General features: G+C 59.3%; 49 protein-coding genes and 2 tRNA genes (1 of these 51 only partly in view). 33 read left to right on the forward strand and 18 right to left on the reverse strand.

Annotated elements, in window-relative coordinates:
* The 3 genes in view from carB to AC4PS6_RS24735 are tightly spaced (at most 28 nt apart) and all read left to right on the forward strand, a layout consistent with a single transcriptional unit that may run on beyond the window.
* A protein-coding gene (carB, locus tag AC4PS6_RS24725; RefSeq protein WP_003194205.1) for a carbamoyl-phosphate synthase large subunit crosses the window boundary here: on the forward strand, window positions 1–2,560 show its 3' portion. The gene continues 662 nt to the left of window position 1, outside the view; 2,560 of the gene's 3,222 nt are visible here — the last part of the coding sequence; its start codon lies off the left edge, out of view; the stop codon is at window positions 2,558–2,560.
* Between the two features lie 2 nt (window positions 2,561–2,562).
* Complete coding sequence (gene greA / locus AC4PS6_RS24730) at window positions 2,563–3,039, forward strand: transcription elongation factor GreA (RefSeq protein WP_032873232.1); 477 nt, start codon at window positions 2,563–2,565, stop codon at window positions 3,037–3,039.
* A 28-nt stretch (window positions 3,040–3,067) separates the two neighbouring features.
* Window positions 3,068–3,472 carry a hypothetical protein gene (locus AC4PS6_RS24735; RefSeq protein ID WP_032873186.1) on the forward strand — a complete coding sequence of 135 codons (405 nt, stop codon included), beginning with the start codon at window positions 3,068–3,070 and terminating at the stop codon, window positions 3,470–3,472.
* Between the two features lie 9 nt (window positions 3,473–3,481).
* On the opposite strand, the gene AC4PS6_RS24740 is transcribed toward AC4PS6_RS24735, so the two are convergent.
* Complete coding sequence (locus tag AC4PS6_RS24740; RefSeq protein ID WP_003176146.1) at window positions 3,482–3,790, reverse strand: YhbY family RNA-binding protein; 309 nt, start codon at window positions 3,788–3,790, stop codon at window positions 3,482–3,484.
* 107 nt (window positions 3,791–3,897) lie between these two features.
* Here AC4PS6_RS24740 and rlmE point away from each other — a divergent pair, with 107 nt between their 5' ends.
* The 16 genes from rlmE (at window position 3,898) to AC4PS6_RS24820 (ending at window position 20,113) form a co-directional block, all read left to right on the forward strand.
* Window positions 3,898–4,548: a 23S rRNA (uridine(2552)-2'-O)-methyltransferase RlmE gene (gene rlmE, locus AC4PS6_RS24745; protein ID WP_014719954.1), complete on the forward strand. Its 651-nt coding sequence runs from the start codon at window positions 3,898–3,900 to the stop codon at window positions 4,546–4,548.
* Between the two features lie 200 nt (window positions 4,549–4,748).
* On the forward strand, window positions 4,749–6,659 hold the full coding sequence (gene ftsH, locus AC4PS6_RS24750) for an ATP-dependent zinc metalloprotease FtsH (RefSeq protein ID WP_020301772.1): 1,911 nt from the start codon (window positions 4,749–4,751) through the stop codon (window positions 6,657–6,659).
* An 8-nt stretch (window positions 6,660–6,667) separates the two neighbouring features.
* Complete coding sequence (folP, locus tag AC4PS6_RS24755) at window positions 6,668–7,519, forward strand: dihydropteroate synthase (protein WP_014719952.1); 852 nt, start codon at window positions 6,668–6,670, stop codon at window positions 7,517–7,519.
* Window positions 7,520–7,535: 16 nt separating this feature from the next.
* On the forward strand, window positions 7,536–8,873 hold the full coding sequence (gene glmM / locus AC4PS6_RS24760) for a phosphoglucosamine mutase (protein ID WP_003194195.1): 1,338 nt from the start codon (window positions 7,536–7,538) through the stop codon (window positions 8,871–8,873).
* A 66-nt stretch (window positions 8,874–8,939) separates the two neighbouring features.
* Window positions 8,940–9,695, forward strand: coding sequence for a triose-phosphate isomerase (gene tpiA, locus AC4PS6_RS24765; RefSeq protein ID WP_003194193.1), 756 nt, complete (start codon window positions 8,940–8,942; stop codon window positions 9,693–9,695).
* A gap of 4 nt (window positions 9,696–9,699) precedes the next feature.
* The gene (gene secG, locus AC4PS6_RS24770) at window positions 9,700–10,083 is read left to right on the forward strand and encodes a preprotein translocase subunit SecG (RefSeq protein ID WP_003194191.1); all 384 of its coding nucleotides are present in this window, start codon (window positions 9,700–9,702) and stop codon (window positions 10,081–10,083) included.
* 22 nt (window positions 10,084–10,105) lie between these two features.
* Window positions 10,106–10,191: transfer RNA gene (locus AC4PS6_RS24775), tRNA-Leu, on the forward strand.
* A gap of 96 nt (window positions 10,192–10,287) precedes the next feature.
* Window positions 10,288–10,364 (forward strand) — tRNA-Met (locus AC4PS6_RS24780).
* 140 nt (window positions 10,365–10,504) lie between these two features.
* Window positions 10,505–10,963: a ribosome maturation factor RimP gene (gene rimP / locus AC4PS6_RS24785; protein ID WP_032873230.1), complete on the forward strand. Its 459-nt coding sequence runs from the start codon at window positions 10,505–10,507 to the stop codon at window positions 10,961–10,963.
* 47 nt (window positions 10,964–11,010) lie between these two features.
* The gene (nusA, locus tag AC4PS6_RS24790; RefSeq protein WP_003194187.1) at window positions 11,011–12,492 is read left to right on the forward strand and encodes a transcription termination factor NusA; all 1,482 of its coding nucleotides are present in this window, start codon (window positions 11,011–11,013) and stop codon (window positions 12,490–12,492) included.
* A gap of 27 nt (window positions 12,493–12,519) precedes the next feature.
* Entirely contained in the window at window positions 12,520–15,036 is a 2,517-nt protein-coding gene (gene infB, locus AC4PS6_RS24795) for a translation initiation factor IF-2 (RefSeq protein WP_003194185.1), read from the forward strand.
* A 159-nt stretch (window positions 15,037–15,195) separates the two neighbouring features.
* Window positions 15,196–15,591, forward strand: coding sequence for a 30S ribosome-binding factor RbfA (gene rbfA / locus AC4PS6_RS24800; protein ID WP_003176137.1), 396 nt, complete (start codon window positions 15,196–15,198; stop codon window positions 15,589–15,591).
* A 3-nt stretch (window positions 15,592–15,594) separates the two neighbouring features.
* Window positions 15,595–16,512 (forward strand): tRNA pseudouridine(55) synthase TruB, encoded by a 918-nt coding sequence (truB, locus tag AC4PS6_RS24805; protein WP_019817949.1) that lies wholly within the window; start codon window positions 15,595–15,597, stop codon window positions 16,510–16,512.
* Window positions 16,513–16,627: 115 nt separating this feature from the next.
* Window positions 16,628–16,897, forward strand: coding sequence for a 30S ribosomal protein S15 (gene rpsO / locus AC4PS6_RS24810; RefSeq protein ID WP_003177875.1), 270 nt, complete (start codon window positions 16,628–16,630; stop codon window positions 16,895–16,897).
* Window positions 16,898–17,092: 195 nt separating this feature from the next.
* Window positions 17,093–19,198: a polyribonucleotide nucleotidyltransferase gene (gene pnp, locus AC4PS6_RS24815; protein ID WP_003194180.1), complete on the forward strand. Its 2,106-nt coding sequence runs from the start codon at window positions 17,093–17,095 to the stop codon at window positions 19,196–19,198.
* Window positions 19,199–19,492: 294 nt separating this feature from the next.
* Window positions 19,493–20,113, forward strand: coding sequence for a BON domain-containing protein (locus AC4PS6_RS24820; RefSeq protein WP_014719949.1), 621 nt, complete (start codon window positions 19,493–19,495; stop codon window positions 20,111–20,113).
* A gap of 283 nt (window positions 20,114–20,396) precedes the next feature.
* Here the strand turns inward: AC4PS6_RS24820 and AC4PS6_RS24825 are convergent, their stop codons facing one another.
* The 13 genes from AC4PS6_RS24825 to dksA form a co-directional block, all read right to left on the reverse strand.
* Complete coding sequence (locus AC4PS6_RS24825) at window positions 20,397–23,318, reverse strand: DUF748 domain-containing protein (protein WP_020301773.1); 2,922 nt, start codon at window positions 23,316–23,318, stop codon at window positions 20,397–20,399.
* Between the two features lie 88 nt (window positions 23,319–23,406).
* Window positions 23,407–24,423, reverse strand: a complete 1,017-nt coding sequence (locus tag AC4PS6_RS24830) for a class I SAM-dependent rRNA methyltransferase (RefSeq protein ID WP_198833218.1) — start codon at window positions 24,421–24,423, stop codon at window positions 23,407–23,409.
* Window positions 24,424–24,515: 92 nt separating this feature from the next.
* Window positions 24,516–26,453 carry an acetate--CoA ligase gene (gene acs / locus AC4PS6_RS24835; protein ID WP_073454201.1) on the reverse strand — a complete coding sequence of 646 codons (1,938 nt, stop codon included), beginning with the start codon at window positions 26,451–26,453 and terminating at the stop codon, window positions 24,516–24,518.
* A 105-nt stretch (window positions 26,454–26,558) separates the two neighbouring features.
* Window positions 26,559–28,223, reverse strand: a complete 1,665-nt coding sequence (pgi, locus tag AC4PS6_RS24840; RefSeq protein WP_003194166.1) for a glucose-6-phosphate isomerase — start codon at window positions 28,221–28,223, stop codon at window positions 26,559–26,561.
* A gap of 224 nt (window positions 28,224–28,447) precedes the next feature.
* Window positions 28,448–29,299: a pantoate--beta-alanine ligase gene (panC, locus tag AC4PS6_RS24845; protein WP_014719945.1), complete on the reverse strand. Its 852-nt coding sequence runs from the start codon at window positions 29,297–29,299 to the stop codon at window positions 28,448–28,450.
* Entirely contained in the window at window positions 29,296–30,096 is an 801-nt protein-coding gene (gene panB, locus AC4PS6_RS24850; protein ID WP_014719944.1) for a 3-methyl-2-oxobutanoate hydroxymethyltransferase, read from the reverse strand. Before panB ends, panC begins: the two co-directional genes overlap by 4 nt.
* Window positions 30,097–30,460: 364 nt before the next feature.
* Entirely contained in the window at window positions 30,461–30,946 is a 486-nt protein-coding gene (folK, locus tag AC4PS6_RS24855; RefSeq protein WP_032902683.1) for a 2-amino-4-hydroxy-6-hydroxymethyldihydropteridine diphosphokinase, read from the reverse strand.
* 2 nt (window positions 30,947–30,948) lie between these two features.
* Window positions 30,949–32,352, reverse strand: a complete 1,404-nt coding sequence (locus AC4PS6_RS24860) for a polynucleotide adenylyltransferase PcnB (RefSeq protein WP_003194157.1) — start codon at window positions 32,350–32,352, stop codon at window positions 30,949–30,951.
* 697 nt (window positions 32,353–33,049) lie between these two features.
* The gene (locus AC4PS6_RS24865; protein WP_014719942.1) at window positions 33,050–34,486 is read right to left on the reverse strand and encodes a sigma-54-dependent transcriptional regulator; all 1,437 of its coding nucleotides are present in this window, start codon (window positions 34,484–34,486) and stop codon (window positions 33,050–33,052) included.
* A gap of 22 nt (window positions 34,487–34,508) precedes the next feature.
* Window positions 34,509–37,463 carry a sensor histidine kinase gene (locus AC4PS6_RS24870; RefSeq protein WP_003194154.1) on the reverse strand — a complete coding sequence of 985 codons (2,955 nt, stop codon included), beginning with the start codon at window positions 37,461–37,463 and terminating at the stop codon, window positions 34,509–34,511.
* A complete protein-coding gene (locus AC4PS6_RS24875; protein WP_003176118.1) occupies window positions 37,447–37,623 on the reverse strand; it encodes a hypothetical protein in 177 nt (58 codons plus the stop codon). Before AC4PS6_RS24875 ends, AC4PS6_RS24870 begins: the two co-directional genes overlap by 17 nt.
* Window positions 37,624–37,685: 62 nt before the next feature.
* The gene (gene gluQRS, locus AC4PS6_RS24880; protein WP_137270807.1) at window positions 37,686–38,573 is read right to left on the reverse strand and encodes a tRNA glutamyl-Q(34) synthetase GluQRS; all 888 of its coding nucleotides are present in this window, start codon (window positions 38,571–38,573) and stop codon (window positions 37,686–37,688) included.
* 83 nt (window positions 38,574–38,656) lie between these two features.
* Entirely contained in the window at window positions 38,657–39,091 is a 435-nt protein-coding gene (dksA, locus tag AC4PS6_RS24885) for an RNA polymerase-binding protein DksA (protein WP_005791430.1), read from the reverse strand.
* Window positions 39,092–39,411: 320 nt separating this feature from the next.
* Between dksA and AC4PS6_RS24890 the strand changes: the two genes are divergently transcribed.
* Window positions 39,412–40,584 carry a pyridoxal phosphate-dependent aminotransferase gene (locus AC4PS6_RS24890; protein ID WP_014719940.1) on the forward strand — a complete coding sequence of 391 codons (1,173 nt, stop codon included), beginning with the start codon at window positions 39,412–39,414 and terminating at the stop codon, window positions 40,582–40,584.
* Window positions 40,584–41,297 (forward strand): DNA/RNA nuclease SfsA, encoded by a 714-nt coding sequence (gene sfsA / locus AC4PS6_RS24895; RefSeq protein ID WP_014719939.1) that lies wholly within the window; start codon window positions 40,584–40,586, stop codon window positions 41,295–41,297. The genes AC4PS6_RS24890 and sfsA overlap by 1 nt, the downstream gene beginning before the upstream one ends.
* Here sfsA and AC4PS6_RS24900 read toward each other — a convergent pair.
* On the reverse strand, window positions 41,294–41,611 hold the full coding sequence (locus AC4PS6_RS24900) for a Rieske (2Fe-2S) protein (RefSeq protein WP_014719938.1): 318 nt from the start codon (window positions 41,609–41,611) through the stop codon (window positions 41,294–41,296). The two genes, sfsA and AC4PS6_RS24900, sit on opposite strands and share 4 nt — an antisense overlap.
* A 156-nt stretch (window positions 41,612–41,767) precedes the next feature.
* Here AC4PS6_RS24900 and AC4PS6_RS24905 point away from each other — a divergent pair, with 156 nt between their 5' ends.
* Genes AC4PS6_RS24905 through AC4PS6_RS24915 form a run of 3 tightly spaced genes read left to right on the forward strand, consistent with a single transcriptional unit; the run spans window position 41,768 to window position 44,447 of the window.
* On the forward strand, window positions 41,768–42,646 hold the full coding sequence (locus AC4PS6_RS24905; RefSeq protein ID WP_014719937.1) for a heme/hemin ABC transporter substrate-binding protein: 879 nt from the start codon (window positions 41,768–41,770) through the stop codon (window positions 42,644–42,646).
* On the forward strand, window positions 42,643–43,680 hold the full coding sequence (locus AC4PS6_RS24910) for a FecCD family ABC transporter permease (protein ID WP_014719936.1): 1,038 nt from the start codon (window positions 42,643–42,645) through the stop codon (window positions 43,678–43,680). The genes AC4PS6_RS24905 and AC4PS6_RS24910 overlap by 4 nt, the downstream gene beginning before the upstream one ends.
* Window positions 43,680–44,447 carry a heme ABC transporter ATP-binding protein gene (locus tag AC4PS6_RS24915; protein WP_492181054.1) on the forward strand — a complete coding sequence of 256 codons (768 nt, stop codon included), beginning with the start codon at window positions 43,680–43,682 and terminating at the stop codon, window positions 44,445–44,447. Before AC4PS6_RS24910 ends, AC4PS6_RS24915 begins: the two co-directional genes overlap by 1 nt.
* 243 nt (window positions 44,448–44,690) lie before the next feature.
* Here AC4PS6_RS24915 and AC4PS6_RS24920 read toward each other — a convergent pair whose 3' ends face one another.
* From AC4PS6_RS24920 to AC4PS6_RS24930, 3 genes are all read right to left on the reverse strand, one after another.
* Window positions 44,691–44,963, reverse strand: coding sequence for a TfoX/Sxy family protein (locus AC4PS6_RS24920; protein WP_166406251.1), 273 nt, complete (start codon window positions 44,961–44,963; stop codon window positions 44,691–44,693).
* Between the two features lie 204 nt (window positions 44,964–45,167).
* Window positions 45,168–45,512, reverse strand: a complete 345-nt coding sequence (locus AC4PS6_RS24925; protein ID WP_014719933.1) for a pentapeptide repeat-containing protein — start codon at window positions 45,510–45,512, stop codon at window positions 45,168–45,170.
* A gap of 92 nt (window positions 45,513–45,604) precedes the next feature.
* Window positions 45,605–47,161: a bifunctional aminoglycoside phosphotransferase/ATP-binding protein gene (locus AC4PS6_RS24930; RefSeq protein WP_014719932.1), complete on the reverse strand. Its 1,557-nt coding sequence runs from the start codon at window positions 47,159–47,161 to the stop codon at window positions 45,605–45,607.
* A 118-nt stretch (window positions 47,162–47,279) separates the two neighbouring features.
* On the opposite strand from AC4PS6_RS24930, the gene mrcB reads away from it, so the two are divergent.
* From mrcB to msrQ, 9 genes are all read left to right on the forward strand, one after another.
* Window positions 47,280–49,604, forward strand: a complete 2,325-nt coding sequence (gene mrcB, locus AC4PS6_RS24935) for a penicillin-binding protein 1B (RefSeq protein WP_014719931.1) — start codon at window positions 47,280–47,282, stop codon at window positions 49,602–49,604.
* 16 nt (window positions 49,605–49,620) lie between these two features.
* Window positions 49,621–50,355 (forward strand): tetratricopeptide repeat protein, encoded by a 735-nt coding sequence (locus AC4PS6_RS24940; RefSeq protein ID WP_032902681.1) that lies wholly within the window; start codon window positions 49,621–49,623, stop codon window positions 50,353–50,355.
* Window positions 50,355–50,684, forward strand: coding sequence for a YqcC family protein (locus AC4PS6_RS24945; RefSeq protein WP_014719929.1), 330 nt, complete (start codon window positions 50,355–50,357; stop codon window positions 50,682–50,684). The genes AC4PS6_RS24940 and AC4PS6_RS24945 overlap by 1 nt, the downstream gene beginning before the upstream one ends.
* Window positions 50,685–51,116: 432 nt before the next feature.
* Complete coding sequence (locus AC4PS6_RS24950) at window positions 51,117–52,841, forward strand: acetolactate synthase 3 large subunit (protein WP_014719928.1); 1,725 nt, start codon at window positions 51,117–51,119, stop codon at window positions 52,839–52,841.
* A 2-nt stretch (window positions 52,842–52,843) separates the two neighbouring features.
* Window positions 52,844–53,335, forward strand: coding sequence for an acetolactate synthase small subunit (ilvN, locus tag AC4PS6_RS24955; RefSeq protein ID WP_003176102.1), 492 nt, complete (start codon window positions 52,844–52,846; stop codon window positions 53,333–53,335).
* A 47-nt stretch (window positions 53,336–53,382) separates the two neighbouring features.
* A complete protein-coding gene (gene ilvC / locus AC4PS6_RS24960; RefSeq protein ID WP_003194132.1) occupies window positions 53,383–54,399 on the forward strand; it encodes a ketol-acid reductoisomerase in 1,017 nt (338 codons plus the stop codon).
* Window positions 54,400–54,543: 144 nt separating this feature from the next.
* Entirely contained in the window at window positions 54,544–55,401 is an 858-nt protein-coding gene (gene pssA / locus AC4PS6_RS24965; RefSeq protein WP_014719927.1) for a CDP-diacylglycerol--serine O-phosphatidyltransferase, read from the forward strand.
* Window positions 55,402–55,464: 63 nt separating this feature from the next.
* Window positions 55,465–56,478, forward strand: coding sequence for a protein-methionine-sulfoxide reductase catalytic subunit MsrP (gene msrP, locus AC4PS6_RS24970; RefSeq protein ID WP_020301782.1), 1,014 nt, complete (start codon window positions 55,465–55,467; stop codon window positions 56,476–56,478).
* A complete protein-coding gene (msrQ, locus tag AC4PS6_RS24975) occupies window positions 56,478–57,098 on the forward strand; it encodes a protein-methionine-sulfoxide reductase heme-binding subunit MsrQ (RefSeq protein WP_020301783.1) in 621 nt (206 codons plus the stop codon). The genes msrP and msrQ overlap by 1 nt, the downstream gene beginning before the upstream one ends.
* The last annotated feature ends 62 nt before the right edge of the window (window positions 57,099–57,160 follow it).

Genomic DNA, 57,160 nt, shown 5'->3' on the forward strand with positions numbered 1-57,160 from the left:
CCGCGATAAGAAGGACAACTGCATCATCGTCTGCTCCATCGAAAACTTCGACCCGATGGGCGTGCACACCGGTGACTCGATCACCGTGGCGCCAGCACAGACCCTGACCGACAAGGAATACCAGATCCTGCGTAACGCCTCCTTGGCGGTATTGCGCGAGATCGGCGTTGAAACCGGCGGTTCCAACGTCCAGTTCGGCATCTGCCCGGACACCGGCCGCATGGTCGTGATCGAGATGAACCCACGTGTATCGCGTTCTTCGGCGCTGGCCTCGAAAGCGACCGGTTTCCCGATTGCGCGTATCGCTGCCAAGCTGGCTATCGGCTACACCTTGGACGAGCTGCAAAACGAAATCACCGGCGGCGCTATGCCGGCGTCTTTCGAACCGTCTATCGACTACGTCGTGACCAAGCTGCCGCGCTTTGCCTTCGAGAAATTCGCCAAGGCGGATGCGCGCCTGACCACCCAGATGAAGTCGGTCGGTGAAGTCATGGCCATCGGCCGCACGTTCCAGGAATCCCTGCAGAAAGCGCTGCGCGGCCTGGAAGTCGGTGTTTGCGGCCTGGACGAGAAGCTCGACCTGAGCAACCCGGAAAGCATGAGCATCCTCAAGCGCGAGCTGACCGTGCCGGGCGCCGAGCGTATCTGGTACGTGGCTGACGCCTTCCGTGCCGGCCTGAGCGTCGAAGATATCTTCGGCATGAACATGATCGACCCGTGGTTCCTGGTGCAGATCGAAGATCTGATCAAGGAAGAAGAGAAGGTCAAGACGCTGGGTCTGTCGTCTATCGATCGCGACCTGATGTTCCGCCTCAAGCGCAAAGGCTTCTCCGACCAGCGTCTGGCCAAGCTGCTGGGTGTGACCGAGAAGAACCTGCGTACTCATCGCCACAAGCTGGATATCTTCCCGGTCTACAAGCGCGTTGACACCTGCGCCGCAGAATTCGCCACCGACACGGCCTACATGTACTCCACCTATGAGGAAGAGTGCGAAGCCGCGCCGACGGGCCGCGACAAGATCATCATCCTGGGTGGCGGTCCGAACCGTATCGGCCAGGGCATCGAGTTCGACTACTGCTGCGTACACGCCGCCCTCGCCCTGCGCGAAGATGGGTACGAGACCATCATGGTCAACTGCAACCCGGAAACGGTTTCCACTGACTACGACACGTCCGACCGCCTGTACTTCGAGCCGGTAACGCTGGAAGACGTATTGGAAATCTGCCGCGTCGAGAAGCCTAAAGGCGTGATCGTCCAGTACGGCGGCCAGACCCCGCTGAAGCTGGCGCGTGCCCTCGAAGCCGCTGGCGTGCCGATCATCGGTACCAGCCCGGATGCAATCGACCGTGCCGAAGACCGTGAGCGTTTCCAGCAGATGGTTGAGCGCCTGAACCTGCGTCAGCCGCCGAACGCCACCGTGCGCAGCGAAGACGAAGCCATTCGCGCGGCCAGCAAGATCGGCTACCCGCTGGTGGTGCGTCCGTCCTACGTACTGGGCGGCCGGGCGATGGAAATCGTCTACGAAGAAGAAGAACTCAAGCGCTACCTGCGTGATGCGGTGAAAGTCTCCAACGACAGCCCGGTGCTGCTGGACCACTTCCTCAACTGCGCCATCGAAATGGACGTGGACGCGGTCTGCGACGGTACTGACGTCGTGATCGGCGCCATCATGCAGCACATCGAACAAGCCGGCGTTCACTCCGGTGACTCCGCGTGCTCCCTGCCGCCGTACTCGCTGCCGGCGCACATCCAGGACGAGATGCGCGAACAGGTCAAGAAGATGGCCCTGGAACTGGGTGTGGTCGGCCTGATGAACGTACAGTTGGCGCTGCAAGGCGAAGACATCTACGTCATTGAAGTCAACCCGCGTGCTTCGCGTACCGTACCGTTCGTGTCCAAGTGCATCGGTGTGTCCCTGGCCATGATCGCTGCGCGTGTGATGGCTGGTAAGACCCTGAAGGAAATCGGCTTTACCAAGGAAATCATTCCGAACTTCTACAGTGTGAAAGAGGCGGTGTTCCCGTTCGCCAAATTCCCTGGCGTGGACCCGATCCTGGGCCCAGAAATGAAGTCCACCGGTGAAGTGATGGGTGTGGGCGATACCTTCGGTGAAGCCTTCGCCAAGGCCCAGATGGGTGCCAGTGAAGTGCTGCCGACCGGCGGTACTGCGTTTATCAGCGTACGTGATGACGACAAGCCACTGGTTGCAGGGGTCGCCCGCGATCTGATCAACTTGGGCTTTGAAGTCGTGGCTACCGCCGGGACCGCCAAGCTGATCGAAGCTGCCGGCCTGAAAGTACGTCGCGTGAACAAGGTGACGGAAGGCCGTCCGCATGTGGTCGACATGATCAAGAATGACGAAGTCACCCTGATCATCAACACCACCGAAGGTCGCCAGTCGATCGCGGACTCCTATTCCATTCGTCGTAATGCCTTGCAGCACAAGATTTACTGCACCACTACCATTGCTGCTGGCGAAGCTATCTGTGAAGCGCTGAAGTTCGGTCCGGAAAAGACCGTGCGTCGCTTGCAGGATCTACACGCAGGATTGAAGGCATGAGCATAACCAAATACCCGATGACCGTTCAGGGCGCGCGCGCCCTGGAAGAGGAGCACGCCCATCTGACCAAGGTCGTACGTCCAAAGCTGAGCCAGGACATCGGTACGGCCCGCGAGCTGGGTGACTTGAAGGAAAACGCCGAATACCACGCTGCTCGCGAGCAGCAGGGTATGGTCGAGGCGCGGATTCGTGACATCGAAGGCCGTATGCAGAATGCGGTGATCATCGATGTCACCACCATCCCGCATACCGGCAAGGTAATTTTCGGCACGACCGTGGAAATCGCCAACGTCGAGACCGACGAAAGCGTGACTTACCAGATCGTGGGTGAGGATGAGGCTGACTTCAAGCAAGGCAAGATCTCTGTCGGCTCGCCGATTGCTCGCGCCTTGATTGCCAAGGAAGAAGGCGACGTGGTTGCCGTGAAAACGCCGAGCGGCGTCATTGAGTACGAGATTGTCGAAGTTCGTCACATCTGAAAGACGGCGCCCGCTGCGTGCGGGCGCCATGCTTTGGCAGCTCTCTCAGATGCTTTGGGTGGGCGGCCTATGGCTGTTACATATTGGTGTATTGCCGGCGTTGGGCCTGATTGGCCTGGCGCCGCTGCTGATCGATGAGATCGACGGATTGCTGAGTGCGCTGCTGGTGGGTTTTGCGGCGACGTGCGTGATGCTTCAGGTGTTGGTGCTGATCAAGGCCGAAGGCCTGAAGAGTTTGTGGCGGGATATCCGCGGGCAACTGCTGTTGATGGCGCTGTATGCATGCGCAATGTTTTGCGTGGTGCATGTGTGGCTGCCGCTAGCGTTGCGCTGGCAGTTATTCAGCTATCTTGTGCTAGGGTTCTCTGGCCTGGTGCTGGTTATGCAACCTGCGCCGGGATGGAGTGGCGGGGCGCGCGAAGCACGCCCTTGACCCTTTTCATCATTTGAAGCGATGAACGTTCGACAGTTGCTTGTTGACGCTGAAGTTCTTGCGATACAGCAGCGCCATCTTGCCGATGACCTGAACCAGGTCCGCTTTGCCGACCTTGCACAGTTCTGCAACGGCGGCCAGGCGCGCTTCGCGATCAAGGATGTTGACCTTGATCTTGATCAGTTCGTGATCGTTCAGTGCGCGCTCGAATTCGGCTAGCACACCCTCAGTCAAACCGTTGTCTGCCACAATCAGAACTGGTTTCAGATGGTGGCCAATGGATTTGTACTGTTTCTTCTGCTCTTGAGTGAGCGGCATAATCTGACCCCTGCGTCTGATCTTGTAAAAAGCGGCGGCCAGTTTACCCGAGCGAGTCCGGGACCGCCCAGTTAATCACGACCCGTTTTATTTTTTCGAGGTGGCCCGTGGCCCGTTCCAAAACCAGCCTTAAGTGGCTACAAGAACATTTCAATGATCCTTACGTCAAAAAGGCGCAAAAGGACGGCTACCGTTCCCGGGCCAGCTACAAGTTGCTGGAGATCCAGGACAAGGACAAATTGATTCGTCCAGGCATGAGCGTTATCGATCTCGGCGCGGCCCCCGGTGGCTGGTCCCAGGTGACCAGTCGTCTGATTGGTGGGCAAGGTCGATTGATCGCTTCGGACATCCTCGAGATGGACAGCATCCCGGACGTGACCTTTGTTCACGGCGATTTTACCGAGGACAAAGTATTGGCCGAGATCCTGGAGGCTGTGGGAAATTCGCAGGTAGACCTTGTGATTTCCGACATGGCCCCCAATATGAGTGGATTACCGGCTGTTGATATGCCGCGTGCCATGTTCCTGTGTGAACTGGCGCTGGATCTGGCAGGTCGGGTGTTGCGTCCGGGTGGCGATTTCCTGGTGAAGGTCTTCCAGGGCGAAGGTTTCGACGAGTACCACAAGAACATTCGCAAGTTGTTCGACAAGGTACAGACACGCAAGCCGGACTCATCCCGTGACCGGTCCAGGGAGCAGTATCTGCTGTGCCGTGGCTTCCGCGGTGTCGAAGGCGCTGCGAGCGAAGAGCGTTTTTGAGAAATTCGAGGAGGGCGATAGGTTTTTTTATATCGCTTTCGTCACGAAGCTTTACGAATATTGCGTAGTCAAAGTTTCACAAAGGGTTACAGACGGCGCCTGCCAGAGTTGTAGGTAATGTAGTAAGTTAGGCCGGTGAATATCATGCGAAGCGCGCGCCAGTAGCGGAGCTTGCTTCAGAGGGTAGTTAATTGAACGATATGGCAAAGAATCTGATCCTGTGGTTGATCATCGCGGCTGTCCTGGTGACGGTGATGAACAACTTCTCCAGCCCTAACGAGCCGCAGACCCTCAACTATTCCGACTTCATCCAGCAAGTTAAGGATGGCAAGGTCGAGCGCGTAGCGGTTGATGGCTACGTGATTACCGGTAAGCGCAACGATGGCGACAGCTTCAAGACCATTCGTCCTGCTATTCAGGACAACGGTCTCATCGGTGACCTGGTGGATAACAAGGTCGTTGTGGAAGGCAAGCAGCCTGAACAGCAAAGCATCTGGACCCAGCTCCTGGTGGCCAGCTTCCCGATCCTGGTGATTATCGCCGTGTTCATGTTCTTCATGCGCCAGATGCAAGGCGGTGCGGGAGGCAAGGGCGGGCCGATGAGCTTCGGCAAAAGCAAGGCGCGCCTGCTCTCCGAAGACCAGGTGAAGACCACCCTGGCTGACGTCGCAGGTTGCGACGAAGCCAAGGAAGAAGTCGGTGAGTTGGTCGAGTTCCTGCGTGATCCGGGCAAGTTCCAGCGCCTGGGTGGCCGTATTCCTCGCGGTGTGCTGATGGTGGGGCCTCCGGGTACCGGTAAAACCTTGCTGGCCAAGGCGATTGCCGGCGAAGCCAAGGTGCCTTTCTTCACGATTTCCGGTTCTGACTTCGTCGAGATGTTTGTCGGCGTCGGCGCCAGCCGTGTTCGCGATATGTTCGAGCAGGCCAAGAAGCACGCGCCATGCATCATCTTCATCGACGAAATCGATGCCGTCGGTCGCCATCGTGGCGCGGGCATGGGGGGTGGTCACGATGAGCGTGAGCAGACCCTCAACCAGTTGCTGGTAGAGATGGATGGTTTCGAGATGAATGACGGCATTATCGTCATCGCCGCAACCAACCGTCCCGACGTTCTCGACCCTGCGTTGCTGCGTCCGGGCCGTTTCGACCGTCAGGTTGTGGTCGGCCTGCCGGACATTCGTGGTCGTGAGCAGATCCTGAAAGTACACATGCGCAAGGTGCCAATGGGTGACGACGTGGCTCCGGCTGTGATCGCCCGTGGTACTCCCGGTTTCTCCGGTGCTGATCTGGCGAACCTGGTGAACGAGGCTTCGCTGTTCGCTGCCCGTACTGGCAAGCGCATCGTTGAGATGAAAGAGTTCGAATTGGCGAAAGACAAGATCATGATGGGCGCCGAGCGCAAATCCATGGTCATGTCCGAGAAAGAGAAGCAGAACACCGCTTATCACGAGGCAGGTCACGCCATTGTAGGTCGCGTTGTGCCTGAGCATGACCCCGTCTACAAAGTGTCGATCATTCCTCGTGGTCGGGCACTGGGTGTGACCATGTTCCTGCCGGAAGAAGATCGCTACAGCCTCTCCAAGCGTGCGCTGATCAGCCAGATCTGCTCGCTGTATGGTGGCCGTATTGCTGAAGAAATGACCCTTGGCTTCGACGGTGTGACCACTGGCGCCTCCAACGACATCATGCGTGCCAGCCAGATTGCGCGAAACATGGTGACCAAGTGGGGCTTGTCGGAAAAACTCGGCCCATTGATGTACGCCGAAGAAGAAGGCGAAGTGTTCCTGGGCCGTGGCGGCGGTGGGCAAAGCGCCAGCTTCTCGGGTGAGACAGCCAAGCTGATCGACTCCGAGGTTCGCAGCATCATTGACCAGTGCTACGGCACGGCCAAGCAGATCCTCACTGACAACCGTGACAAGCTGGACGCCATGGCTGATGCGTTGATGAAGTACGAAACCATCGATGCCGACCAGATCGACGACATCATGTCGGGCCGCGCGCCGCGTGAGCCGCGCGACTGGGAAGGTGGTTCGGGTACTTCGGGCACTCCGCCTGTGGTGCAGAATGAGCGCCCTGAAACGCCTATCGGCGGCCCGGCAGCTGATCACTAAGGTTTGAAATGACTTCTGCTTTGTCCTCTACCCGGTTGCCTTGCGGCAACCGGGTTCTTGATTTGGCCCGGACGCATGTCATGGGCATCCTCAATGTAACCCCTGACTCCTTTTCCGATGGTGGCCGCTTCAGTCAGTTGGACGCCGCGTTGCGCCATGCCGAGGCGATGGTGGCTGCCGGTGCGACGCTGATTGATGTGGGTGGGGAATCGACCCGCCCCGGCGCCCGCGTTGTTTCTCCATTGGAGGAGCTGGAGCGGGTGGCACCGGTGGTTGAGCGCATAGCCCGCGAGCTGGATGTCATCATCTCGGTAGACACCTCCACCCCGGCAGTGATGCGCGAAACCGCGCGTCTGGGGGCTGGGTTGATCAACGATGTGCGTTCCTTGCAGCGCGACGGCGCCCTTGATGCGGCCGCTGCAACCGGCTTGCCTGTCTGCCTGATGCATATGTTGGGTGAGCCCGGCAACATGCAGGACAATCCGCATTACGACGATCTGGTCGGCGAGGTGGGTGGGTTTCTTGCTGAGAGGGTTGCCCAGTGTGTGGCTGTGGGTATTGCGCCCGAACAGATCATCCTCGATCCGGGGTTTGGCTTTGCCAAGACCCTGCAGCACAATCTAAGTCTGTTCAAACACATGGAAGCGCTGCACGCCCTTGGTCGCCCGCTGTTGGTCGGCGTTTCGCGCAAGAGCATGATAGGGCTCGCCTTGAATCGCCCCGTCGGCGAACGCCTGTATGGCGGCCTGGCGCTTGCGGCACTAGCCGTGACCAAGGGCGCACGTATTTTGCGTGTGCATGATGTCGCCGAAACGGTCGATGTGGTGCGCATGCTCGCTGCTGTAGAATCAGCCGAATAAGAATGATGGAGTACTTATGACTAAAAAATATTTTGGCACCGACGGCATTCGTGGTCGGGTCGGCGAATTCCCGATCACCCCTGATTTCATGCTCAAGCTGGGTTGGGCGGCAGGCATGGCGTTCCGCAGCATGGGCGCGTGTCGCATCCTGGTGGGCAAGGACACCCGTATTTCGGGCTACATGTTTGAGTCTGCGCTGGAGGCCGGATTGTCCGCCGCCGGGGCCGATGTGATGTTGTTGGGGCCTATGCCCACGCCGGCAATCGCTTACCTGACGCGTACCTTCCACGCTGAAGCCGGTATTGTGATCAGCGCCTCCCACAATCCTCATGATGACAACGGCATCAAGTTTTTCTCGGGGCAGGGCACCAAGTTGCCTGACGAGATCGAGTTGATGATCGAAGAGCTGCTGGATGCGCCGATGACGGTGGTCGAGTCCAGCAAGCTGGGCAAGGTGTCGCGCATTAACGACGCGTCAGGCCGCTATATCGAATTCTGTAAAAGCAGCGTCCCGAGCAGCACCAATTTTGCAGGCTTGAAGATTGTTGTCGATTGCGCCCATGGGGCGACCTACAAGGTGGCGCCGAGCGTCTTCAAGGAACTGGGTGCACAGGTTACCGTGCTGTCGGCTCAGCCCAACGGCTTGAACATCAACGACAACTGCGGTTCCACCCACATGGAGCAGCTGCAGGCTGCTGTGCTGGCTGAGCATGCGGACCTGGGCATCGCTTTTGATGGCGATGGCGACCGCGTGCTGATGGTGGATCACACTGGCACGATCGTGGATGGTGATGACCTGTTGTTCATCATTGCCCGTGACCTGCATGAGCGTAACAAGCTGCAAGGTGGCGTGGTCGGCACTCTGATGAGTAATCTCGGGCTGGAATTGGCGTTGGCAGAACTGGGGATTCCCTTTATTCGCGCCAATGTCGGTGACCGCTACGTGATCGCCGAACTGCTGGAGCGTAACTGGTTGGTCGGCGGCGAGAACTCCGGGCACGTGGTCTGCTTCCAGCACACCACCACGGGTGACGCGATCATCGCCGCGCTACAGGTGCTGTTGGCCCTGCGTCGCCGCGAGGAGAGCCTGGCCCAGGCGCGTCAAGCCCTGCGCAAGTGCCCGCAAGTGCTGCTCAATGTGCGTTTTGCCGGTGGCGAAAACCCCATCGAGCACCCTGCTGTCAAAGAGGCTTGCGAGCGCGTGACCCAGGCAATGGCGGGGCGCGGGCGTGTGTTGCTGCGCAAGTCCGGCACAGAGCCGCTGGTGCGTGTGATGGTCGAAGGCGAGGACGAAACACAGGTTCGCGGCCATGCCGAAGACCTGGCAAAACTGGTAACTGAAGTTTGCGCCTGAATTCGGCTTGCCAGTGATGATGTGGTTGGGTAACATCTGCGCCCACTTTGACCGACGGGGTACAGCATGCGTCGCACTATGGTAGCTGGTAACTGGAAGATGCACGGTACCCGCGCCAGTGTCGCTGAGCTGATCAACGGCCTTCGTCACTTGGCCTTGCCTAGCGGTGTTGACGTCGCGGTGTTCCCGCCTTGCTTGCATATCAACCAAGTGGTTGATGGCTTGAAGGGCAAGTCGATTCAGGTCGGCGCGCAGAACTCTGCGGTAGAGCCGATGCAAGGTGCGTTGACCGGCGAGATTTCGCCGAGTCAGCTGGTTGATGCGGGTTGTTCCTATGTGCTTGTCGGGCACTCCGAGCGTCGCCAGATGATGGGCGAGCGGGATGGGACGCTCAACCGCAAGTTCGCCGCAGCACAGGCTTGTGGCTTGATTCCGGTGTTGTGCATAGGGGAGACCCTTGAGCAGCGCGAATCGGGCAAGACTCTTGAAGTTGTCTCGCGTCAGCTGGGCAGCATCATCGAGGAGCTGGGTGTTGGTGCATTTGCAAAGGCAGTTATTGCTTACGAGCCGGTCTGGGCCATTGGCACCGGGCTGACTGCTACACCGCAACAGGCGCAGGATGTGCACGCAGCCATCCGCGCGCAGTTGGCGGCAGAGAATTCTGAAGTCGCACAAGGTGTGCGGCTTCTATACGGCGGCAGCGTGAAGGCGGCCAATGCGGTCGAACTGTTCGGCATGCCGGATATCGATGGGGGGCTCATTGGTGGAGCTTCCCTGAATGCAGATGAGTTCGGTGCGATCTGTCGCGCCGCGGGAAACTGAAAAAATGCTGGAAACAGTCGTAGTCGTTTTTCATCTGTTGGCTGCCCTGAGCGTAGTTGCTCTGGTTTTGTTGCAACAGGGTAAAGGTGCGGATGCTGGTGCGTCTTTCGGTGCAGGTGCTTCAAATACTGTGTTCGGAAGCCAAGGTTCCTCTACCTTTCTTAGTAAGTTTACTGCTATACTTGCCGCAGGTTTCTTCATAACCAGCTTAGGGTTAGGTTACTTTGCTAAAGAGAAAGCTCATGTGCTGACTCAAGTAGGTTTGCCAAACCCAGCAGTGTTGGAAGTCCCAAAAGCAAAACCGGCTTCTGATGATGTCCCGGTGCTTCAAGAGCAAAAGTCGGCTACTCCAGCGACTGACGTACCTCCAGCTCAAGAGCAGAAGTAAGAAGGGTTGTAAGCGCTGTATTGCCGAGGTGGTGGAATTGGTAGACACGCAACCTTGAGGTGGTTGTGCCCATAGGGTGTAGGGGTTCGAGTCCCCTTCTCGGTACCAATTATCAGGAGAGCCCGCTGTTGCGGGCTTTCTTGTAGGTGGAAGGTTACATTGACCCTGTAAGGGATCGGTCGTATACTTCCGCCCCAGCTTTGTCGCGGGGTGGAGCAGTCTGGTAGCTCGTCGGGCTCATAACCCGAAGGTCGTCGGTTCAAATCCGGCCCCCGCAACCAGTTTTAGCGGAGCCCCTTTTAAGGGGCTTTTTGTTAGCTGGACACTTTCAACGCCGCTGTTCGACGGCGTTTCAAGGATGGGCGTTTCGCCCATTTTTTTATTTTGCACAGCATGCACATACATGCACGAGGGGGTTCAGGTGTCGAGCAAGCTAGAAGAGTTGCAGGCCTTGTTGGCCCCGGTGGTCGTGGCCCTAGGCTATGAATGCTGGGGTATTGAGTTTTCGGCTCAAGGTCGCCACTCAATGTTGCGCGTTTATATCGATAAAGAGGGCGGTGTGCTGGTGGACGATTGTGCCATTGTCAGCCGTCAGATCAGCGGTGTGCTGGATGTTGAAGATCCAATCTCCGTTGAATACACCCTTGAAGTTTCCTCGCCAGGCATGGAACGCCCACTGTTCACTATCGAGCAGTTTGCTAAATATGCCGGTGAACAAGTGAAGATCAAGCTGCGCTCCCCCTTTGAAGGGCGACGCAACTTTCAGGGCCTTCTGCGCGGTGTAGAAGAGCAGGATGTCGTGGTGCAGGTAGAAGACCACGAGTTCCTGTTGCCGATCGATATGATCGACAAGGCCAACATTATTCCCAGTTTTGACTGAGACGCGGATCCCGCGGATCCAATGGCTTGCGAAAGGCGAGGCGTACGATGAGCAAAGAAGTACTGCTGGTTGTTGAGTCGGTATCCAATGAAAAGGGTGTACCGGCAAGCGTGATTTTTGAAGCGTTGGAGCTGGCCCTGGCCACTGCTACCAAGAAACGTTTTGAAGACGAAGTAGATCTGCGTGTGGAAATCAACCGCCACACCGGTGCCTATGAGACTTTCCGTCGCTGGACGGTGGTCGAAGAGGACGATCTTGATGATCCGGCCATCGAAACCTGGCCAAGCAAGGTTGCGCAAACGCATCCGGGCGCTCAGGTTGGCGATGTTGTCGAAGAAAAGATCGAGTCGATCGAATTCGGCCGTATTGCTGCACAGACCGCCAAGCAGGTCATTGTGCAGAAGGTTCGCGAAGCCGAGCGCGCTCAAGTCGTTGACGCCTATCGCGAACGCCTGGGTGAAATCATCTCTGGCACCGTGAAAAAAGTTACCCGCGACAACGTGATCGTCGACCTGGGCAACAACGCCGAAGCGTTGCTGGCCCGCGAAGACATCATCTCTCGCGAAACCTTCCGTGTCGGCGTGCGTCTGCGTGCGCTGCTCAAGGAAATCCGCACCGAGAACCGCGGCCCGCAGTTGATCCTGTCGCGTACCGCGCCGGAAATGCTGATCGAGCTGTTCCGTATCGAAGTGCCGGAAATCGCCGAAGGCCTGATCGAAGTGATGGCTGCGTCCCGTGACCCGGGTTCGCGTGCCAAGATCGCGGTCCGCTCCAAGGACAAACGCATCGACCCGCAAGGCGCTTGCATCGGTATGCGCGGTTCGCGCGTCCAGGCAGTGTCGGGAGAATTGGGCGGTGAGCGTGTGGACATCGTCCTGTGGGACGATAACCCGGCGCAGTTCGTGATCAACGCCATGTCGCCAGCTGAAGTGGCGGCAATTATCGTTGACGAAGATGCCCATGCAATGGACATCGCCGTTGGCGCAGACAATCTGGCTCAGGCCATTGGTCGTGGTGGTCAGAACGTGCGTCTGGCCAGCCAACTGACCGGCTGGACCCTGAACGTGATGACCGAATCGGACATCCAGGCTAAGCAGCAAGCTGAAACCGGTGACATCCTGCGCAACTTCATCGAAGAGTTGGAAGTCGATGAAGAACTGGCACAGGTGCTGGTAGATGAAGGCTTCACCAGCCTGGAAGAGATTGCCTACGTACCGTTGGAAGAAATGCTCAACATCGACGGCTTTGACGAGGATATCGTCAACGAGCTCCGCGCTCGGGCCAAGGATCGTTTGTTGACTAAAGCCATCGCTACTGAGGAAAAGCTGGCAGACGCCCATCCGGCCGAAGACCTGCTCTCGCTTGAGGGTATGGACAAGGATTTGGCGATGGAACTGGCGGTGCGCGGCGTAATTACCCGCGAAGACCTGGCCGAGCAGTCTATTGACGATCTGCTCGACATCGACGGCATTGACGAAGATCGTGCCGGCAAGTTGATCATGGCCGCCCGAGCCCATTGGTTCGAGTAATTAGGCGCGGCCTGAGGAGAGAAGTGCATGACGCAAGTCACGGTGAAACAACTGGCCGATGAGGTCAAAACACCGGTAGAGCGCCTGTTGCAGCAGATGCGTGAGGCAGGTCTGCCGCACACCGCCGCCGATGAAGGTGTGAGCGATAGTGAGAAGCAGTCTTTGCTGACTCACTTGAAGAGCAGCCACAAGGCGAAAGTGGAAGAACCGCGCAAGATTACATTGCAGCGCAAAACCACCAGCACCCTGCGGGTTGCAGGTAGCAAGAGCATCAGCGTTGAAGTACGCAAGAAGAAAGTCTTCGTACAGCGCAGCCCGGAAGAAATCGAAGCCGAGCGCAAACGCGAGCTGGAAGAACGTCGCGCAGTAGAAAATGCTGCACGTCAGAAGGCTGAAGAAGAAGCCAAGCGTCGCGCCGAAGAAGAAGCGCGTCGCCAGCCTGCTGCTGCGCAACCTGCTGCCACTGACGCGGTCGCCGCCCCTGTTGAAGCTGTGCGTGAGGCTGCCCCGGCTGCCGCCGCACCTGCTCCTGCAGCAGACGCCCGCAAGCGCGACGAGCCTCGTCGTCCGGACAAACCACGTGCTGACGACAACAATCGTCGCGGTGGTGGTGGCGATGGCGAGCGTAAAAACGCTCCGCACCGCGCCTCGGTCAAAGAGAAAGCGCCTGCGCCACGCGTTGCCCCACGTACCACCGACGAAGAAAGCGATGGCTTCCGTCGTGGTGGTCGCGGCAAGGCCAAGCTGAAGAAGCGCAACGCCCACGGTTTCCAGAGCCCAACCGGCCCTGTCGTGCGTGAAGTGAAGATCGGCGAGACCATCACTGTGGGCGATCTGGCCCAGCAGATGTCGGTCAAGGCTGCTGAAATCATCAAGTTCATGTTCAAGCTGGGCACTCCGGCCACCATCAACCAGGTACTGGACCAGGAAACTGCCCAGTTGGTTGCTGAAGAGCTGGGCCACAAAGTGACCCTGGTCAGCGACACCGCCCTGGAAGATTCCCTGGCCGAGTCCCTGAAGTTTGAAGGTGAAGCGGTTTCCCGTGCGCCGGTCGTGACCGTAATGGGCCACGTTGACCACGGTAAGACTTCCCTGCTCGACTACATCCGTCGTGCCAAGGTTGCCGCAGGCGAAGCCGGTGGTATTACCCAGCACATCGGTGCATACCACGTTGAAACCGAACGCGGCATGGTCACCTTCCTCGACACCCCAGGTCACGCCGCGTTTACCGCAATGCGTGCCCGTGGTGCCAAGGCGACCGACATCGTCATCCTAGTGGTTGCAGCGGATGACGGCGTAATGCCGCAGACCATTGAAGCCGTCCAGCACGCCAAGGCTGCCGGTGTTCCTCTGGTCGTTGCCGTGAACAAAATCGACAAGCCGGGCGCCGATCTCGATCGCATCCGTAGCGAACTGTCGGTTCACGGCGTGACGTCCGAGGAATGGGGTGGCGAGACGCCATTCGTATCGGTCTCGGCGAAAATGGGTACCGGCGTTGACGAACTGCTCGAAGCGGTCCTGTTGCAAGCCGAAGTCCTGGAACTGACCGCTACTCCATCGGCTCCTGGCCGTGGCGTCGTGGTTGAGTCCCGTCTCGACAAGGGCCGTGGCCCGGTTGCCACCGTGCTGGTCCAAGACGGTACCCTGCGCCAAGGCGACATGGTACTGGTCGGTTCGAACTACGGCCGTGTACGTGCCATGCTCGACGAGAATGGCAAGCCAATCAAGGAAGCAGGTCCTGCTATCCCGGTCGAGATTCTCGGCCTGGACGGTACGCCGGACGCTGGCGACGAGATGAGCGTAGTGGCTGATGAGAAGAAAGCCCGTGAAGTGGCTCTGTTCCGTCAAGGCAAGTTCCGCGAGGTCAAGCTGGCCCGTGCTCACGCCGGCAAGCTGGAAAACATCTTCGAGAACATGGGCCAGGAAGAGAAGAAGACGCTTAACATCGTCCTCAAATCCGACGTCCGCGGTTCCCTCGAAGCGTTGAACGGCGCCTTGAACGGCCTGGGTAACGACGAAGTGCAAGTGCGCGTTGTCGGTGGCGGTGTCGGTGGTATCACCGAATCCGACGCCAACCTGGCACTGGCTTCCAACGCTGTACTGTTCGGCTTCAACGTGCGTGCCGATGCTGGCGCTCGCAAGATCGTCGAGCAGGAAGGCCTGGACATGCGTTACTACAACGTCATCTACGACATCATCGAAGACGTCAAGAAGGCCCTTACCGGCATGCTTGGCAGTGACGTCCGGGAGAACATCCTGGGTATCGCCGAGGTACGTGACGTGTTCCGCTCGCCGAAATTCGGCGCGATCGCCGGCTGTATGGTGGTTGAAGGCACTGTGTACCGTAACCGTCCAATCCGTGTACTGCGTGAAGACATCGTTATCTTCGAAGGCGAGCTGGAATCCCTGCGCCGCTTCAAGGATGACGCTGCCGAAGTACGTGCCGGCATGGAATGCGGTATCGGCGTCAAGAGCTACAACGACGTCAAGGTTGGCGACAAGATCGAAGTCTTCGAGAAGGTTCAGGTTGCTCGCAGCCTCTAACTCGCGCACTTCAGGAGCCGCGCAGCGTGTGGGCATGCAGATGCCCCGCGTAGCGTCAGGACTCTAAACGCAACGCCCGGTCTGGCTTTTGTCAGGCCGGGCGTTTGCCGCTTTCAGACCCCACGGGTTTCACCGTGTGGCAGTAACAGGTAACAAGACATGGCAAAAGAATACAGCCGTACCCAGCGTATTGGCGATCAGATGCAGCGTGAGCTGGCCCAACTGATCCGCCGCGAAGTCAAAGACCCACGCGTTGGCCTGGTCACCATTACCGCTGTTGAAGTGAGCCGTGACGTGGGTCACGCCAAGATCTTCATCACCGTAATGGGTCAGGACAACAGCGAAGAAATTGCGCAAAGCATCAAGGTGCTCAACTCTGCTGCAGGTTTCCTGCGTATGCAGTTGGCCCGTGAAATGAAGCTGCGCAGCGTTCCACAGTTGCACTTCCACTACGACGAAAGCGTCGTGCGTGGCGCGCACCTGTCGGCCCTGATCGAGCGCGCCGTGGCTGAAGACAGCCAGCATCCGTCCACACCTGAAGACGCCAAGGAGTAAGCGGTGGCTCAGGTCAAACGTATTCGTCGCAACGTCAGTGGCATCATTCTGCTCGACAAACCCATTGGCTTTACCTCCAATGCCGCGTTGCAGAAGGTTCGCTGGCTGCTCAACGCCGAGAAGGCCGGGCATACCGGCAGCCTTGATCCATTGGCCACCGGTGTATTGCCGTTGTGCTTTGGCGAGGCCACCAAGTTTTCGCAATACCTGCTTGATTCCGACAAGGGTTACGAAACCCTGATGCAACTGGGCAAGACCACCACCACGGCGGATGCCGAAGGTGATGTTTTGCGGGTTCGCGACGTGACCGTTGGTCGTGCGGATATCGAAGCTGCCTTACCCGCTTTTCGTGGGCAAATCAGTCAGATACCGCCGATGTACTCGGCACTCAAGCGCGATGGCCAGCCACTTTACAAGCTGGCACGTGCGGGCGAAGTAGTGGAGCGCGAACCGCGTTCTGTTACTATTGCGCGCTTGGAATTGCTCGCTTGTGAAGGCGACACTGCCCGTTTGGCCGTGGACTGCAGCAAAGGCACCTATATCCGTACCCTGGTGGAAGATATTGGTGAAAAGCTCGGTTGCGGCGCGTACGTTGCAGAACTGCGACGCACCCAGGCCGGGCCTTTCAGCCTGGCCCAGACGGTCACGCTGGAAGAGTTGGAAGCGGTACACGCCGAGGGCGGCAATGAAGCGGTTGATCGCTTCCTCATGCCATCGGACAGCGGTTTGCTCGATTGGCCGCTGCTGCACTTCTCGGAGCACAGCGCGTTCTACTGGCTCAACGGCCAGCCGGTACGCGCCCCGGATGCCCCGAAGTTCGGCATGGTGCGAGTACAGGATCATAACGGTCGCTTTATCGGTATCGGTGAAGTGAGCGAAGACGGGCGCATCGCGCCGCGTCGGCTGATTCGGTCAGAATGACCGAACGAGTGTGGCTGTTAACAGGCATGGTCAACACTCATTTTTAGATACAGGGATTTGTCCCTGGCCTGTTGAAACTGCCCTTTGGGTGGTTTCCTGAAAAAAGGATTGCCTCATGGCTCTCGACGTTCAAGAAAAAGCACAAATCGTAGCTGACTATCAGCAAGCTGTTGGTGACACTGGTTCGCCAGAAGTGCAAGTTGCACTGCTGACCCACAACATCAACAAACTGCAAGGTCACTTCAAGGCCAACGGTAAAGACCACCACTCCCGTCGTGGTCTGATCCGCATGGTAAACCAGCGCCGTAAGCTGCTGGACTACCTGAAAGGCAAGGATCTGGGTCGTTATCAGACTCTGATCGGTCGCCTGGGTCTGCGTCGCTAATAAGCGATTGCGCTAGAGGTTGGTTGTCTGCCGCGTGTCATCGGGATTCCCGTTGGCCCGTGGTAGGCTCCCAGCCTCAAGTTTTATCTGGATACACGTTTTACCCTGGACGAGCGTCGGGCCGATTCCCGGCATTGCCCAAGAATTTCGCAAGAAGACAAGTTCCCCCAAGAGCCACAAAGAAGGTAGGACACCGTGAACCCGGTTATCAAAAAATTCCAGTTCGGTCAGTCGACCGTTACCCTCGAGACAGGCCGTATCGCCCGTCAAGCCTCCGGCGCAGTGCTGGTTACCGTTGACGACGACGTGACCGTACTGGTGACCGTTGTTGGCGCCAAGACCGCTGACCCGAGCAAGGGCTTCTTCCCTCTGTCCGTTCACTACCAGGAAAAGACTTACGCTGCCGGTAAGATCCCTGGCGGTTTCTTCAAGCGCGAAGGCCGTCCTTCCGAGAAAGAAACCCTGACTTCCCGACTGATCGACCGTCCGATCCGTCCGCTGTTCCCAGAAGGCTTCATGAACGAAGTGCAGGTTGTCTGCACCGTCGTGTCCACCAGCAAGAAGACCGATCCGGACATCGCTGCGATGATCGGTACCTCGGCTGCCCTGGCCATCTCCGGTATTCCTTTCGATGGCCCGATCGGCGCTGCCCGCGTTGCGTTCCACGAAAGCACCGGCTACCTGCTGAACCCGACTTACGAGCAACAGAAAGCCTCGAGCCTGGACATGGTCGTTGCCGGTACGTCCGAAGCCGTATTGATGGTTGAATCGGAAGCCAAAGAGCTGACCGAAGACCAGATGCTGGGTGCCGTACTGTTTGCTCACGACGAGTTCCAGGTTGTGATCAACGCGGTTAAAGAACTGGCTGCCGAAGCTGCCAAGCCGACCTGGACCTGGGCTGCTGCCCCGGAAGCCACCGAACTGCTGGGCGCTATCCGCTCCGAGTTCGGCGCTGCCATCTCCGACGCCTACACCATCACCGTCAAGGCCGACCGCTACGCTCGCCTGGGTGAGCTGAAGGACCAGGTCGTCGCCAAGCTGTCCGGCGAAGAAGGCCAGCCTTCCTCCAGCGAAGTCAAAGCTGCTTTCGGTGAGATCGAATACCGCACCGTTCGCGAAAACATCGTTAACGGCAAGCCACGTATCGACGGTCGCGACACCCGCACCGTGCGTCCGCTGAACATCGAAGTCGGCGTACTGCCGAAGACTCACGGTTCGGCGCTGTTCACCCGTGGCGAAACCCAGGCCCTGGTCGTTGCGACCCTGGGTACTGCCCGCGACGCACAACTGCTGGACACCCTGGAAGGCGAGAAAAAAGACCCCTTCATGCTGCACTACAACTTCCCTCCGTTCTCGGTGGGCGAGTGTGGTCGTATGGGCGGCGCGGGTCGTCGTGAAATCGGTCACGGCCGTCTGGCTCGTCGTTCGGTTCAGGCCATGCTGCCTGCCGCTGACGTGTTCCCGTACACCATCCGTGTTGTATCGGAAATCACCGAGTCCAACGGTTCCAGCTCCATGGCTTCGGTCTGCGGTGCTTCACTGGCGCTGATGGACGCCGGTGTGCCAATGAAGGCACCGGTTGCCGGTATCGCCATGGGCCTGGTTAAAGAAGGCGAGAAGTTCGCCATCCTGACCGACATCCTGGGTGACGAAGACCACCTGGGCGACATGGACTTCAAAGTAGCCGGTACCGCCAAAGGTGTGACCGCGCTGCAGATGGACATCAAGATCAAGGGCATCACCGAAGAGATCATGGAAATCGCCCTGGGCCAAGCCCTGGAAGCGCGCCTGAACATCCTCGGCCAGATGAACCAGATCATTGGTCAGTCCCGCACTGAACTGTCGGAAAATGCTCCGACCATGATCGCGATGAAAATCGACACCGACAAAATCCGTGATGTCATCGGTAAAGGCGGCGCGACCATCCGTGCGATCTGTGAAGAAACCAAGGCTTCGATCGACATCGAAGACGACGGTTCGATCAAGATCTTCGGCGAAACCAAGGAAGCGGCTGAAGCAGCACGCCAGCGCGTACTGGGTATCACTGCTGAGGCCGAGATCGGCAAGATCTACGTCGGCAAGGTTGAGCGCATCGTCGACTTCGGCGCGTTCGTCAACATCCTCCCGGGCAAAGACGGTCTGGTTCACATCTCCATGCTGAGCGATGCTCGCGTTGAGAAAGTGACCGACATTCTGAAAGAAGGCCAGGAAGTGGAAGTGCTGGTACTGGACGTGGACAACCGCGGCCGTATCAAGCTGTCCATCAAGGACGTAGCAGCAGCCAAGGCTTCGGGCGTTTAATCACCCGCAGGCTTCACGCTGAAAAAAGGACTCCTCGGAGTCCTTTTTTTATGGGCGCGAGAAAATGAAGCAGAATCAGCTGTTTAGCGCCGCCCAAAAGCCGCAACTTGCATGCAGGCACGATGAGCTTCATGCAAGTTGCACGATTTCGAAAATTTATGCTTTTCATAAGTCATTGTTTAATAAGGGATTTAATCTGTTCAGCGAGTTGGCACACTGTCTGCAATATCCCTGGTAGCGCTGCAGCATGAAGGTTTACGCCTGCAGACTTTTAATAAAACAGGAGTTACTCGTATGAAGAAGTTCGCTCTCGCTACTGCTACCGCTCTGACCCTGGCCATGGGTGCTAACGTAGCCTTTGCTCAGACTTCCCAAGCCCCTATGACTTTGGCGGCCGGTGAAGCGACCAAGGCTAAGGAAAGCGTTTCGGATACTTGGATCACCACTAAAGTCAAAGCTGACCTGCTGACCGAAAAAGGCATTCCAGGTTCGGACATCAAGGTTGAGACCAACAAAGGTGTGGTTTCCCTGTCCTCCGACGTAGCAGTCTCGGATTCGCAGAAAGCTACTGCTGTAGCCATCACCAAGAAAATCAAAGGTGTGACTGCGGTTTCTGCTGACGGCCTGCTGGCTGGCGGTGCTACCAAAGCTGACGGCATCGACAAAACCAAAGGCGCTGCCCACGACGCTAAAGAGACCACCAGCGATACCTGGATCACTACCAAAGTGAAGGCTGACCTGGTCACTGAAAAAGGCATTCCTGGCACCGACATCAAGGTTGAAACCAACAAAGGTGTTGTATCCCTGTCGTCGCCTACCGCTGTGACCGCTTCGCAGAAAGAAACGGCTGTAGCGATTACCAAGAAGATCAAAGGCGTTAAAGCTGTCTCGGCCGATGGCCTGAAAGCAGAGTAACGTTGACGTTTCGTCTGGACTGAATAGCGGCGGCTTAGGGTGAGTTAGATATCCACCTGACGCACCTCTGGAGTTCATGCGACCGACCACACGGATGTGGTCATTACAGGCCCCGGCACTTGTGTCGGGGCCTGTTCTATTTCAGGCTGAAACAGAATGATCAGGTCAAAAAATGTGGGAGCTGGCTTGCCTGCGATGCTGGCACCTCGGTCATTCAGTTGCACCGAGGTGATGCTATCGCAGGCAAGCCAGCTCCCACATTAGGATGGGTGGTGCTTAGAAGTTACTCAGCATCCAGATGCATTGGAGTGATCACCCGGCCATCTTTCTCGGCCTGCCCCAGCTGCGCATCGATGAAGTACACGCGGTCATCTTCCAACTGGCCCTTGTCTACCAGGTAATCCTTGATAGTGCTGGCTCGGTCCTGCCCCAACTGGCGCAGTAGCACGTCACTGCCACTCCAGAACTTGATCACACCGTCCTTGAGCTTCGCCGAGCGCTCATCGCTGCCCAGGTCTTTCCATTCGGCCGGGGGTTGCTGTTTGAGGCGGGTGCGGTAGATGCCTTCCAGCAATGGCGCCTTTTCCTTCTCTGGCACTTCAAGCAGGGAGGCTTGGGCCGGGACCTTGTCGCCACGGCGCTGGAGGATCTTGTAGTAGTTATATTGGTATTCACGCTCCAGTCGCTGTGCGGCCAGGAACGGCCCGTCGCTGCTGGCAGCGGCGGTGCCTTCAATTTCCAGGCGCAGGGCAGGGCGTTCTTTCAGCGCCTTGGCCAGGGTGTTCAGAGCGCCTTCGGCGTCTTTGTTCAGCTCACTGGAGCCTGCGGCGAACGACACATTGCCCAGGTCTTCAGAGCCACCACCGGTGACCAGCCCGCCAATGAACTTGAAGGGCGCGGTTGCCGCGCGTACCACGAGGTTGCGCAGGGTCTGCCACACAATCGGCATCACGCTGAATTGCGGGTTGTTCAGGTCGCCGCTTACTGGCAGTTCGATGGAGATCTTGCCGTCGGAGTCCTTGAGCAGGGCGACAGCCAGGCGAATCGGTAAGTCCACGGCATCGGAGCTGTCGACTTTTTCACCCAACTGCAGTTGCTCGACCACCACTTTGTTTTCAGCCTTCAACTGGCCTTTGGTGATCACGTAGTGCAGATCGAGATTCAGGCGACCCTTGCGGATGCGGAAGCCTGCGAATTTACCCGAGTAAGGTGTCAGGTTGGTCAGCTCGACACGCTTGAAGCTGGTGGCGATGTCCAGCGCGGCCATCGGATCAAACGGGTTCACGCTGCCTTTGATCGTCACTGGTGCGTATCGGTCCACCTTGCCCTTGATGTCGACGCTGGCCGGTTTGGCCTGGCGACTGTCGATGGTGCCAATCTGGCCGTTGAGCTGTTGAATCGCGGTGGCAAAGTTGGGCGTGAGGCTAAAGTCAGCAAAGTTGGCCGAACCGTCGTTGATCGCGATCTGCCCGATATGAATGCCCAGGGGTTTGTCGTTACTGGCGGCAGGTTTGGCGGCCGACTTGCTGCCACTGTCGGCCGGCTGCGGAATCAGCAGGTCGTCGATGTTGGTGGTGCGATCTTCGTTGATCATGAAGCGCGCATACGGCTGCAACAGGTTGACCTTGTCGATCGACAGGCTTTGGCCGTGCTGGTAGTTCACGCCCTCTAGCACCAGGCGCTGCCACTTGAGGAAGTCGCGGGTCTTCAGGGTGTCCAGGGTATGCAACTGGTCAACCTGGGCGCGGCCGGTGACCTGGAGGGCCAGTGGCTCGGTGCTTTTGAGGTTTACGTCCAGGTTGCTGCCGAGCATGCCGCTGCGCAATTCCAGGCGAATAAACGGGCTGATATAGGCCTGGGCGACCCGCAGGTCGATGTCCTGGGTGTTCACTTTCAGCTTGGCACTGACCGGGTTGAGGTTAACCTCGCCGGTTGCCTGGATCTTGCCTTGCTTACCCAGGCCGGTGTCGACCTTCAAGGCGAAGGGGCTCTGGTTGAGGCTGTCGAAGTTCTGTACGTCGACATTCAACGGGCCCAGTTCCAGCGCGACCGCAGGTTTAGCCTGGCGGTCGGCCAGGTGCACCTGATAGTTACGCAGTTGCACATCCTTGAGCAGCACTTGCCACGGTTTGCTCGGGGCCGCCGGTTGCGCCGACGGCGCGTCGGCAGCGGTTGGTTCCGGTGCCTTGGCCGGTTTGCTCGGTTGGCTGGCGAACAGCTTCTGCCAGTCCAATTGACCATCGGCCTCACGGGCGGCCCAGGTTTCCAGCTTGTTGCTGCGGATCTTGCCGATAATGACCTGCTGCTTGGCCAGGTCTACCGTGGTTTCGCTGACGTCCAGGCGTTCCAGGCGTGCCAGTGGCCGGCCATCGGGGGCCTTTATAGCAAAGGGGGCGATGCTGGCGGCGGTGTTGGTCAGGTTCAGCTCGGTTTCTTTGGCCAGGCTGAATTTGTAGTCAGTGCTGAAGTTGAGCACCCCGTCTTCCAGCACCAGTGGCAGGGCGTCACGTACATACGGCCACCAGGCTTTCATCTTGCCGTCGGTCACCTTCAAGGTGCCTTCGGAGGTGATCGGTACCAGACTGAAGTTGCCTTTCCAGTCGATTTGCCCACCTTCGGGGCCGGCGGCGACCAGGGTCATGTCGGCATTGTCGTCGGGCAAAGTGCTAAGGTTTTTCAGCTCGAAGTCGAGTTCGTCGTAGAGGAATTCGATGGGCTCGCTGGGGCGCAGGTCCTGGAAATGCAGGTTACCACCGGCCAGCTTGATGCTGTCGATACGCAGTGGGAACGGCTTGGCATCAGGATCGGCCGGGGTTGGCTCGCTCGGCGGCAGTTTGAACAACTGCGCCAGGTTCAGTTGGCCGGACTTGTCGAACAGCAGTTCGGTCTTGGGCTTGTCCAGTTGCACATCAGCCAGGTGCAGGGCGCGGGTCCAGAGGCTGTCGATCTGCAGGTTGGCGTAGAGGCGTTCGAAACCTACTTGCTCTTTGCCTGGCTCACCGATCTTCAGGCCCCACAGCGTCAGTTCCAGGCTGAAGGGGTTGAGCTCGATGCGCTCGATTCGCGACGGCACCGTGGCGTAATTGGCCAACTGTTGGTTGGCAATGCGAAGGGCGATGCCGGGTAATATCAGAAAGCCCAGCAAGCTGTACAAAGCAAGGGCGGTCAACAAGGCGCCTACGGCGCGGATCAATCCTTTGGGCATGGGTGAACGCCATCTATGTCGAACGAGAGTGCCTTGGAGTATGGCACGGGAATTCGGTTCCGAAGAACCGTGGGCGCTGGGAAACTTCCTACAAATGCAGGATCAGGGTCTTCAACGGGGGCTGTTGATCCCTGGAAGGAAAGTCGGCCCCAGGTGTCATCACGTGCCACTCGCGTACCGGGCGCCCGGCTTTTTCCGCGCAGCGCAGCACCTGCTCACGCCAGTCCTCCATGCTGACTTTTGCCAGGTTGTTGCAGCAAATCAGTACGCCATTATCGGCGGTGGCCAGCAGTGCGGGTTTGAGCAGGCTTTGATAGTCGCGCAACAAATCGACGGTGCCGAAAGCGCTCTTGGCCCAGGCGGGAGGATCGAGCAGTACCAGGTCGTACTGGCGCTGTTCCAGGCGCGGATAGCTCGGCAGCTTCTGCCCGCGACGCTGGGTGATCGGCAGGCCCGCCAGTTGGCGAATCGCCGGGAAGTAATCGGACTGTACAAACTCCATGCTAGGCAACTGCGGGTTGAGCTGGCCGTTTTCACGCCCCACCGCCAGGTTGCCCTCGGCAAAATCCAGGTTGCACACTTCCCGTGCGCCCCCCGCCGCTGCGCTCAAACCTACCCCACAGGTGTAGGCGAACAGGTTCAGCACGCTTTTGCCGGCGCTGTGGTCCTTGACCCAGCCCCGGGTGTTGCGCAGGTCGAGGAACAGCAGTGGGTCTTGCCCGGCGTGGCGCCCACGCACACGGTAATTGAGGCCCCACTCGTGGCCGACCAGGTCTTCCAATGCGCCAGGCTCGGCGCGGTACACCGTGTCTTCGCGGTCGATGCGCGAGTTGCCGCGGGCACGGTCGTTGTACACCAGCAACAATTCCAGGCCCATGTATTGGTTGATCAGTTGGTGCAAGTCCAGCAAGTCTGCGGTTTCCAGGGACTGGTGGAAGCTTTGTACCAGCAATTGCGGGCCGTAGCGGTCGATGGTCAAGCCGCCGGCGCCTTCCTGGCTGCCGTGGAACAGCCGATAGCAGTCCGTACCCTGGGCGTGCAGCGTGTTGATCAGGTCTTGGCGGTGATCGAGGGCGGCGCGCAGCGCCTGATTCAAGGGAGTCATGGAGCGCGCCTTGCTGGTAGATGAATAAGAAAAAGGGGGCGCGAAGTTTAACAGCTAACCCCGGCCTGCACAGGCCGGGGATTATCCTGGCCCTACCGGTTGAGGCGTTTGTCGATCAAACCGTCCACCACGCTGGGGTCGGCCAGGGTCGAGGTGTCGCCCAGGCTGTCCAGTTCGTTACAGGCGATCTTGCGCAAGATGCGTCGCATGATCTTGCCGGAGCGGGTTTTCGGCAGGGCAGGGGCCCATTGGATCAACTCCGGTTTGGCGAAGCTGCCAATCTCCTTGCTGACCAACTCCAGCAGGTGCTTTTTCAACGCGTCGCTGGGTTCGACGCCATTCATGGGGGTGACAAAGGCGTAGATGCCCTGGCCTTTGACGTCGTGGGGGTAGCCCACCACCGCGGCTTCGGCGACCTGATCATGCAGCACCAGCGCATTTTCCACCTCGGCGGTGCCGATGCGATGGCCGGACACGTTGATCACATCGTCGATCCGCCCGGTGATCCAGTAGTCGCCGTCTTCATCGCGCCGTGCGCCATCCCCGGTGAAGTAGTAGCCGGGGTAGGGCTTGAAGTAGGTGTCGATCATGCGCTGCGGGTCGCCGTAGACGCTGCGAATCTGCCCCGGCCAGCTTGATTTGATGGCGAGTACACCGCTGCCGGCGCCGCTGATTTCCTTGCCTTGTTCATCAAGCAACACCGGTTGTACGCCGAACATGGGCTGTGTCGCGCAGCCCGGTTTGATGCGCTGGGCGCTGACCAGCGGGCTGAGCATGATGCCGCCGGTTTCGGTCTGCCACCAGGTATCAACAATCGGGCAGCGCTGTTCGCCGACGGCGTTGAAATACCAGTCCCAGGCTTCCGGGTTGATCGGCTCACCTACGCTGCCCAGCAGGCGCAGGCTGGCGCGCGATGTACTCTGCAGCGGGCCGTGGCCTTCGCGCATCAGGGCGCGCAGGGCGGTGGGCGCTGTGTAGAAGATATTCACCTGGTGTTTATCGATGACCTGCCAGAAGCGCGAACTGTCCGGATAACTCGGCACGCCTTCGAACATCAGCGAGGTGGCGCCATTGGCCAGCGGGCCATAAACGATATAGCTGTGGCCGGTGACCCAGCCCACGTCGGCGGTGCACCAGAACACTTCGCCTTCTTGGTAATCGAGCACGTACTTGAAGGTCATCGCCGCTTGCAGCAGGTAGCCAGCGGTGGTGTGCAACACGCCTTTGGGTTTGCCGGTGCTGCCGGAGGTATACAGGATAAACAGCGGGTCTTCGGCGTCCATCGGCTCGGGTGGGCAGTTGTCGCTGGCGGCGTCCAGGGCGGCTTGGTATTTGAGGTCGCGGCCCTCGTGCCAATTCACGCCCGCCCCGGTGCGCTCCACCACCAGTACCGTGCTGACATTCGGGCAACTGGCCAGGGCCTTGTCGACGTTCTGTTTCAGCGCCACGGGCTTGCCACCGCGTATGCCTTCGTCGGCGGTGATCACGGTGCGGCAATCGGCGTCGAGGATGCGGTCGCGCAGGGCGTCAGGAGAGAAACCACCAAACACCACCGAGTGCACTGCGCCAATTCGCGTGCAGGCCAGCATGGCGTACGCCGCCTCGGGGATCATCGGCATATAGATGCACACGCGATCACCTTTGTTCACGCCACGGCTTTTCAACACATTGGCCAGGCGGCTGACGTTTTGGTGCAGTTGACGGTAAGTAATCGTGCAGGATGTTGACGGGTCATCGCCTTCCCAGATGAAAGCCGGCTGATCGGCGCGTTGCGCCAGATGGCGGTCGATGCAGTTGTAGCTGACGTTCAACTGGCCACCGGCAAACCATTGGGCGGCACCGGTGTGGATGTCTGACTGCTGGACGCTGTGCCAGGGTTTTATCCAGTCGAGAAAGCCCTTGGCCTGTTCGGCCCAGAAGGTGTCTGGCTGGTCGATGGATTGGCGATAGAGGCGCTGGTAGTCCTCTTGACTGAGCTGCGCAGCCCGGCGGACGGCATCGGCGGTGGGAAAGGTGCTGATATCGAACATGAGCGCTCCTTATTCTTGTTTTTGCGACAAGCCATAAAGATGCACCCTGGGGCGGGAGGGTTCAAGGCCAACGTCCAAACGGACGTTGGCCTTGAATGAACGGCTTCAGCCGCGGTGGCGACCACGGAAGTAGTTGATCAGGCCCTGGGTCGAAGCATCTTCGGCCAAGGTTTCTTCGGCGCCGGTCAGGCGGTTGTACACGCCTTTGCCCAGCTCCTTGCCCAGTTCAACGCCCCATTGGTCGAAGGCATTGATGCCCCACACCACGCTCTGCACGAACACCTTGTGCTCATACATCGCCACCAGCGCACCCAGGCGGCGTGGGCTGATGCGCTCGACCACCAGGGTGTTGCTCGGACGGTTGCCCGGGATCACCTTGTGCGGTGCCAGCTTCTGTACTTCGGCTTCCGGCAAGCCCTTCTCACGCAGCTCGGCTTCGGCCTCGCTGCGGGTCTTACCGAGCATCAGCGCCTGGCTCTGGGACAGGCAGTTGGCGTACAGCCACTGATGGTGGTCGGACACAGGGTTGAAACTGACGATCGGCACGATGAAGTCGGCCGGGATCAATTGAGTCCCTTGGTGCAGCAACTGGTGGTAAGCGTGCTGGCCGTTGCAGCCTACGCCGCCCCAGATCACCGGGCCGGTATCGGTGGACACTGGCGTACCGTCCTGGCGCACGCTCTTGCCATTGGATTCCATGTCCAACTGCTGCAAATGCTTGGTGATGTTACGCAGGTAATGGTCGTACGGCAGGATCGCATGGCTCTGCGCACCCCAGAAGTTGCCGTACCACACCCCCAGCAAGCCCAGCAGCACGGGCATGTTGGCTTCGAACGGCGCGTTCAGGAAGTGCTGGTCCATGGTGTAGGCACCCGACAGCAGTTCCTTGAAGTTGGACATGCCGATAGCCAGGGCAATTGGCAAGCCGATGGCAGACCACAGCGAGTAGCGCCCACCGACCCAGTCCCACATGGGGAAGATGTTTTCTTCGCGGATACCGAAGGCCACGGCTGCGGCATTGTTGCTCGAGACGGCGATGAAGTGGCGATACAGTTCGGCTTCCGAGCCTCCCTGGGCCAGGTACCAGGCGCGGGCGGCCTGGGCGTTTTTCAGGGTTTCCAGGGTGTTGAAGGATTTGGACGAGACGATAAACAGCGTGGTCTCGGCGCGCAGCTTCATGGTCAGTTCGTGGAACTCGCTGCCGTCGATGTTCGCCAGGTAGTGGCAACGCACACCTTTATGGGCGTAGGACAGCAAGGCCTCCGAGACCAATTCCGGGCCGAGGAACGAGCCACCGATGCCGATGTTCACCACGTCGGTGATCGGCTTCTCGGTGTAGCCACGCCACAGGCCGTCGTGGATACGGCCGACCAGGTCAGTGATCTGATTCAGCACCTTGTGCACGTCCGGCATGATGTTCACGCCGTTGACCGACAGCTTATCGCCCACCGGGCGGCGCAGGGCGGTGTGCAGGGCAGGGCGGCCCTCAGATGAGTTGACCGGTTCGCCAGCGTACTGCGCGTCGATCGCCGCCTTGAGATTGACTTCCTTGGCCAGGCCCACCAACAGGTCGCGGGTTTCGCTGGTGATCAGGTTTTTCGAGTAATCGAGGAAAAGTCCGCAGCTGCTCAAGGTGAACTGGGAAAAACGCTGAGGATCGGCATTGAACGCCTCGCGCATGCTGAAATCCTGCATGGCTTGGCGATGTTGAACAAGCGCTTGCCAGGCGGGCAGCGCGGTAACGTCATGAGGGGTGCGGTAGTACGCCATCGCTGCGGGTTTCCTTTTATTACGGGGACTGCCTTTAGGACACTTCAAAGCCCGGAACATCCAGTCTTATCGCAAGGATTGGGTTCCAGACAGCGCTAACCATAGCGCAGGGCAGTTACATTAAACCTAGCGTGTGGATATGTCTTGGCTTTGTCTGCGCTGTGGCCGGTACTTTTTTATACCGGCACAGCCGTCGGGGCAACAGGTTGAGGGTAAAGCGGGGGTCAGGCGAGGTTCAGGTGCAGGTTATCGATGAGGCGTGTTGCCCCCAGATAGGCGGCGACCAGGATCACCACATCACGATCTTCAGCCGTGGCCGGGCGCAGATGTACGCCTTGGCGCACTTCCAGGTAGTCCATGCGCAGCCCTGCGGCTTCAATCTGCTGAATGTGCTCGGCGCGAAGCCTGGCAAAATCATGATCGCCGCCTTGGATGGCCGTGGCGATCTGGCTGAGCGCGCGGTACAGCACTGGTGCGACCGCACGTTGCTCCTCGGTGAGGTAACCGTTGCGTGATGACAGCGCGAGGCCGTCCTCGGCGCGCACGGTAGGCTCGCCGATGATCTGGATCGGCATGTTCAGGTCGCGGACCATGGCGCGGATCACCGCCAACTGCTGGTAGTCCTTCTGGCCGAATACGGCCATGTCCGGCTGGACCATGTTGAACAGCTTGCTGACCACCGTGGCCACGCCTTCGAAGTGCCCTGGGCGGCTGGCGCCGCACAAGCCTTCGGACAGCTGTGGCACGCTGACTCGGGTCTGGCCGTTCATGCCATCGGGGTACATTTCCTCGACCGTCGGCGCAAACAGCAGGTTGCAGCCCGCCTGCAGAAGTTTTTCCTGGTCGGCGGCCAACGTGCGCGGGTATTTGTCCAGGTCTTCGCCCGCGCCGAATTGCAGCGGGTTGACGAAAATGCTCGCCACTACGAAATCCGCTTGCTGCGCGGCCTTGGTCACCAGGGTGGCGTGGCCGCTGTGCAGGTTACCCATGGTGGGCACAAAGCCGATGCGTTTGCCGGCGCTGCGGGCGTGGGTTACGGCAGCCCGCAGTTCGCGGACGGTTTTAACGGTGTTCATGCCGAGAACCCGTGTTCAATACCTGGGAAAGTTACATTCTTGACTTCGCTGACGTAGGCGCTCAGGGCCGCGTGGATGCTGTCCTGGCCGGCCATGAAGTTCTTCACGAACTTCGGTACGTGGCCAGTGATCGACAGGCCGAGCATGTCGTGCAATACCAGCACTTGGCCGTCAGTGGCGGAACCTGCGCCAATCCCGATCACGGGCACTTTGACGGCCTGGGTGATTTCGGCGGCCAGTTCGCTCGGCACGCACTCCAGCAGAATCATCGCAGCACCGGCTTGTTCCAGTGCAATAGCATCGGCGCGCATCTGGCGGGCCTGGGCTTCATTGCGGCCCTGGACCTTGTAACCACCGAGGATATTGACCGACTGCGGTGTCAGGCCCATGTGCGCGCACACTGGCACGCCGCGCTCGGCCAGCAACCGGATCGACTCGGCCAGCCACACGGCACCTTCGACTTTGATCATATGCGCGCCCGCCTGCATCAGCTTGCCGGCGTTCAGGAAGGTTTGCTCAAGGGTGGCGTAACCCATGAACGGCAGGTCCGCGATGATCAAGGCGCCATCATTGCCACGCTTGACGCTGGCGGTGTGGTAGGCGAGCTCATCGGTGGTCACGGGCAGCGTGCTGTCATTCCCTTGAAGAACCATGCCCAGGGAGTCGCCCACCAGCAGCACTTCGACGCCAGCCTGGCAGCTGGCGTGGGCGAAGGTGGCGTCATAGCAGGTCAGCATGGTGATTTTTTCACCTTTGAGCTTGAGGCTCTGCAAGGTGGTCAGGGTAATGTCTGGCATGAAAGGGTCCTCGTTCAGGCGCTTGGAAACAGCGAGTAACGCGCGTGAGTCTTCGTTTATACAGGCGCACTGTCTTGAAAGCAGTGCTTATAAGGCCTGGATTGCGCCCTGTCGCGCCGGGTTGGCGGCAGCGGGACGCCTATAGTCGTGAGGAGGACACGGGAAGTCAATTGGATGTGTTACCGCATTGTTACGATGGCGGTGTTACCGCTGTTACTGACGCGATTCAGCAAGATGGGCACAGGCTTGGGGCGCACTGAATATCCAATGTGGGAGCTGGCTTGCCTGCGATGGCATCACCTCGGTGTGGCTGATACACCGGGTCGCTTGCATCGCAGGCAAGCCAGCTCCCACATTGACCGGGTCATTCTTGAGGGAGGCGTTCCAGGCCGACGAACGGGCAGGCGGTGAGCAGGTCGCTTAAACGCTGGCCGTCAGGCAGCTGCAGGTCGGCTGGCGCCAACTCAGCCAACGGATACAGCACAAACGCGCGCAGATGCATCTGGTAGTGCGGCACCTTGAGGCGCGGCTCATCGATCAGGCGATCACCGAACAGCAGGATATCCAGGTCCAAGGTGCGCGGGCCCCAGCGTTCCAGGCGTTCGCGGCCCTGATCGTTTTCGATGGCTTGCAGCGCATCGAGCAGGTCCAATGGCGCCAGGTGACTGTCCAGCGCCGCAACGGCGTTGGTGTAGGGCGGCTGGCCGGGCAGCAGTGAATCGCTTTGATAGAAGGCGGACACACCGGCGAGCTGAGTGCCAGGCAATTGCGCCAGCGCCTCGATCGCGCTGCGCAATTGTTGCTCCGGGGCAGCCAGGTTGCTGCCCATGCCGATGTAGATACGTTCCACGTTTATTCGCCCGCAGCGCCCGAGGCATCGGCACTGCTGCGTTTACGCTTGGTGCCGCTGCGGCGACGCTTTTTCGGGCCTTCGCCGGCGCTATCACCTTTGCTGCCCAGTTCACGAATCATTTCGCGGCGCTGGCTGTCATTGGCGTCCTGATAATCGGTCCACCATTCGCCCAGGCCATCGGTCTGCTCGCCCGCGCTTTCGCGTAGCAGCAGGAAGTCGTAGCCGGCACGGAAGCGCGGGTTGTCCAGCAACAGATCGGCGCGCTTGCCGCTGCGGCGTGGCAGGCGCTCCTGCATGTCCCAGATTTCGCGGATCGGCATGGTGAAACGTTTGGGGATGGCGATGCGTTGGCACTGTTCGGCGATCAGCTCGTGAGCCGCTTCCTGCATGGCCGGGATCGGCGGCATGCCACGGTCCTGCAGGCGCAGTACGCGTTTGGGCAGGGCCGGCCACAACAAGGCGGCAAACAGGAACGCCGGGGTCACCGGTTTGTTTTGCTTGATGCGCAGGTCGGTGTTGATCAAGGCTTCGCTGATCAAGGTGTGGGTGTACGTCGGGTTGTACTCCAAGGCCTCGGCGCTGGCCGGGAACAGGGGGTCGAACAACTGCAGGTCCACCAGCATTTCAAAGGTGTCGGCGGCGTAGCCCGAAAGGAACAGCTTGAGCACTTCCTCAAACAGGCGTGCCGAGGGGATTTCCCGCAGCATCGGCGCCAGTTCGCGAATCGGTGCGGCGGTGTGTTTTTCGATGCCAAAGTTGAGCTTGGCGGCGAATCGCACGGCACGCAGCATGCGCACCGGGTCTTCCTGGTAGCGCTGCGTCGGGTCGCCGATCAGCCGGATCAGGTTGTTGCGAATGTCGTGTACGCCGTTGGCGTAATCGAGGATGCGCTCGCTGACCGGGTCGTAATACAAGGCGTTGATGGTGAAGTCGCGACGTTGCGCGTCCTCTTCCAGAGTGCCATAGACGTTATCGCGCAGGATGCGCCCGCTCTCGTTGCGGGAAGACTGGTTGGTGTCCTCCTCTTCATCGTTTTGCGGGTGACCGGCGCGGAACGTTGCGACCTCGATGATTTCGCGACCAAAGTGGATATGCACCAGCTTGAAGCGCCGGCCGATGATTCGTGCATTACGAAACTCGGCGCGCACTTGTTCAGGCGTGGCACTGGTGGCGACGTCGAAATCCTTGGGCGTGATGTTGAGCAACATGTCGCGTACGCAGCCACCCACCAGGTAGGCCTGGTAGCCGGCGTTCTGCAAACGTTCGACGATGTTCACTGCATAACGGCTGAATTGAGCGCGCTGCAGCGAATGCTGGCTGCTATTGAGCACTTCAGGCGTGCTGCGTTTGTGTTGCGTTCGACGCAAGGGAGAACGGAATGACTGGAACAACTTCTTCAGCATGGGATGCACTGTTTGAAGGAATGTTCGGCCATAACGAAGAATGACCGCATGATGGGCGGGGATTCTAGCATTTAGTCAGGGGATGGTGTAGGAACAAGCTAAAGGCATTGCGCCATAAGCGTTTGCAGGTCAAATCCCGGAAACTACAAGGGGAGCCGAAGCTCCCCCAGAAGTAGTTGCGTGCTCTATTTTTATTATTGATGTCGGGCTTCTTGTTTTTGTTGATCGCCCTCGCCACGAAGTTTCACCTTCATGACACTCCCAATCGGGAGTCAAGAGCAAACGGATTGCTTTGGTCGCTGTGTTGCTGATCTACGATCCAACCAGTTCAGGCTCTGCCTTAGGGCAGTTTTTGTTGTTCTCGGCCTGGTTGCGGGGCAAGCCCCAAATGCAACGCCTCTCCAAAAGAATCAGTTAGCTGCGCCTCCGCCGTGTTGTTTTTGTTATGCGTGAGTCGATTCGTCTTATTTTTATTGTCTTGTACAAAGCTTGTTATTGTTTTTGTACTAAGCATATAGCAGGGTGCGTGCCAACTTTTGCGCCGTCCAGCAAAACCGGGGGTTTGGGCTGGTTTCGCCAGATTGAGGGCCAAAAAAAAGCCGGGGCTTCGTTACCGTAAGCCCCGGCTTTTGTTACGTGAAAAGTCAGCGGTAACAGTTTTTTCACATCAACAGGTGTTACCTGTGGGGCTGCGCTCTCAGCTTTCGCTGGCCACCCCGGTCTTGCGCCGTGGAATGCCCAGGCGCTGACGCCGTTCCCACAAACACTTGCGACTTACACCCAGTTTGCGGGCCAGTTCGGTCTCGGTCATATGGTCCTGATGCTCGAGCACGAAGTGCTGGAAGTAGTCTTCCAGTGACAAATCTTCCGTCGGCTCATGGCTGGTATTGCTACCGCCGCCCTGCTGCGGGGCCAGGCCGATGAAGTCGTCGTCATCCAGGTCGCTGAGCTCAATGTCGATGCCCAGCAACTCGGCAGAAATCTCCGGGCTCTCCGACAGAATCACGGCGCGCTCGACGGCGTTCTCCAGCTCACGCACGTTCCCTGGCCACGAGTAGTGACGGATCGCCTGCTCGGCGTCCGCGGCAAACTTCAAGTCGGTGCGGTCAATGCGTGCGCCTTGACGCAACAGGAACGCGTTGGCGATTTCGTTGACGTCGGCGCCGCGCTCGCGTAGGGCCGGCAATTTGAGCGCGATGACATGCAGGCGGTAATACAAGTCCTCACGGAACTGGCCGATCTTGGCCAGGCTCTTCAGGTCTCGGTGTGTCGCCGCGATCAATCGAACATCGACCTTCTGTGATTGCACCGAACCCACGCGACGAATTTCGCCTTCCTGCAGCACGCGCAGCAAACGCGCTTGGGCTTCCAGGGGCAGCTCGCCAATTTCATCAAGGAACAAGGTGCCGCCGTCCGCGGCCTCCACCAGGCCCGCACGCCCGGCGCTGGCGCCAGTGAACGCACCTTTCTCGTGGCCGAACAGCTCGGACTCGATCAGGGATTCGGGGATCGCCGCGCAGTTCACCGAGATCATCGGCGCCTTGGCGCGCTTGGACAGGTTGTGCAGGGCGCGGGCCACCAGCTCTTTGCCGGTGCCCGACTCGCCCTGGATCAATACATTGGAGTCAGTCGGCGCCACCTTGCGGATCTTGCTGTACAAGTCCTGCATCGGAGGGCAGGAGCCGATGATGCCGATCTCGCCATTGCTGTTGTTGGCACCTGGTTTTTCGGCGCCGCTGGTCTTGCCGGTGGGGCGTGGCTCGGCAGGCGCACTGCTGGCCGACACACGGTCACGCAGGATGCGGGCCACGGCCTGGAGCATCTCGTCGTGGTCGAAAGGCTTGGCGATGTAGTCCACCGCGCCCATCTTCATCGAGTCCACCGCCGAGCGCAGGCTGGCGTAGCTGGTCATGATCAGCACCGGGGTGCCCTGGCCCAGCTTGATCAGCTCGGTGCCCGGGGCGCCTGGCAGGCGCAGGTCACTGACAATCAGGTCGAACGTGGGAATGCTGAATCGCTCTTGGGCTTCCTGCACCGAGCCGGCTTCGCTGACCTGGTACTGATTACGTTCAAGCAGGCGACGCAAGGCAGAGCGGATAATGGTTTCGTCTTCGACGATCAAAATGTGCGGCATTGATTCAATTCTCTCGACGGTCTCAGTTCACAGCGGACGTCGCTTCGACATGACGCGGCAAGGTCACCCGGATACGGGTGCCGCGTTGGCTTTGTGTGTCAGCCGGGCTGTCGATGGTGATTTGTCCATAATGCTCTTCAACGATGGAATAGACCAGTGCAAGGCCCAGACCGGTACCTTCACCGGGGTCCTTGGTGGTGAAGAAGGGTTCGAACAATCGGTCCATGATGTTCTGTGGAATGCCGCTGCCTTCGTCTTCCACGATCAGGTCGACCGTGTGCTCGAAAGCCTCGCTCTTGACGCGTACAGCACTGCCGGCCGGAGACGCGTCGCGGGCGTTGGACAGCAGGTTGATCAGCACCTGGGCCAGGCGTTGCGAGTCGCCATCGACCCAATGGTCCGGATCGCACAGGTTAAAGAACTGTACTTCGAAATTGCGCCGGTTCAAGGCCAACAGCCCAATGGCATCCTGCGCGACTTCGGCCAGGCACACCGCTTCGTCCTGATTCTGATGGGCGCCGGAGTGGGCAAAGCTCATCAGCGACTGGACGATGCGTGAAACCCGCTTGGTCTGTTCAAGGATCTGCCCGCTGATTTCGGTGATTTCCCCGTCTTCTTCGCGCTCTTCCCGCAGGTTTTGCGCCAGGCAGGCGATACCGGTGATCGGGTTGCCGATTTCATGAGCCACGCCGGCCGCCAGGCGCCCAATGCTGGCCAGGCGTTCGGAGTGCACCAGCTTGTCTTCGAGCATCTGTGTATCGGTCAAATCTTCTACCAGCAGCACCAGGCCGCTGTTACCCGGCGCCAGAGGTTCGTCGATGGCCGCTTTGTGCAAGTTGAGCCAGCGGGTCTGGCCGTCGAGGGCCAAGTGCTGTTTGTGCAAGTGCTCGTCCGGCAGGTTGATGAAACCCTGCAGCAGCTCTTTCCAGGGATCGCCCAGTGTATTGAGGCGCGAACCCACCACCCGCTGGGCGGCGATGCCGGTGAGTTCTTCCATGGCTTTGTTCCACATCAGGATTTCCTGGTCCTTGGCCAGGGAACACACGCCCATCGGCAGTTCCTGCAGGGTCTGGCGGTGGTAACGGCGCAGGGCGTCGAGTTCGGCGGCCAGGCCTGTGAGGCGCGAGTGGTAGTCCTCCAGCCGGCTTTCGATGAAGTGGATGTCTTCGGTGACGTAGTTTTCGCCACCGGCCTTGTAGGGCAAGAAGGTTTCCACCATGTCCTGGGACACGCTCGGCCCCATCAAACCGGACAGGTTGGCTTCGATACGGTCACGCAGGCGGCGCAGGGCATAGGGGCGGCGCTCGTCAAATGGCAGGTAGAGGTCGCGCAGCGCCTGTTCGACTTCCTTTTGTGCGGCCTTGGCGCCCAGGGGCTTGGCCAGTTGCGTGGCGAACTCTTGGGGCGATGCCGCATGCAGTTCGCGGCGTTGCGGGCGGCGTACGTTGTCTACCGCACAGGCTTCTGCGGCGCTGGTTTCTTCGGCGCTGGCGTTAGTGAACAGCGAGATCAGGGTGAACATCAGTACGTTGGCGGCCAGCGAGGCGATGGCCGCCATGTGCCAACTGGTGTCGTCCAGCACGTAAATCATGTTCAGCAACGGGATATAGAAGCCCTGCAGATTGCCGACCAGCGGTAGCAGCATGGTCACGGTCCACACCAGGATCCCGGCCAGCAGCCCTGCAATAAAGCCACGGCGATTGGCAGTCGGCCAGTACAGCACCGACAACACGCCCGGCAGAAATTGCAAAGTGGCGACAAACGCGACGATGCCGAGGTTGGCCAGGTCTTGCCCGGCGCCCAGCAGCAGATAAAACGCGTAACCGGCCATGATGATCGCGACGATCAGCGCGCGTCGGGTCCATTTCAACCAACGGTAGATATTGCCCTCGGCCGGCGGCTGGTACAGCGGCAGTACCAAGTGGTTGAGCGCCATGCCCGAGAGTGCCAGGGTGGTGACGATGATCAACCCGCTGGCGGCCGATAACCCCCCGACATACGCCAGTAGCGCCAGGGCCGGGCTGTTGGCAGCAATACCGATGCCCAGGGTGAAATACTCGGGGTTGGTGGTGGCCCCCAGTTTCAGGCCAGCCCACAGGATCAGCGGCACCGCCAGGCTCATCAGCAACAGGAACAGCGGCAAGCCCCAGCTGGCGCTGACCAGCGAGCGCGGGTTGAGGTTCTCGGTGAAGGTCATGTGGTACATGTGCGGCATCACGATCGCCGAGGCGAAGAACACCAGCAGCAGCGTACGCCATGGTCCCTCCTGCAAGGGGGTATGCAAGGCGGCGAGGGCGGTCTGGTTTTGCAGCAGCCACAGCTCCAGCTGTTGCGGCCCGTCGAACACGCCGTAAAGCGCATAAAGGCCGACGCCGCCGATGGCGATCAGCTTGATGACCGACTCAAAGGCAATCGCAAACACCAGGCCCTGGTGTTTCTCGCGGGTGGCGATATGGCGAGAGCCAAAGAAGATGGTGAACAAGGTGATCAGCGCGCAAAACGCCAGGGCAACCCGATGTTGCACGGGCTCTCGGGTCAGGATGCTGATGGAGTCGGCCACCGCCTGGATCTGCAGGGCCAGCAACGGCAGCACGCCGATCAACATGAAGATGGTGGTCAGCGCGCCGGCCCAGGTGCTGCGAAAGCGAAAGGCAAACAGGTCCGCCAGGGAAGACAGCTGGTACGTCCGGGTGATTTTCAGGATCGGGTACAGCAGCACCGGCGCCAGCAGGAACGCGCCGGACACCCCCAGGTAACTGGAGAGAAAGCCGTAGCCGTACTGATAGGCCAGCCCCACCGTGCCGTAGAACGCCCAGGCACTGGCGTACACGCCCAGGGACAAGGTGTAGGTCAACGGATGGCGAATGATCGCCCGCGGAATCATTCCGCGCTCACTGATCCAGGCCACGCCGAATAACGCAGCCAGGTAGGCGGCGCTGATCAGCAGCATCTGGGTGAGACTAAAGCTCATCGGCATCTTTTTGGCTCTGCAGGATGAAGGTCACGACGATCAGGATCAGCCATAGCAGATAAGGGCGATACCAGGCGCCCGTGGCGTCGATCCACCAATCCATGATGGCGGGGGAGAACAGGTAGATCCCGACGACCAGCAGCAGGACCAAACGATAGATGTACATGTTGGCCTCTGATTAAAAATCTGCCGCGATGTTAACGGATGGCTGGCAACCTGCAAGCGCCTTCAACTCAATTGCGCTTCGGCCAGGGTCAGCGTGCGCGGGATGCGGGTGGCGTCCCAGTGTGCAATGCCCCAATCCAGCAGTTCTCGTGGGCTGGCGTACAGCAGTTGCGCGTCGGGCTGTTGGCCAAGGGCGCGCAGTGCTCTGAGCAGCAAAGGCGTGGCCTGGTCGGCTGTCAACGGTGGAGAGCGGTAGGACTTGCCCAGCTTGTTGCCGTCTGGCTGCACGATCAGCGGTACATGCAAGTAACGTGGCTGGCGCAGGCCAAGCAGCTCTTGCAGGTACAGCTGGCGCGGTGTGGAGTCGAGCAGGTCGGCGCCGCGCACGATATCGGTTATCCCTTGCCAGGCGTCGTCGAGCACCACCGCCAGTTGGTAGGCGTAGAGGCCGTCGCGGCGACGGATGATGAAGTCGCCGGCATCGCGGCCCAGATGCTGCCGGAACTCGCCCTGCACACGGTCGGTAAAGTGGTATTCCAGCTCGGGCACGCGCAGGCGGATGGCGGCGTCTTGCTGGTCGTGGCCGGCATTGCGGCACAAGCCTGGGTAAACCCCGTTGTAGGGCTCCAACTGCTTGCGCGAGCAGGTGCAGGCGTAGGCCAGGCCGTGGTTGAACATATCGTTCAGTACTTTGGCGTAGGCATCATGCCGCTCGCTCTGGCGAACCAGTTCGCCATCCCATTCAAAGCCGTAGCTTTCCAGCGCATGCAGAATCGCCGCCTGGGCGCCGGGCTCTTCACGCGGAGGGTCAAGGTCTTCCATGCGCATCAACCAACGGCCCTGGTGGGCGCGCGCATCGAGGTAGGAGGCAAGGGCGGCAACCAGGGAGCCGAAGTGCAAATGGCCGCTGGGTGTGGGGGCGAAACGCCCAATATAGGTAGAGGCTGTCATGGCCCGGATACTACTGCATAACCGATAAACGCCAGAAACAAAAATGGAGCGTTCGCACGCTCCATTCGTTCAACTCGGCAACGTTACTTGCCGACCTGTTTTTCCTTGATTTCAGCCAAGGTCTTGCAGTCTACGCACAGGTCTGCGGTTGGGCGGGCTTCCAGTCGGCGAATACCGATTTCGACGCCGCAGGATTCGCACCAGCCATATTCCTCGTCTTCGATCAGTTGCAGGGTCTTGTCGATCTTTTTGATCAGCTTGCGCTCGCGATCACGGGCACGCAGTTCGAGGGCGAATTCCTCTTCCTGGCTGGCACGGTCTGCCGGGTCCGGGAAGTTGGCCGCTTCGTCCTTCATATGGTCAACCGTGCGGTCGACTTCCTGCATCAAGTCCTGTTTCCACTGCTTCAGGATTTTGGAGAAGTGCTCGCGCATGGGCTTGCCCATGTATTCCTCGCCCTTGGATTCAACGTAGGGCTGGAAACCGCTGATGCTCTGTTGCTTTGCTTGGGTGGACATGAATAGACCGCCTCTCACTCTTCTAATCCATTGCGCAGGATTGCAACGTCACCGACACCTGCCGGCCCTGCGGCTGCAAGCGGGCGAACTTACCAGATAGATTCAGGGTGCGCTACTCCCGGTTGTCGAGGCCCAGGGCAAAGGGGTTGCAAACCGCAGCAGCCCGCCATGACTGGGTATGTATCGCCTCGAATATTGATTTTAGCTGTTTTACGAGCGTGCGCAGGGTGCACTTGCAGCCCCAATCAGGCAATAGAGCATGTTTTACCGTGAGGGTTCGGTAGAATCCAGATTTTGTCCTCACCGTCTAAGGAAGGCTAATGGCTCAGCCCTACAGTGCGCGTAGTCGCGCCATCGAACCCTTTCATGTCATGGCGTTACTGGCGCGTGCCAATGAGCTGCAGGCCGCCGGTCACGACGTGATCCACCTGGAAATCGGCGAGCCGGATTTCACCACCGCCGAGCCGATCATCCAGGCCGGCCAAGCCGCGTTGGCAAACGGTAAGACGCGCTACACCGCCGCCCGCGGCTTGCCCGAATTGCGCGAAGCCATCAGTGGTTTCTACCAGCAACGCTACGGTTTGAGCATCGACCCGCAACGCATTCTGATCACCCCCGGTGGCTCCGGCGCATTGTTGCTGGCCAGCAGTTTGCTGGTGGATCCGGGTAAACATTGGCTGCTGGCGGACCCAGGCTACCCCTGCAACCGACACTTCCTGCGCCTTGTGGAAGGCGCGGCGCAGTTGGTGCCGGTCGGCCCAGACGTACGCTACCAGTTGACCGCCGATCTGGTGGCCAGGCATTGGGACCAGGACAGTGTCGGCGCACTGGTGGCATCGCCCGCCAACCCCACCGGCACGATCCTCACCCGGGACGAGCTGGCTGGGCTGTCGGGCGCCATCAAGGCGCGCAACGGTCATTTGGTGGTCGACGAGATTTATCACGGCCTCACCTACGGCACCGACGCGGCCAGCGTGCTGGAAGTTGATGATGACGCCTTTGTTCTGAATAGTTTTTCGAAGTATTTCGGCATGACCGGCTGGCGCCTCGGTTGGCTGGTGGCGCCCCCTGAAGCGGTGGGTGAACTGGAGAAATTGGCGCAGAACCTCTACATCAGTGCGCCAAGCATGGCCCAGCATGCCGCCTTGGCCTGTTTCACCCCGCAAACCCTGGAGATTCTGGAGCAGCGCCGTGCCGAATTTGGCCGCCGCCGTGACTTCCTGCTGCCGGCCCTGCGTGAGCTGGGGTTCGGTATCGCCGTGGAGCCCGAAGGTGCTTTTTATCTGTATGCCGATATCAGCGCGTTCGGCGGCGATGCCTTCGCGTTTTGCCGGCATTTCCTCGAAACCGAACATGTGGCCTTTACGCCCGGGTTGGATTTCGGTCGCTACCAGGCGGGGCACCATGTGCGTTTTGCCTACACGCAAAACCTTGATCGGCTGCAAGAAGCGGTGGAGCGGATTGCCCGTGGTTTGCGGAGTTGGCAAGGCTGATGCGTTTTAATCCTCCTCTTGAAGAAGGGCGGCTGATCCGCCGCTACAAGCGCTTTCTCACCGATATCGAAACCGTTACCGGCGAGTTGCTCACCATTCACTGCCCTAACACCGGATCGATGCTCAACTGCATGGTCGAAGGTGGCCAGGTCTGGTTCAGCCGTTCTACGGATCCCAAGCGCAAGCTGCCGGGCACGTGGGAAATTGCCGAAACGCCCCAGGGCCGGCTGGCGTGCGTCAACACCGCGCGTGCCAATCAATTGGTGGAAGAAGCCCTGCTGGCCGGTGTGATCACTGAACTCAACGGCTTTACCGCGTTGAAGCGTGAGGTGCCTTATGGCCAGGAGAAAAGCCGCATCGACTTTCGCCTGGATTACCCCCAGGGTGCTGCGTTTGTCGAGGTCAAAAGCGTCACCCTGGGCTTTGATGGCAGCTCAGTGGCGGCTTTCCCCGATGCGGTGACGCAGCGCGGTGCCAAGCACTTGCGTGAGCTGGCCCACCTGGCGCGCGACGGTATACGGGCGGTGCAGTTGTATTGCGTGAACCTGTCGGGGATCGACGCGGTGCGCCCGGCTGTGGAAATCGACGCCGGTTATGCGGCGGCGCTACGTGAGGCCAAGGCTGCAGGTGTGGAGGTGCTCGCCTACGGCGTACGGGTCACGCCGCAGGAGATTTACGTCGAGCGTCGGTTGAAGGTGCTGCTGGGCGACTAGAGATCGACCCACAATCCCTGTTCGTCTTCGCGACCGGGCAGGGCAGTGAGGTGTTGGCCTGCGCAGGGCCCGGCGATGCACTCGCCGCTTTCAATCAGGAACAACGCGCCATGGGTGGCGCATTGGATCAGGCTGGCGCTGTCGTCGAGGAAGCGATCAGGTTGCCATTCCAGTGGGATCCCACGATGGGGGCAGCGGTTGAGATAGAAGTACGCAGTGCCGTCCCGACGCACCGCCAACAGCCTGTGGCCATCGATATCAAAACCGCGGCTGCTGTTGGGGGTGAGGTCGCCTGAGGCGCAGAGAAACTTCATTTCAATCCTTAAGTGCCTTGACGTTCAAATGCAAACAATTATCAAATGCCTGCTTCGCCCGTCAGCTGACTGGGTGCTCAATACGATGCCTGGCAGGGGTTATCTGTCACATCAATGAGTGCTTGAGTGGCCCTGCCCTAGGAAGGAAACCCTGTTATGCGCCTGAGTACCAGCGCTATTGCGCTTGTTGCTTCACTGCTGGTCAACCCTGGGGTGCACGCCTCTGAACTGCCGCAACGCTGGGTCAGTGCTGGCGGGGCGCTGTCGGAGTGGGTGACGGCTCTGGGCGGTGAATCGAAGTTGGTGGGAGTGGATACCACCAGTCAGCATCCCGCCTCGCTCAAGGCCTTGCCAAGCATTGGTTATCAGCGACAGTTGTCAGCCGAAGGCATTCTCAGCCTGCGCCCGCAAATCCTTGTGGGCACGGAGGAAATGGGACCACCGCCGGTGCTGGCACAGATTCGCAGTGCCGGGGTGCAGGTGGATATGTTCTCGGCCCAGCCGGATTTGCCCACGCTCAAAGGCAACCTCGAACACTTGGGGAAACTGCTCGGCAGTGAGGCCCAGGCTGATGCCCTGTTTGCCGGGTATGAGCAGGCGCTGGCACAGCAAAAAAATTGGGTGGTCAAGGCCCAGGCCACGCAAAAAGCTCCAGGCGTGCTGTTGCTGCTCGGCCATGCCGGTGGCAAGCCGCTGATCGCGGGCAAGGACACGGCCGCTGATTGGATGTTGCAGCAGGCTGGAGGGCGTAATCTGGCCACGCACACCGGCTATAAACCGTTTTCCGTCGAGTCGCTGGCGGGGTTGAGCCCTGAGGTGCTGGTGTTTGCCGATCGCGCCCTGACCGGTGACGCGGCACGTGCTGCCTTGTTCAAGGAAAATCCGATCCTTGCCTCTACGCCGGCAGCCAAGAACGGCCGCGTCTTTGAGCTGGATCCGACCTTGCTGGTAGGTGGCCTTGGGCCCCGATTGCCGCAAAGCCTGGAGAAACTGTCTGCCGGTTTTTATCCGTCCCAGCCTAAGCCTGCTCCATGACCACTCTGGTTAAGCCAAAAACGCTGTTTATTGGGCTGTCGCTGCTGTGTGTATTGGCGATCTGGCTTTCATTGGCACTGGGGCCGGTCAGCCTGCCGTTAGTGGACACGCTCAGGGCTGCGCTAAAACTGATGGGCGTACCGATAGAGGCCCAGGGGTTGGAGCAGGCCGAGTTGATCCTGGGGCAGATTCGCCTGCCGCGGACCCTGTTGGGGCTGGCGGTCGGCGGTGTGCTGGCATTGTCGGGCGTGGCGATGCAGGGGTTGTTCCGCAACCCGCTGGCCGATCCTGGCTTGGTCGGCGTGTCCAGCGGGGCAGCGCTGGGAGCGGCGGTGGCGATTGTCGGTGGCTCGCTATTTGGCGGGCTGCCGGATGCTTTCGGGCCGTACCTGTTGTCGCTGTGCGCCTTCCTCGGTGGCCTGGGCGTCACGGCACTGGTCTATCGCCTGGGGCGTCGCAATGGCCAGACCAATGTCGCGACGATGTTGCTTGCCGGTATTGCGCTGACGGCCCTGGCCAGTTCGACCGTGGGCCTGTTTACCTATCTGGCAGACGATGCCACCTTGCGCACCCTGACGTTCTGGAACCTGGGCAGCCTCAATGGTGCAAGTTATTCGCGGTTGTGGCCCTTGTTGCTGGTGAGTGCGGGCGTGGCGCTATGGTTGCCGCGCCGGGCCAAGGCGCTGAACGCGCTGTTGCTGGGTGAGTCCGAGGCCAAGCATCTGGGTGTTGATGTCGAGGGGCTCAAGCGCGAGTTGGTGTTCTGCACGGCCTTGGGCGTTGGCGCCGCAGTGGCAGCGGCGGGCATGATTGGTTTTGTCGGGTTGGTGGTACCGCATCTGGTGCGGCTGCTGGCTGGGCCGGATCATCGGGTGTTGTTACCGGCCTCGGTGTTGGCGGGTGCGAGCCTGCTGCTGTTTGCGGACCTGGTGGCGCGCCTGGCGTTAGCGCCGGCGGAACTGCCGATCGGTATTGTCACCGCGTTTATCGGTGCGCCGTTTTTCCTCTATTTATTGTTACGAGGGCGCGCCTGATGTTGCGGGTAGAAGCGTTGCAGCTCCGGCGCGGTGGTAAGACCGTGCTCGCCGATATCACCTTGGACCTATTGCCGGGCGAAGTGCTGGGCGTTCTGGGCCCCAATGGCGCCGGCAAAAGTACCTTGCTTGGAGCGCTGTGCGGGGAGTTGCAGCCGGATCAGGGCAAGGTGTGGCTGGATCAGCAGGCGCTCAAGCACATGACAGGTGTGCAACGTGCCCAGCGCCTGGCGGTGCTGCCACAATCCTCCACCCTGGACTTTGCCTTTCGTGTCGAAGAGGTGGTGGGCATGGGCCGCTTGCCTCATCAGACCGGGCGAGTGCGCGACGACGAAATCATCAACGCCGCGCTGCAGGCTGCTGATGTAGGCCACCTGAGTGGGCGCAGTTACCTGGCCTTGTCGGGCGGCGAGCGGCAGCGTGTGCACCTGGCACGGGTATTGGCGCAGTTATGGCCGGGTGAGGCAGGGCAGACGTTGTTGCTGGATGAGCCCACATCGATGCTCGACCCTCTGCACCAACACACCACCTTGCAAGCTATCCGGCATTTTGCCGACAGAGGCGCTGCGGTGCTGGTCATCCTGCATGACTTGAACCTGGCGGCGCGTTACTGCGACCGGATCCTGTTGCTGGAAAACGGCCGCCCCCACGCGCTGGATACGCCCTCTAACGTCCTGCAACCAGAGCCGCTCAAGGCTGTATTCGGTCTGGATGTATTGGTACAGCCGCATCCGGAGCGTGGGCATCCGTTGATCATTGCGCGCTGAGGCCGGTTAATTCGCGGGCAAAAAAAGACCCGGCAAGAGCCGGGTCAAATAACCGTGATTAGCCTGATGAGGAGATAATCTGAGAGTCCGAACCAATGGTCTTTCAGTTATCGGCTGATCTCGCGACCAGTTGTGATAATCATAACGATTCTCATTTGAGAGTCAACATCTGTTTTTCTGCTTCATCCATTTTTCTCAAACGCTCGTTTGTAATGCCCGTAAACACTGGGTTTGAGTGCCACTCTAGTTCTTCTGATGCACTGAGATCGCATCCAGCTGACGGTTCAAGGCCTCCTTTCGCTCGGTGGGTATGTCGTTCCAGTGCACATCCATCAATGCCCCTTCAATGGCATACAGCAGAACCTTCGACGCTCGAAACCCGCGCGTGCGCACGGCTCGGTAAGCGTCGACCGCCCCCAGGCGACGCAAGTCGGACGCGCTGTGGATGCCCACCGCATGCAGCCACTGCGCTGACGTCTTGCCAAGGTTTTTCAGGTGTTGCAGCTCATCGTTCATCAAGCCTCCTTGCGTTGGCCGAATGGTGCGGTGGGTGTCGTGACCAGGCAGCCTGAAAATGAGTGTAGCGTTGAGTAGGAAAAGCGTGGTTCTTTGGTCAGAAAGGGCTGAAAAGATTATAAGGATGGCGCGACGGCGCTTACTCGCAGGCAGGCGCAAAGTGCCCGGCAGGCAGGGGATGTGGCAGGAACTCGGTGTGTGGCGTTACTTGGTGCGGTAGCGCAGGCGAGTACCGAAATTGACCGACATGAGTATTTCGTCAGCCGTGAGTTCGGGCGGGAAATAAGCCCCCGATATCTGCGCATGGGCCAGGCTGGCGCCTTCCAGTGAGCAGCCACGCAAGTCCAGGCCGCGCAGGTCGGCAGAGCGAAAATAGGCGTCGGTGAAGTCAATACCGGTGGCGTTCAGGTCGCGCAGGTCCAGCCCTCGAAAGTCGCCACCGCGCATGTCGATGGGGCCATTTTCAGGGCGCTCCTGGTTGAAGCCGCGGATGTCGTCCTTGTGCAGGAGGGCGTAGAGCGGGGTATCAAGAAGCTTTGGCTGACTCATGATCGCGACTCTGGCTGGCGTTATGGAGCCAGTATAGTGCCACTATCGCTGGGTCGCGCGCCGAAGACGACGACGCGACCAAGAAATATTTCTTACAGGCCCGGCAGGTGTTGACGGATATGCCCGACCAACGCGTCGAGCGTCCCGCTTTCATTGGTCTCCACACGCTTGCTGAGCAGCAGCTCCTCGGTAGTCAGCGGGTCACGACTGGCTTGTTGCTCTTCGATAACGGCCAGGGTGGCGTCAGACGGATCGTTTTTATCCGCCTGGCGTTGTGCCAGCCAACTGGTGATAACGGCTTGCGGGGCGTTGCAGTCGAGGATCAGGAACGGCGCGCCAGTGGCTTCGGCAACCTGGGCGGCGGCGTCACGCTGCGCGCGTTTCAAGAACGTGGCGTCCAGCACCACCGGGTAGCCGGCGCGCAGCACGGTGTCGGCAATCTCGTTCAGGCGTGCGTAGGTGGCAGCGCTGGCGTCCTGATTGTAGATACCGGCCTGCAGGGTGTTCTCTACCTGTTGTTCGCCAAACAGGCGCTTGCGCTCTACGTCCGAACGCAGGCGTACCGCGCCCAGGGCTTCGACCAGGCGCATGGCCACGTGGCTCTTGCCCACGGCTGAAACGCCATGGGTGATTGCCAGGAAGCGCGAAGGGATAGTGCTGTAGCTTTCCGCCAGGTTGGCGTAGTTGCGGTACTGGCGCAGGGTGGTAGCGCGTTGCACCGGGTTGGCTTCGCTGGGCATGCTGAACAGCGCAACCTTGGCGCGTACCAATGCACGGTAGGCTTTATAGAAGTTCAGAAGCTCCAGGCCCTGGTAGTCGCCGGTCAGCTCCAGGTACTGGCTTATGAAGCGCCGTGCCAGGCATTTCAGGCCGCGATCTTCCAGGTCCATCGCCAAAAAAGCGGTGTCGGCGTACACGTCGGTAAAGCGGAAAGGCTCGTTGAACTCAATGCAGTCGAAGATCACCACGCGGCCATCGATCAGCGTGGCGTTGCCCAGGTGGATATCGCCGTGGCATTCACGGGTATAACCGTCGAGCTTGCGCTGCGCAAGCAGAGGCTTGAGGCGTTCGAAGCTGCTTTCAGCCCAGGCTTGCAGAGCCTCCAGCTGAGTCAGGTCGGCCTTGTCGCTGAGGAATGGGCGGATTTGGTCGAAGTTCTGGCGTACCGGAGCCATCACCTCTTCCGGCGTGCCGGCGGGGTGATCTTGCGGGACTTTGGGGGCGCTGAGGTGGAATTGCGCAATCTGCTTGGCCATCTCATCGATGTGCGCGCTGGTCAGTTCGCCGTTGGCTTGCAGGGTGCTGAGCATCTGGCTTTGCGGGAACTGGCGCATTTTCAGCGCGTACTCGATGGCTGGGCCGTCGCCACCCAGTTGCGGCGCCTCGGCAGTGCCGGTAATCGGCAACACTTCAAGATACAAGTCTTCGGTCAGGCGCTGGTTGAGGCGCAGTTCCTCGCGGCAGAAATGCCCGCGGTCGTCCAGATTGGTGAAGTCCAGGAAGCCGAAGTTCATCGGTTTCTTCAGCTTATATGCATAGGGGCCCGTCAGTATCACCCAGGAAATATGGGTCTCGATGACTTGAAACGCGTCAACCGGATGAGGGTACAAGGCCGGGTTTTGCAGGGCAGCGATCAGGGTCTGGCTCACGGGCGATCCTTCAAAGTCGGGGGAAAATCATGGGGGGCATTATGGCTGCTGATGCCAGTCGTGCAAACCGCTGTCCGGCTCATGTTGATCATCAATAAAGTGCGTATAATCCGCCGCCATGACTCGAACCCGATCTCCCCGTTCCCGTAAAAAACCTCCTTCCCGCGGCCCGCGCCCTTGGCTGGGCTGGGTGATCAAGCTTGGCCTGGTGGGCCTTGTGGCGGTCGCCGGCCTTGCGGTATACCTCGATGCCGTGGTGCAGGAAAAATTCTCCGGCAAGCGCTGGACGATTCCGGCCAAGGTGTATGCACGCCCGCTGGAGCTGTTCTCTGGTCAGAAGCTGAGCAAGGAAGACTTCCTTACCGAGCTCGATGCGCTGGGCTACCGCCGCGAACCCGTGAGCAATGGCCCTGGCGCTGCGGCGGTCAGCGGTAATACCGTCGACCTGAACACCCGTGGCTTCCAGTTCTACGAAGGCCTGGAAAAAGCCCAGCCGGTGCGCGTGCGTTTCTCTGGCGATTATGTGGCTGAGCTGTCCTCGCTCAATGGCTCCAAGCTGCCGGTGGTGCGTCTCGAACCGTTGCTGATCGGCGGTATTTACCCGAAGAACCTTGAAGATCGCATCCTGATCAAGCTCGATCAGGTACCACCGTATCTGCTGGAAACCCTGGTCGCTGTCGAAGACCGCGATTTCTATAGCCACTGGGGTGTTTCTCCGAAGTCGATTGCCCGCGCTATCTGGGTCAACACTTCCGGCGGCAAGATGACTCAGGGCGGCAGTACGCTGACGCAGCAACTGGTCAAGAACTTCTACCTGACCAACGAGCGCAGCCTGACCCGTAAACTCACCGAAGCCATGATGGCGATGTTGCTGGAGCTGCATTACAGCAAGCAGGAAATCCTTGAGGCTTACCTCAACGAGGTATTCGTCGGGCAGGATGGCCAGCGCGCCGTGCACGGTTTTGGCCTGGCCAGCCAGTTCTTCTTCGGGCAGCCGTTGTCCGAATTGAAATTGCATCAGGTTGCGTTGCTGGTGGGGATGGTCAAGGGGCCGTCCTATTACAACCCGCGCCGCAACCCGGAGCGTGCGCTTGAACGTCGCAACCTGGTGCTCGATGTACTGGAGCAGCAGGGTGTGGCCACCGCTGAACAAGTGGCCGCTGCGAAAAAAATGCCACTGGGTGTGACAACCCGCGGCAAGCTGGCGGATAGCTCGTTCCCGGGCTTTATCGACCTGGTCAAGCGCCAACTGCGCGAAGACTACCGCGACGAAGACTTGACCGAAGAGGGGCTGCGGATCTTCACCAGCTTCGACCCCATCCTGCAGATGAAGGCCGAAGCATCGGTCAACGACACCTTCAAGCGCCTGACTGGCCGTAAAGGCTCGGATGAAGTCGAAGCCGCCATGGTCGTGACCAACCCGGAAACCGGCGAGGTCCAGGCCATGATCGGCAGCCGCCAGGCCAGTTTTGCAGGCTTCAACCGCGCACTGGATGCCGTGCGGCCGATTGGCTCGCTGGTCAAGCCCGCGGTCTATCTCACGGCACTGGAAAAACCCAGCAAGTACACGCTGACCAGTTGGCTGTCCGATGACCCGCTGTCGATCAAAGGTGCGGATGGCCAGGTATGGACGCCCAAGAACTTCGACCGCCGCTCTCATGGCACGGTGTTCCTGTATCAAGGATTGGCGCATTCCTACAACATCTCGACCTCGCGCCTGGGGCTTGAAGTCGGTGTGCCGAATGTGCTGAAGACCCTGGCGCGACTGGGGATCGAACGTGAGTTCCCGGCGTTCCCGTCCATGCTTCTGGGCGCTGCGGCCATGACGCCGATGGAAGTGACCACCATGTACCAGACCCTGGCCAATGGTGGCTTCAATACGCCGATGCGCGGTATTCGCAGTGTGCTGACCGCCGATGGCGAACCGCTCAAGCGCTACCCGTTCCAGATTCAGCAGCGCTTCGACGCCGGCTCCATCTACCTGATCCAGAACGCCATGCAGCGTGTGATGCGCGAGGGTACAGGGCGTTCGGTCTATAGCGTGCTGCCGTCGAACCTGACCCTGGCGGGCAAGACCGGTACCAGTAACGACTCTCGCGACAGCTGGTTCGCGGGTTTCGGCCAGGATGTACTGGCCGTGGTATGGCTGGGGCGCGACGACAATGGCAAGACGCCGTTCACCGGTGCGACAGGCGCGTTGCAGGTATGGACCAGTTTCATGCGCAAGGCTGACCCGTTGCCGCTCAACATGCCGCAGCCGGACAATATCGTGCAGGCCTGGATTGATCCGCACACCGGCCAAGGCTCCGATGCCAACTGTCCGGGCGCGGTGCAGATGCCGTATATTCGCGGCAGCGAACCACCACCCGGCGCCGCGTGCAGTGGCAGTGCCCCTGCTGACGCGGATTCGGTGATGGATTGGGTCAAGGGCTGGATGAATTAAGCAAAGAGGGTTTCAAGTGAACAAGTTGTGGATTCCAGCCATTACGGCTCTGGCTTTGCTCGGCGGTTGCTCCAGCGTGCAGCGCGGCTCTATCCCTGTGGTGGACTCAAGCACGTCCGTCTCCAATAACGACCGCATTTCGGCCAATGGTGGCTTCCGTCAGACCGTGGTCAAACGGCCTGCCCAAGCTGCAACCCAGGCAATTCCACAGGATTCCGGCGTCGTGGTGATGGTGCCCGGCAGTGGGGCTGCAACCTCGGCGCCTATCAGTGCCGAACCATGGACCCCAGGCCCGAGCACTTCCGGGCCGGTGAACTCCACGCCGATTCAAACCGCGCCGGTCAACCAGGGCACCTACAACATGCCTTCTACGCCGAGCGGTATTCCGTCATCGTCCAATGCGGGCGGGTTGTCGGCTGACGAACAACTCGATGGCCCGGTGCTGGCGTTGCTCACAACCGCACAGCAGCAGCAGGCGGGTGGCGATTTGAATGGCGCCTCGTCGAGCCTTGAACGTGCCCAGCGCGTGGCGCCGCGTGAGCCACAAGTGCTCTATCGCCTGGCCCAGGTGCGCATGGCCCAGGGCGATGCGCCCCAGGCGGAGCAGTTCGCTCGCCGTGGCCTGAGCCTGGCCAATGGGCGCCCAGACCTGCAAGCCAGCCTGTGGGCCTTGATCGGGGATGCGCGTGCAGCCCAAGGCGATGCAGCGGGTGCTGCGCAGGCACGGCAAAAAGCCAAGGTCAGCCTCTGATGGATGCGCGTTTTCCCGCGATTGCCGAGCAGTTATTGCTGATCGAGCGCGAACTGCGCGTTCAGGGCTGGTGGGATGAAGTCTCCCCCAGTGCTGAAGCGCTCAGCAGTGTCGAGCCCTTTTCCGTCGATACCTTGGACTTCCACCAGTGGCTGCAGTGGATTTTCCTTGCGCGTATGAAGCAGATCCTGGAACAGGACCTGCCCTTGCCGAATGCGTCGGGGATCCTGGAAATGGCCGAGATGGTCTACGCCGACCGGCCGCGGGAGAGCCTCGGCTTGCGTAACGCGCTGAAAAAGTTCGATCAATTGATCGTCGACGCTCGTTAATTGCCTGACTGCCGGTTTTTCCGGCAGTCTTGCGCACATTTCTACCGCTTGACGACATTCAGGCGAGTTTTATCCCTCCTCAAAGCCCTTTCTTCTACGTTCTCATGCGCTTAGTTGGAAAAAAGCGCAATTATTGCTTGACTTGAAGGGCGTGAAACAGAAGAATCCAAAGTCCGCTGTATCGGGACTGCCAGAAGCAGGCCCGCTCAGCAGATCATGAGGCGCACATCCGCGCCGACCTGTAACACCCGCAACGCGTTACCTCGCGCTGGGTGGGAAAAGCCCGCAACACTTGGGACGATCCCAATACTTGCTCAGTCAGTGCTGACGTAGTCGGCGACCACCGTCGCTCATGCTCTGTTGAGAAGTAAACCTATTAAGACCCGTCGGTTTTTTAACGGACGGTATTCTGGCGTTTTAGAGGTGAACAACGTGGAGCTTTTATCTGGCGGTGAGATGCTCGTCCGCTTTTTGCGTGACGAAGGCGTCGACTATATCTACGGGTACCCAGGTGGTGCTCTGCTGCATGTCTACGACGCACTGTTCAAGGAACCGGCTGTTACCCACATCCTGGTTCGCCACGAACAGGCCGCGACCCATATGGCTGACGGTTACGCCCGTGCCACCGGTAAAGCCGGCGTGGTACTGGTAACGTCCGGCCCAGGCGCAACCAATGCCATTACCGGCATCGCGACTGCGTATATGGACTCCATCCCGATGGTGATCATCTCTGGCCAGGTGCCTAGCACCATGGTCGGCACCGACGCTTTCCAGGAAACCGACATGATCGGTATTTCCCGCCCGATCGTGAAACACAGCTTCATGATCAAGCACGCGTCGGAAATCCCGGAAGTCATGAAAAAGGCGTTCTACCTCGCCCAGTCCGGTCGCCCGGGCCCTGTGGTGGTTGATATCCCGAAAGACATGACCAACCCGGCCGAAAAATTCGAATATGTTTTTCCCAAGAAAGCCAAGCTGCGTTCCTACAGCCCGGCCGTCCGCGGGCACTCGGGGCAAATCCGCAAGGCGGCAGAAATGCTCCTGGCGGCCAAGCGCCCCGTGTTGTACTCCGGCGGTGGCGTGATTCTGGGCGGCGGTTCCGCTCCGTTGACCGAACTGGCCAAGTTGCTCAACCTGCCGGTGACCAACACCCTGATGGGCCTCGGCGCATTCCCGGGTTCGGACCGTCAGTTCGTCGGCATGCTCGGTATGCACGGCAGCTACACCGCCAACCTCACCATGCACCACGCCGATGTGATCCTGGCCGTGGGCGCGCGGTTCGATGACCGAGTGATCAACGGCGCGAGCAAATTCTGCCCGAATGCCAAGATCATCCACATCGACATCGACCCTGCGTCCATCTCCAAGACCATCAAGGCCGATGTGCCAATCGTGGGTCCTGTAGAGAGCGTATTGACCGAAATGGTCGCTGCGCTCAAGGACATCGGCGAAACGCCGAACAAGGAATCCGTTGCCAGCTGGTGGAAGCAGATCGACGAATGGCGCGGTGATCGCGGTCTGTTCCCTTATGACAAGGGTGACGGCAGCATCATCAAGCCACAAACCGTGATCGAAACCCTGTGCGAAGTGACCAAGGGCGACGCCTTTGTGACCTCCGACGTGGGCCAGCACCAGATGTTCGCGGCGCAGTACTACAAGTTCGACAAGCCTAACCGTTGGATCAACTCCGGTGGCCTGGGCACGATGGGCTTTGGTTTCCCTGCGGCCATGGGTGTGAAACTGAGCTTCCCGGATGCCGACGTTGCCTGCGTCACCGGCGAAGGCAGCATCCAGATGAACATCCAGGAACTGTCGACGTGCCTGCAATACGGTCTTCCGGTGAAGATCGTCTGCTTGAACAACGGCGTGCTCGGCATGGTTCGTCAATGGCAGGACATGAGCTACGGTAGCCGTCACTCCCATTCCTACATGGAATCGTTGCCGGACTTCATCAAGTTGGTTGAAGCCTATGGCCACGTCGGCATTCGCATCACTGATTTGAAAGATCTGAAGCCGAAGATGGAAGAAGCGTTTGCCATGAAGGACCGTCTGGTGTTCATCGATATTCAGGTCGATACCAGCGAGCACGTCTATCCGATGCAAATCAAAGACGGCTCTATGCGCGACATGTGGCTGAACAAGACGGAGCGTACTTAATCATGCGGCATATTATCTCCCTGCTTCTGGAGAACGAACCCGGCGCCTTGTCCCGTGTTGTCGGCCTGTTTTCGCAACGCAACTACAACATTGAAAGCCTGACCGTGGCCCCGACCGAAGACCCGACCCTGTCGCGCCTGACGTTGACTACTGTGGGCCACGATGAGGTGATCGAGCAGATCACCAAGAACCTCAACAAGCTGATCGAAGTGGTCAAGCTGGTCGACCTGTCGGAAAGCGCCCACATCGAGCGCGAACTGATGCTGGTCAAGGTCAAGGCCACGGGTGCCCAACGTGCCGAGATCAAGCGCACTACCGATATTTATCGCGGGCAGATCGTCGATGTGAGCGCCAGCGTTTATACCGTTCAACTGACCGGTACAAGCGACAAGCTGGACAGCTTCATCCAGTCGATCGGGACGGCCTCGATTCTGGAAACCGTACGCAGTGGTGTCACCGGGATTGCCCGTGGCGACAAAGTACTCAGCATCTAACCCAAATTAGCGAATGGCCTCACGGCCTGGATATATAGAGGAACCTCATGAAAGTTTATTACGATAAAGATTGTGACCTGTCGATCATCCAGGGCAAGAAAGTCGCCATCATCGGCTACGGTTCCCAGGGCCACGCCCAAGCGTGCAACCTGAAAGACTCCGGCGTTGACGTCACCGTTGGCCTGCGCAAAGGTTCGGCCACCGTAGCCAAGGCTGAAGCCCATGGCCTGAAAGTGACCGACGTTGCTTCTGCTGTCGCGGCTGCCGACCTGGTCATGATTCTGACCCCGGACGAGTTCCAGTCCTCGCTGTACAAGAACGAAATCGAGCCGAACATCAAGAAGGGCGCTACCCTGGCCTTCTCCCACGGCTTCGCGATTCACTACAACCAGGTTGTGCCGCGTGCTGACCTCGACGTGATCATGATCGCGCCGAAAGCACCGGGCCACACCGTGCGTTCCGAGTTCGTCAAAGGCGGCGGTATCCCCGACCTGATCGCGATCTACCAGGATGCGTCGGGCAACGCCAAGAACGTTGCACTGTCCTACGCTGCTGGCGTGGGTGGCGGTCGTACCGGCATCATCGAAACCACGTTCAAGGACGAGACCGAAACCGACCTGTTCGGCGAACAAGCCGTTCTGTGCGGCGGTACCGTTGAGCTGGTAAAAGCCGGTTTCGAAACCTTGGTTGAAGCTGGCTACGCGCCGGAAATGGCCTACTTCGAATGCCTGCACGAACTGAAGCTGATCGTTGACCTCATGTACGAAGGCGGCATCGCCAACATGAACTACTCGATCTCCAACAACGCCGAATACGGCGAGTACGTGACGGGCCCTGAAGTGATCAACGCCGAGTCCCGCCAGGCCATGCGCAACGCCCTGAAACGTATTCAGGACGGCGAATACGCCAAAATGTTCATCAGCGAAGGCGCTACCGGCTACCCTTCGATGACCGCCAAGCGTCGTAACAACGCCGCTCACGGTATCGAAGTCATCGGCGAGCAACTGCGCTCCATGATGCCGTGGATCGGTGCCAACAAGATCGTCGACAAAGCCAAGAACTAAGTCGTACGCATCAAGGGAAAACGCGGCTTAGGCCGCGTTTTTTCGTTTGAGGGGTTGGTTCTGGTATAAAGCTGCATCGTTTGCAGGCGAACACTCGCTGCAAGTATCTGTCGAATTTTTTCACACCGTTGCAAGGTAAAGTCCATGAGCGAACGTCCCGAAGAGCCAAACCAGGCTTCCGACGCCGAAAGCATGCTGCCGATCGATGAACATGTCGAAGAAGGGCATGACGCCGAAGGCCGCAAGGTCCGGCATCGTGGCATCTATCTGCTGCCCAACCTGTTCACCACGGCGAACCTGTTCGCCGGCTTCTACTCCATCATCAACTCCATGAGTGCCCAGAGCGCGCTGGCGGCGGGTGATGCGGCGAGTGCCAGCAAATACTTTGGCTTTGCTGCTATCGCAATTTTCGTGGCCATGGTGCTCGACGGCCTGGATGGTCGCGTGGCGCGCATGACCAATACTCAAAGCGCTTTTGGCGCCGAGTACGACTCGCTGTCGGACATGGTCGCCTTCGGTGTTGCCCCCGCATTGCTGGCATTTGCCTGGGCATTGGGTGACATGGGCAAGGTTGGCTGGATGGTTGCCTTCATCTATGTCGCGGGTGCCGCTTTGCGCCTGGCGCGCTTCAACACCCAGGTGGGGACTGCCGACAAGCGCTACTTCATCGGCCTTGCCAGCCCGGCAGCGGCGGGTGTTGTCGCGGGGATTGTCTGGGCGTTCAGTGATTACGGGATTCAGGGATCGAAGATGTCGTTCCTGGTTGCCCTGATGGTGGCAGCGGCCGGCATGCTGATGGTCAGCAACATCAAGTACAACAGCTTCAAGGAATTTGACCTCAAAGGGCGCGTGCCTTTCGTGGCCATCCTTGTGGTGGTGCTGGTGTTCGCGGTCGTGTTCAGTGATCCACCGCGTATCCTGCTGCTGGCGTTCCTGGCCTACGCCGCTTCGGGTCCGATTCAGTACTTGTTGCGTCTGCGTCGGGACAAAACATTGTCTTAATGTAATTTCCCCCATACTCCGCAGTCTATTGGTGCATCAGTTCTCCAACGCTGCGGAGTTACCATGTTAATCAAATTACCCAAAGCGTCCGATTGTCACGAATCGGACGTCACGCCTGAATCCTTCTATCTCTCTCGCCGCAGCCTGCTCGGTGGTGCGCTTGCTGGTATTGCCGCCAGCAGCTTGCCGCGTTGGGCCAGTGCGAGCGATGCTTCGCGGTATGCCGACGTCGAGCCGGGCAGCGCGCCCAACTGGTTTACGGAAAAACTTCCGAACACGACGTGGCAATCGGTGACGGTCAAGGATGAGGCCATCACGCCATTCAAGGATGCAACTCACTACAACAACTTCTATGAGTTCGGGACAGGCAAGGGCGATCCGGCAACGAATGCGGGCTCGCTCAAGACGCAGCCCTGGAGTGTGGTGATTGATGGTGAAGTCGCAAAACCTGGGCGCTATGCCCTGGAGGACTTCATGAAACCCTATGCGCTGGAAGAGCGCATCTACCGTCTGCGTTGCGTCGAGGCATGGTCCATGGTGATTCCGTGGATAGGTTTTCCCATCTCGGCGTTGCTCAAGCAGGTCGAGCCAACCTCCAAAGCCAAGTACATCCGTTTTGAAACCCTCCAGGATCCCAAGAGCATGCCTGGGCAACGCTCAAGTTTCGGCTTGATCGACTGGCCTTATGTGGAAGGGCTGCGCCTGGATGAGGCGATGAATCCTTTGGCGATCCTCGCTGTGGGCATGTATGGGCGGGAGTTGCCTAACCAGAACGGCGCGCCGTTGCGCTTGGTGGTGCCGTGGAAGTATGGCTTCAAGAGTGTGAAGTCCATCGTACGTATCAGTCTGGTCAGTGAGCAGCCGAAAACGACCTGGCAAAGTATTGCTGCCGATGAGTATGGGTTTTATGCGAATGTGAATCCTACGGTCGATCATCCGCGCTGGACCCAGGCGCGGGAGCGCCGCCTGCCGAGCGGCCTGTTCAGTCCGAATGTGCGCCAGACGCAGATGTTCAATGGCTATTCGGATGAGGTCGCTTCTTTATATGCAGGCCTCGATCTGCGGAAGAACTACTGATGCGCTATCCCATCTGGCGCATCGGCGTGTTTGTAGCCGCAGCAGTGTGGCCATTGCTCTGGCTGTATGAAGCGTGGAGCTCTGCGCTGGGGCCTGATCCAGGCAAGGTGCTCGTTGATCGCCTGGGTTTGGGGACGCTCATTTTATTGCTGATCACGCTTGCTATGACGCCGCTGCAGAAATTGAGCGGTTGGGCGGGGTGGATAGCGGTGCGGCGACAGTTGGGGCTGTGGTGCTTTGCTTATGTTGTGCTGCACCTGGCGGCCTATTGTGTGTTTGTCCTGGGGCTGGATTGGTCGCAGCTCGGCGTAGAGTTGAGCAAGCGGCCCTACATCATTGTGGGGGCGCTGGGGTTTGTTGCTCTCCTTATCTTGGCCGTCACGTCGAACCGCTATAGCCAGCGTCGGTTGGGGAGTCGATGGAAGAAGCTGCATCGTCTGGTCTATGTGATTCTTGGGCTCGGTTTGCTGCACATGCTATGGATAGTGCGGGCGGACCTGAAGGAGTGGGCCATCTACGCGTCTATAGGTGCGCTACTTCTGTTGATGCGGGTGCCGCCGGTAATGCGTCGAATCCCTCGCCTTATTGCTAAAAAAGCGCCTTCTGCCACAAAAGCGTAATTAAGCCTTGACGGCAGATTCTGGAAGCCTATAATTCGCCCCACTTCCGGCGCAGTCGAAAC

The organism is Pseudomonas sp. DW-iso17 (assembly GCF_058725345.1).

Coding starts and splice junctions, on each gene's coding strand:
- AC4PS6_RS24735 (WP_032873186.1), top strand. CDS start 3,068: ATGCTTTGGCAGCTCTCTCAGATGCTTTGGGTGGGCGGCCTATGGCTG.
- AC4PS6_RS24740 (WP_003176146.1), bottom strand. CDS start 3,790: ATGCCGCTCACTCAAGAGCAGAAGAAACAGTACAAATCCATTGGCCAC.
- ftsH (WP_020301772.1), top strand. CDS start 4,749: ATGGCAAAGAATCTGATCCTGTGGTTGATCATCGCGGCTGTCCTGGTG.
- folP (WP_014719952.1), top strand. CDS start 6,668: ATGACTTCTGCTTTGTCCTCTACCCGGTTGCCTTGCGGCAACCGGGTT.
- glmM (WP_003194195.1), top strand. CDS start 7,536: ATGACTAAAAAATATTTTGGCACCGACGGCATTCGTGGTCGGGTCGGC.
- tpiA (WP_003194193.1), top strand. CDS start 8,940: ATGCGTCGCACTATGGTAGCTGGTAACTGGAAGATGCACGGTACCCGC.
- secG (WP_003194191.1), top strand. CDS start 9,700: ATGCTGGAAACAGTCGTAGTCGTTTTTCATCTGTTGGCTGCCCTGAGC.
- nusA (WP_003194187.1), top strand. CDS start 11,011: ATGAGCAAAGAAGTACTGCTGGTTGTTGAGTCGGTATCCAATGAAAAG.
- infB (WP_003194185.1), top strand. CDS start 12,520: ATGACGCAAGTCACGGTGAAACAACTGGCCGATGAGGTCAAAACACCG.
- rbfA (WP_003176137.1), top strand. CDS start 15,196: ATGGCAAAAGAATACAGCCGTACCCAGCGTATTGGCGATCAGATGCAG.
- rpsO (WP_003177875.1), top strand. CDS start 16,628: ATGGCTCTCGACGTTCAAGAAAAAGCACAAATCGTAGCTGACTATCAG.
- AC4PS6_RS24820 (WP_014719949.1), top strand. CDS start 19,493: ATGAAGAAGTTCGCTCTCGCTACTGCTACCGCTCTGACCCTGGCCATG.
- AC4PS6_RS24825 (WP_020301773.1), bottom strand. CDS start 23,318: ATGCCCAAAGGATTGATCCGCGCCGTAGGCGCCTTGTTGACCGCCCTT.
- AC4PS6_RS24830 (WP_198833218.1), bottom strand. CDS start 24,423: ATGACTCCCTTGAATCAGGCGCTGCGCGCCGCCCTCGATCACCGCCAA.
- acs (WP_073454201.1), bottom strand. CDS start 26,453: ATGTTCGATATCAGCACCTTTCCCACCGCCGATGCCGTCCGCCGGGCT.
- pgi (WP_003194166.1), bottom strand. CDS start 28,223: ATGGCGTACTACCGCACCCCTCATGACGTTACCGCGCTGCCCGCCTGG.
- panC (WP_014719945.1), bottom strand. CDS start 29,299: ATGAACACCGTTAAAACCGTCCGCGAACTGCGGGCTGCCGTAACCCAC.
- panB (WP_014719944.1), bottom strand. CDS start 30,096: ATGCCAGACATTACCCTGACCACCTTGCAGAGCCTCAAGCTCAAAGGT.
- AC4PS6_RS24860 (WP_003194157.1), bottom strand. CDS start 32,352: ATGCTGAAGAAGTTGTTCCAGTCATTCCGTTCTCCCTTGCGTCGAACG.
- AC4PS6_RS24865 (WP_014719942.1), bottom strand. CDS start 34,486: ATGCCGCACATTTTGATCGTCGAAGACGAAACCATTATCCGCTCTGCC.
- AC4PS6_RS24870 (WP_003194154.1), bottom strand. CDS start 37,463: ATGCCGATGAGCTTTAGTCTCACCCAGATGCTGCTGATCAGCGCCGCC.
- AC4PS6_RS24875 (WP_003176118.1), bottom strand. CDS start 37,623: ATGTACATCTATCGTTTGGTCCTGCTGCTGGTCGTCGGGATCTACCTG.
- gluQRS (WP_137270807.1), bottom strand. CDS start 38,573: ATGACAGCCTCTACCTATATTGGGCGTTTCGCCCCCACACCCAGCGGC.
- dksA (WP_005791430.1), bottom strand. CDS start 39,091: ATGTCCACCCAAGCAAAGCAACAGAGCATCAGCGGTTTCCAGCCCTAC.
- AC4PS6_RS24890 (WP_014719940.1), top strand. CDS start 39,412: ATGGCTCAGCCCTACAGTGCGCGTAGTCGCGCCATCGAACCCTTTCAT.
- sfsA (WP_014719939.1), top strand. CDS start 40,584: ATGCGTTTTAATCCTCCTCTTGAAGAAGGGCGGCTGATCCGCCGCTAC.
- AC4PS6_RS24900 (WP_014719938.1), bottom strand. CDS start 41,611: ATGAAGTTTCTCTGCGCCTCAGGCGACCTCACCCCCAACAGCAGCCGC.
- AC4PS6_RS24905 (WP_014719937.1), top strand. CDS start 41,768: ATGCGCCTGAGTACCAGCGCTATTGCGCTTGTTGCTTCACTGCTGGTC.
- AC4PS6_RS24910 (WP_014719936.1), top strand. CDS start 42,643: ATGACCACTCTGGTTAAGCCAAAAACGCTGTTTATTGGGCTGTCGCTG.
- AC4PS6_RS24915 (WP_492181054.1), top strand. CDS start 43,680: ATGTTGCGGGTAGAAGCGTTGCAGCTCCGGCGCGGTGGTAAGACCGTG.
- AC4PS6_RS24920 (WP_166406251.1), bottom strand. CDS start 44,963: ATGAACGATGAGCTGCAACACCTGAAAAACCTTGGCAAGACGTCAGCG.
- AC4PS6_RS24925 (WP_014719933.1), bottom strand. CDS start 45,512: ATGAGTCAGCCAAAGCTTCTTGATACCCCGCTCTACGCCCTCCTGCAC.
- mrcB (WP_014719931.1), top strand. CDS start 47,280: ATGACTCGAACCCGATCTCCCCGTTCCCGTAAAAAACCTCCTTCCCGC.
- AC4PS6_RS24945 (WP_014719929.1), top strand. CDS start 50,355: ATGGATGCGCGTTTTCCCGCGATTGCCGAGCAGTTATTGCTGATCGAG.
- ilvN (WP_003176102.1), top strand. CDS start 52,844: ATGCGGCATATTATCTCCCTGCTTCTGGAGAACGAACCCGGCGCCTTG.
- ilvC (WP_003194132.1), top strand. CDS start 53,383: ATGAAAGTTTATTACGATAAAGATTGTGACCTGTCGATCATCCAGGGC.
- pssA (WP_014719927.1), top strand. CDS start 54,544: ATGAGCGAACGTCCCGAAGAGCCAAACCAGGCTTCCGACGCCGAAAGC.
- msrP (WP_020301782.1), top strand. CDS start 55,465: ATGTTAATCAAATTACCCAAAGCGTCCGATTGTCACGAATCGGACGTC.
- msrQ (WP_020301783.1), top strand. CDS start 56,478: ATGCGCTATCCCATCTGGCGCATCGGCGTGTTTGTAGCCGCAGCAGTG.